General features: G+C 54.2%; 41 protein-coding genes, 1 tRNA gene and 1 riboswitch (1 of these 43 cut by a window edge). Of the genes, 9 read left to right on the top strand and 33 right to left on the bottom strand.

Annotated features, from left to right (window positions below; all coding sequences use genetic code 11):
• From nadD to B9A24_RS11510, 7 genes are all read right to left on the bottom strand, one after another.
• On the bottom strand, nt 1-595 hold a 595-nt coding region (nadD, locus tag B9A24_RS11540), incomplete at its 3' end, for a nicotinate (nicotinamide) nucleotide adenylyltransferase (protein WP_084445939.1).
• Nucleotides 595-1,179: a guanylate kinase gene (gene gmk / locus B9A24_RS11535; protein WP_084445902.1), complete on the bottom strand. Its 585-nt coding sequence runs from the start codon at nt 1,177-1,179 to the stop codon at nt 595-597. The genes nadD and gmk, both read right to left, overlap by 1 nt.
• A gap of 9 nt (nt 1,180-1,188) precedes the next feature.
• Nucleotides 1,189-1,473, bottom strand: a complete 285-nt coding sequence (locus tag B9A24_RS11530) for a hypothetical protein (RefSeq protein ID WP_084445899.1) — start codon at nt 1,471-1,473, stop codon at nt 1,189-1,191.
• Nucleotides 1,474-1,498: 25 nt separating this feature from the next.
• Nucleotides 1,499-2,146, bottom strand: coding sequence for a sigma-70 family RNA polymerase sigma factor (locus B9A24_RS11525; RefSeq protein WP_084445897.1), 648 nt, complete (start codon nt 2,144-2,146; stop codon nt 1,499-1,501).
• Nucleotides 2,147-2,223: 77 nt separating this feature from the next.
• Nucleotides 2,224-3,483 (bottom strand): O-antigen ligase family protein, encoded by a 1,260-nt coding sequence (locus tag B9A24_RS11520; RefSeq protein ID WP_084445894.1) that lies wholly within the window; start codon nt 3,481-3,483, stop codon nt 2,224-2,226.
• 52 nt (nt 3,484-3,535) lie between these two features.
• Complete coding sequence (locus tag B9A24_RS11515; protein WP_084445892.1) at nt 3,536-4,579, bottom strand: glycosyltransferase family 9 protein; 1,044 nt, start codon at nt 4,577-4,579, stop codon at nt 3,536-3,538.
• Nucleotides 4,576-5,343 (bottom strand): glycosyltransferase family 2 protein, encoded by a 768-nt coding sequence (locus B9A24_RS11510; protein ID WP_084445889.1) that lies wholly within the window; start codon nt 5,341-5,343, stop codon nt 4,576-4,578. The genes B9A24_RS11515 and B9A24_RS11510 overlap by 4 nt, the downstream gene beginning before the upstream one ends.
• A 143-nt stretch (nt 5,344-5,486) precedes the next feature.
• Between B9A24_RS11510 and B9A24_RS11505 the strand changes: the two genes are divergently transcribed.
• On the top strand, nt 5,487-6,677 hold the full coding sequence (locus B9A24_RS11505) for a YdbT family protein (RefSeq protein WP_084445886.1): 1,191 nt from the start codon (nt 5,487-5,489) through the stop codon (nt 6,675-6,677).
• A gap of 63 nt (nt 6,678-6,740) precedes the next feature.
• On the opposite strand, the gene ahcY is transcribed toward B9A24_RS11505, so the two are convergent.
• Together ahcY and B9A24_RS11495 are read right to left on the bottom strand one after the other, a co-directional pair.
• Nucleotides 6,741-8,051, bottom strand: coding sequence for an adenosylhomocysteinase (gene ahcY, locus B9A24_RS11500; RefSeq protein WP_084445883.1), 1,311 nt, complete (start codon nt 8,049-8,051; stop codon nt 6,741-6,743).
• 124 nt (nt 8,052-8,175) lie between these two features.
• Nucleotides 8,176-8,913, bottom strand: coding sequence for a DUF4397 domain-containing protein (locus tag B9A24_RS11495; RefSeq protein WP_084445880.1), 738 nt, complete (start codon nt 8,911-8,913; stop codon nt 8,176-8,178).
• A 156-nt stretch (nt 8,914-9,069) separates the two neighbouring features.
• Between B9A24_RS11495 and B9A24_RS11490 the strand changes: the two genes are divergently transcribed.
• Nucleotides 9,070-9,660, top strand: coding sequence for a hypothetical protein (locus B9A24_RS11490; protein ID WP_084445877.1), 591 nt, complete (start codon nt 9,070-9,072; stop codon nt 9,658-9,660).
• A gap of 37 nt (nt 9,661-9,697) precedes the next feature.
• Nucleotides 9,698-10,915, top strand: a complete 1,218-nt coding sequence (locus B9A24_RS11485; protein ID WP_084445874.1) for a class I SAM-dependent methyltransferase — start codon at nt 9,698-9,700, stop codon at nt 10,913-10,915.
• A gap of 128 nt (nt 10,916-11,043) precedes the next feature.
• On the opposite strand, the gene B9A24_RS11480 is transcribed toward B9A24_RS11485, so the two are convergent.
• Complete coding sequence (locus B9A24_RS11480; RefSeq protein ID WP_234997216.1) at nt 11,044-11,649, bottom strand: DNA-3-methyladenine glycosylase; 606 nt, start codon at nt 11,647-11,649, stop codon at nt 11,044-11,046.
• Nucleotides 11,650-11,751: 102 nt separating this feature from the next.
• Nucleotides 11,752-11,979: riboswitch (cobalamin riboswitch) on the top strand.
• 158 nt (nt 11,980-12,137) lie between these two features.
• Here B9A24_RS11480 and B9A24_RS11475 point away from each other — a divergent pair.
• Together B9A24_RS11475 and B9A24_RS11470 are read left to right on the top strand one after the other, a co-directional pair.
• A complete protein-coding gene (locus tag B9A24_RS11475; RefSeq protein ID WP_084445871.1) occupies nt 12,138-14,117 on the top strand; it encodes a TonB-dependent receptor in 1,980 nt (659 codons plus the stop codon).
• A gap of 36 nt (nt 14,118-14,153) precedes the next feature.
• Nucleotides 14,154-15,242 (top strand): DUF5074 domain-containing protein, encoded by a 1,089-nt coding sequence (locus B9A24_RS11470; protein WP_084445869.1) that lies wholly within the window; start codon nt 14,154-14,156, stop codon nt 15,240-15,242.
• Nucleotides 15,243-15,309: 67 nt separating this feature from the next.
• On the opposite strand, the gene B9A24_RS11465 is transcribed toward B9A24_RS11470, so the two are convergent.
• Nucleotides 15,310-15,612: a hypothetical protein gene (locus B9A24_RS11465; RefSeq protein WP_084445866.1), complete on the bottom strand. Its 303-nt coding sequence runs from the start codon at nt 15,610-15,612 to the stop codon at nt 15,310-15,312.
• Between the two features lie 937 nt (nt 15,613-16,549).
• On the opposite strand from B9A24_RS11465, the gene B9A24_RS11460 reads away from it, so the two are divergent.
• Both B9A24_RS11460 and B9A24_RS22680 read left to right on the top strand, forming a co-directional pair.
• Entirely contained in the window at nt 16,550-17,119 is a 570-nt protein-coding gene (locus B9A24_RS11460; RefSeq protein ID WP_143434910.1) for a helix-turn-helix domain-containing protein, read from the top strand.
• Between the two features lie 155 nt (nt 17,120-17,274).
• Nucleotides 17,275-19,647 carry a B12-binding domain-containing radical SAM protein gene (locus B9A24_RS22680; RefSeq protein WP_234997214.1) on the top strand — a complete coding sequence of 791 codons (2,373 nt, stop codon included), beginning with the start codon at nt 17,275-17,277 and terminating at the stop codon, nt 19,645-19,647.
• Between the two features lie 35 nt (nt 19,648-19,682).
• On the opposite strand, the gene B9A24_RS11445 is transcribed toward B9A24_RS22680, so the two are convergent.
• The 3 genes from B9A24_RS11445 to B9A24_RS11435 form a co-directional block, all read right to left on the bottom strand.
• Nucleotides 19,683-21,035 (bottom strand): hypothetical protein, encoded by a 1,353-nt coding sequence (locus tag B9A24_RS11445; RefSeq protein ID WP_084445860.1) that lies wholly within the window; start codon nt 21,033-21,035, stop codon nt 19,683-19,685.
• A 192-nt stretch (nt 21,036-21,227) separates the two neighbouring features.
• On the bottom strand, nt 21,228-21,764 hold the full coding sequence (locus tag B9A24_RS11440; RefSeq protein ID WP_084445857.1) for a GNAT family N-acetyltransferase: 537 nt from the start codon (nt 21,762-21,764) through the stop codon (nt 21,228-21,230).
• 59 nt (nt 21,765-21,823) lie between these two features.
• Nucleotides 21,824-22,087 carry a hypothetical protein gene (locus B9A24_RS11435; protein WP_159452034.1) on the bottom strand — a complete coding sequence of 88 codons (264 nt, stop codon included), beginning with the start codon at nt 22,085-22,087 and terminating at the stop codon, nt 21,824-21,826.
• 137 nt (nt 22,088-22,224) lie between these two features.
• On the opposite strand from B9A24_RS11435, the gene B9A24_RS11430 reads away from it, so the two are divergent.
• Nucleotides 22,225-22,297, top strand: a tRNA-Gly gene (locus B9A24_RS11430).
• 80 nt (nt 22,298-22,377) lie between these two features.
• Here the strand turns inward: B9A24_RS11430 and B9A24_RS11425 are convergent.
• The 10 genes from B9A24_RS11425 to B9A24_RS11375 all read right to left on the bottom strand — a co-directional run bounded on the left by B9A24_RS11425 (nt 22,378) and on the right by B9A24_RS11375 (nt 39,139).
• Nucleotides 22,378-23,850, bottom strand: a complete 1,473-nt coding sequence (locus B9A24_RS11425) for a L,D-transpeptidase family protein (protein WP_084445851.1) — start codon at nt 23,848-23,850, stop codon at nt 22,378-22,380.
• A 345-nt stretch (nt 23,851-24,195) separates the two neighbouring features.
• Nucleotides 24,196-25,641: a hypothetical protein gene (locus B9A24_RS11420; RefSeq protein WP_084445848.1), complete on the bottom strand. Its 1,446-nt coding sequence runs from the start codon at nt 25,639-25,641 to the stop codon at nt 24,196-24,198.
• A gap of 228 nt (nt 25,642-25,869) precedes the next feature.
• On the bottom strand, nt 25,870-29,070 hold the full coding sequence (locus B9A24_RS11415; protein WP_084445846.1) for a T9SS-dependent M36 family metallopeptidase: 3,201 nt from the start codon (nt 29,068-29,070) through the stop codon (nt 25,870-25,872).
• A 330-nt stretch (nt 29,071-29,400) separates the two neighbouring features.
• Nucleotides 29,401-32,574: a T9SS-dependent M36 family metallopeptidase gene (locus B9A24_RS11410; protein WP_084445843.1), complete on the bottom strand. Its 3,174-nt coding sequence runs from the start codon at nt 32,572-32,574 to the stop codon at nt 29,401-29,403.
• A gap of 364 nt (nt 32,575-32,938) precedes the next feature.
• The gene (locus B9A24_RS11405) at nt 32,939-33,355 is read right to left on the bottom strand and encodes a hypothetical protein (protein ID WP_084445840.1); all 417 of its coding nucleotides are present in this window, start codon (nt 33,353-33,355) and stop codon (nt 32,939-32,941) included.
• Nucleotides 33,356-33,537: 182 nt separating this feature from the next.
• Complete coding sequence (gene uvrB, locus B9A24_RS11400) at nt 33,538-35,571, bottom strand: excinuclease ABC subunit UvrB (protein WP_084445837.1); 2,034 nt, start codon at nt 35,569-35,571, stop codon at nt 33,538-33,540.
• Nucleotides 35,572-35,737: 166 nt separating this feature from the next.
• The gene (locus tag B9A24_RS11395) at nt 35,738-36,082 is read right to left on the bottom strand and encodes a DUF6970 domain-containing protein (RefSeq protein ID WP_084445834.1); all 345 of its coding nucleotides are present in this window, start codon (nt 36,080-36,082) and stop codon (nt 35,738-35,740) included.
• Nucleotides 36,083-36,142: 60 nt separating this feature from the next.
• Nucleotides 36,143-36,733: a hypothetical protein gene (locus B9A24_RS11390; RefSeq protein ID WP_143434909.1), complete on the bottom strand. Its 591-nt coding sequence runs from the start codon at nt 36,731-36,733 to the stop codon at nt 36,143-36,145.
• Between the two features lie 101 nt (nt 36,734-36,834).
• Complete coding sequence (locus B9A24_RS21675) at nt 36,835-38,469, bottom strand: hypothetical protein (protein ID WP_143434908.1); 1,635 nt, start codon at nt 38,467-38,469, stop codon at nt 36,835-36,837.
• The gene (locus B9A24_RS11375) at nt 38,450-39,139 is read right to left on the bottom strand and encodes an RNA polymerase sigma factor (protein WP_084445822.1); all 690 of its coding nucleotides are present in this window, start codon (nt 39,137-39,139) and stop codon (nt 38,450-38,452) included. The genes B9A24_RS21675 and B9A24_RS11375 overlap by 20 nt, the downstream gene beginning before the upstream one ends.
• A 380-nt stretch (nt 39,140-39,519) precedes the next feature.
• On the opposite strand from B9A24_RS11375, the gene wrbA reads away from it, so the two are divergent.
• On the top strand, nt 39,520-40,134 hold the full coding sequence (gene wrbA / locus B9A24_RS11370; RefSeq protein WP_084445819.1) for an NAD(P)H:quinone oxidoreductase: 615 nt from the start codon (nt 39,520-39,522) through the stop codon (nt 40,132-40,134).
• 106 nt (nt 40,135-40,240) lie between these two features.
• Here wrbA and B9A24_RS11365 read toward each other — a convergent pair whose 3' ends face one another.
• The 9 genes from B9A24_RS11365 to B9A24_RS11325 all read right to left on the bottom strand — a co-directional run.
• Nucleotides 40,241-40,981, bottom strand: a complete 741-nt coding sequence (locus tag B9A24_RS11365) for a shikimate dehydrogenase family protein (RefSeq protein ID WP_084445815.1) — start codon at nt 40,979-40,981, stop codon at nt 40,241-40,243.
• 114 nt (nt 40,982-41,095) lie between these two features.
• Complete coding sequence (locus B9A24_RS11360; RefSeq protein ID WP_084445811.1) at nt 41,096-41,752, bottom strand: DedA family protein; 657 nt, start codon at nt 41,750-41,752, stop codon at nt 41,096-41,098.
• Between the two features lie 87 nt (nt 41,753-41,839).
• Nucleotides 41,840-42,901 carry a bile acid:sodium symporter family protein gene (locus B9A24_RS11355; RefSeq protein WP_234997212.1) on the bottom strand — a complete coding sequence of 354 codons (1,062 nt, stop codon included), beginning with the start codon at nt 42,899-42,901 and terminating at the stop codon, nt 41,840-41,842.
• A 238-nt stretch (nt 42,902-43,139) separates the two neighbouring features.
• Nucleotides 43,140-44,480, bottom strand: coding sequence for a PQQ-dependent sugar dehydrogenase (locus B9A24_RS11350; protein WP_084445808.1), 1,341 nt, complete (start codon nt 44,478-44,480; stop codon nt 43,140-43,142).
• Nucleotides 44,481-44,664: 184 nt separating this feature from the next.
• Nucleotides 44,665-45,495 (bottom strand): phosphosulfolactate synthase, encoded by an 831-nt coding sequence (locus B9A24_RS11345; protein ID WP_084445805.1) that lies wholly within the window; start codon nt 45,493-45,495, stop codon nt 44,665-44,667.
• A gap of 105 nt (nt 45,496-45,600) precedes the next feature.
• On the bottom strand, nt 45,601-46,998 hold the full coding sequence (locus B9A24_RS11340) for a tetratricopeptide repeat protein (protein ID WP_084445802.1): 1,398 nt from the start codon (nt 46,996-46,998) through the stop codon (nt 45,601-45,603).
• An 89-nt stretch (nt 46,999-47,087) separates the two neighbouring features.
• Nucleotides 47,088-48,113: an NAD-dependent epimerase/dehydratase family protein gene (locus tag B9A24_RS11335; RefSeq protein ID WP_084445930.1), complete on the bottom strand. Its 1,026-nt coding sequence runs from the start codon at nt 48,111-48,113 to the stop codon at nt 47,088-47,090.
• A gap of 56 nt (nt 48,114-48,169) precedes the next feature.
• Entirely contained in the window at nt 48,170-48,949 is a 780-nt protein-coding gene (locus B9A24_RS11330; protein ID WP_084445799.1) for a tyrosine-protein phosphatase, read from the bottom strand.
• Nucleotides 48,950-48,973: 24 nt separating this feature from the next.
• A protein-coding gene (locus B9A24_RS11325) for a polysaccharide biosynthesis tyrosine autokinase (RefSeq protein ID WP_084445796.1) crosses the window boundary here: on the bottom strand, nt 48,974-51,419 show its 3' portion. The gene runs 2 nt beyond the window's last position; only the last 2,446 of its 2,448 coding nucleotides appear in the window; only part of the start codon is in view: it crosses the right edge, with 1 base visible at nt 51,419; its stop codon occupies nt 48,974-48,976.

Here is a 51,419-nt window from a genome sequence, read left to right as displayed (position 1 = left end):
GCTGCCAATAGCCGGCATTCAATATTCTATTTTCGACCACATCAGGCACTAGATAGCGGATCGATTTGCCTGCCCGCACACAGTCGCGGATAAATGTGGCTGAGATATCAAGCAAGGGGGCTTCTACCACGCGTACGCTGGGGTAGGCCTTCAAGTCGGTAGCATCTACGTCAGGCCGGGGATATACATATACCTCATGCTCAGCTAGAATACGTTCTGCTTGCTTCCAGCGAGGCAAATCGGGCAGATTGTCTTCCCCCATTAGCAGCACAAACCGATGCCGCGGATAACGACTAACCAGTTCATCAAGTGTGTCGATTGTATAGCTAGGTTTGGGCATGTGCGCCTCAATATCGAGAGCCCGCAATCGGTCGTTGCCAGCAATTGCCAACTCAACTAAAGCTAAACGCTCTTCCTCGGGAAGCATTTCCTGGCCTATCTTAAACGGACTTTGAGGCGATACTACCAGCCACACCGCATCCAGATCGGTGTGCGTAGCCATGAAATGGGCCAAAATAAGATGGCCCGTATGAATAGGGTTGAAAGAACCGAAGAGTAGTCCTACCTTCTTAGGCTCTGACGATAGGCCTGAAATCACAGAATGGCAGGTTCGGCAGTTATAAACTCACGTACCAGCTTCTGAGCCTGAGCCGTAGCCTCGTCGAGGTCGTCATTGATGACGGTTATATCAAATCGATCCTCGAACGTCAGCTCGAAGTCAGCTTTGTACAGCCGGGCCGAAATACTGGCTGCCGAATCGGTAGCGCGCGATTTGAGTCGATCTTCTAAGACTTCCAGTGAGGGCGGTTTCACGAAAACTGCCAAGGCGCGGTCTTTGTAAAACTCTTTGATGCTTAAGCCTCCTTTGACGTCAACATCTAAGACAGCGTGTTTGCCACTCTCCCAGATGCGCTCAATCTCAGACTTGAGGGTGCCATAAAAAGCTCCCTCGTAGACTTCCTCCCACTCGACAAACTCATCGTGGCGGATCTTCTCCTGAAATTCCTGAACGGATATGAAATAATAGTCCTTGCCGTTGGCCTCGGTGCGTCCCCGCCGGTCGCGGGTGCAGGCCGAAATAGAGAAGCTTAGCTCTAGAATCCGCTCCAGCAGCCGATGGACTATAGTAGTTTTGCCGGCCCCGGAAGGAGCCGAAAACACGATGATTTTACCCTGCATGAAGCGAAATTAGGCCATTTCTGCCTGAACGCGCGCCATAATGGTGTGGGGAAGAGAGGAAGGAGCGCCCTTACGGCCTACTTTCTCATTAATGAAACCGACGAAAACCTGCTGTTTATCAATGCTATCGAAGCAAGGAGAACAGTCTTCCGCGTGATTGATGAAATATTCTTCATCCTCCTCATTGGGATCCTGCCCCACAATAATTTGGTCGAGAATCGTGTTTACACGTTCGCAATCGGGACCAGAAGCGGCGACTTGCTGGTTGGGGGCTGTGGTAGAAGTGGCTTCCATAAAAGAGGGAGGAAAATTGTTATTGTTATTGGTCTTCGTCGGTGAGGAGAGCGTCAGCGTCGTTTTCGTCGTCGTTGCCATAGCCCATTGATTTAGCGTATTTTTCTAGTTTTTCTTTCAGGAAGTTGCGTGCCCGGTGCAACCGGGAGCGCACCGTACCGATAGGAATATCCAGCACCTTAGCCATTTCTTCATAGGTGAATCCTTCCAGATCACAGAGAATAATGACAGTGCGGAAATCCACGGGCAACGAGTTGAGCGCGCTGGCCACCTCATCGCCGATGAGGTCGCGCACGGACTGCTGCCGCATATCCGACGACGTGCTTCCCACGTCGCCCTCGGCATCTACGTCTTCCGTATTGTAGTACCCTTCAATTTCGCTGTAGTCGACTTTGGCGGGTTGCTTACTCTTTTTTCGGAAGTCGTTGATGAACGAGTTTTTCAGGATGCGAAACAGCCACGCTTTCGCGTTGGTTCCCTGTTCGAAGTACTCGAAGAAACGATAAGCCTTCAAATAGGTCTCCTGCACGAGGTCGTTGGCGTCATCTTCGTCGAGAGTGAGGCGGTAGGCAAAGTTGTAGAGCGGGTCGAGCACCGGCATCAGTTCGGCCTGAAACCGCCGGTCCTTTTCTTCCTTGCTCAGCTTGGGTACCCGTTCGGGAGAATCGCTCATGGAGACTAAAAATTACGGCCGAATATCACCAAAAAAGGACAATCAGCCAAGAAACGTATATTCCTATACCTGTTCGCTCAGGGAAGGTTCGCGGTGGCCTCTTGGCTATGCCGCTCGCCGGCCACCAGTAGAAAGCTGTAGAGGAATACGAATAAGTTGAAGCCAATTTGGAGCTCCAGCAGTGAATCAACCAGCATTCCGGTGCCCATTACGACCAGGAAATGTATCACGTACGGGTTTCTACGCAAACTAGGTTGCGCCAGCGGTCCAAGCAGAACCAGTAGCCAAAGAAATAATCCGATAACGCCGCCGCCAACTAGGTAGTGCAGGTATTGATTGTGAATCATGACGCGGTTGGCCGGCTCTAGGCCGTAGTCGCGCCATTCGTATTGCCGCATCATCTCAACTCGCACATCAGCCATGCCTACGCCAACCCAGGGCTGTAGAGTAGCTACTACGCGCGCAGTTTCCCAGGCAGCAAAACGTTGTGAGACGGAAAAAGTATTGATATCCTGATTCGCGGAAAATTGCGCTATGTCATAGGCCGTACCCAGCACTCGGTAGCGGAAAGAAGTGAGAAGATTATAGGTAAGGAAAGGCACGATAATTAGGAAAGCCAGCAAAATGCCCCCCAGCAGGAAACGCCGCTGCCCCACAATAAGAATCGCTCCATTCACCAGCAGAGCGGTATACAGCACCAGCAGCCCCGTTCGATAGGCCAAAATGTGCAGGGCCATAGCCGAAAAAAGCCCCCCCAGCACCAGCAGTATCTGCGCTAGCTTCCCCGCATGCGTGCTACGACTCAGCAACAGGCCGAAGTAAACAGCCAGGGCCAGCATTAGGCCAAAGTGTATATGGAAGATGCCCGTCACGGATGGCGTGTTTTGGCCCACCATAATGAGCTCATTATTAGCTAGTGGATTGAGCAAATAACGAACAACGGTAGCGCCACCTATAAGCGCGCCCCCAGCCACGAACAGACAACCAATAGCATAGCGCTGCCGGGCACTTAGCGGAACGGCCAAGGCAAACGCCAAGGGAACCCCAATTAAGGGAAGCTGCCGATACATTTGGTGCTGCCAGACTGACCAGTCTTCGGTATACAAGCCACTTACCACCAATAGGAAGTACAGCAAAGCCAGGCCCCAGGCTGATTTATTGCGCAGCCACTGCGTGAGGGCCAGGCGCGCGTTTGGGTTGGCCACGGCTGCCGCCACGCCTACCAGCGGGCTCAAGGCTACCAACGCCCGAGAAGTAAAAAGACCCGCTACCCCAGCCACACAAGCCAGCAGCAACAGATATTGCGATACGCGGCCTTGCCGCCAGGCTTGCCGCAAGCTTGGCAGCGTAGAAGTAGGAGGAGCAGAATGAGAGATTAACGCCAAAATATCAGGGTGCGGAAATAGCTAACGGTTGCCACCCCGAAATACGTGCCAATACCTGCGCCGGCTGAATCGCACGCACGCAGGTACACAGCGCGGGCTGCATCCGGCAATCGGTGCAGTTGGGGCGGTCGAACACGAGATACTCGGCATGAGGGCCCAGCGGGGCCCAACGACCAGGGTCTGTAGGTCGCAGGGATGGATAAACGCCTAACGCATGCCGGCCCAGGGCAGCGGCCAGATGCAGGGGACCGGTGCTAGCAGCTACCAGGCCGTCGGTGGCATGAATAAATGCTAAAAGCTGAGGTAGGGAGAGTTGCCCAGTTAAGTCGGCGGTAAGAGAAGAAGCGTGAGCCGTCAGCCACGGGCGCAGCATTTCGCCGTCGGCGGTGGTGCCAGTTATGAATACGCGGTGCCCGGCCTGGTGTAGCAGGTAAGCCAGAGTGCCAAAATGATCGAGGCCCCATTCGCGCGCGCTACCCCGCGAGCTGGGATGCAGAATGATGTTGAGCTGTCCGGCTTTACGAGCCTGGAGAAGCTGGCTAAAATTGCCCCCTAGCGTCTCCACTGGCTGCAGACTGCTTAACGCTGCAACTTCAGCTAATGGCAAATCGGCTTTGAAAGTGCTTAATGGCGCCAGCATACGTAGATTCAGCTGGGCCTCGTGCAAAGGTGAATGCCGCCGACTAAGAGCAACCAGCCGATTGCAGGTAAGCCAGTGAAACCAGCGGTTGCGCGTGCCGATACGTATCGGAATATCCGCCTGCCGTGCGAGCCGAGCCAAGGACTTGTTCGGAAAAACGTGAATAATAGCGGCTGCCTGTTCCGCCCGCAATGCCGCAACTTGTGCGCGGGGGGAGCTTTTTAGCAGCTCATCCACATTAATAAAGCCATCAACCTGCGGGCAGGCTTCGGCCACTGCCTGCGTATAGGTGCGGCCAATCAGCACGACCCGACACCCCGGAAATAAGCGCTTTAACTGTCCGCAGACGGGCAATGTTAATACCACGTCGCCAATGGCATCGGTCCGGCTTACCAGGAAGGTTTTCATGTAGCGGGAGGTATCGACTGGGTACGCAGCTTGGCGTATTTCAAAAAAACGCCCCCTGCGGAGATACTGGCTATACACAGCCCGGCAAAACCATCGAGGAAACCCAGACGCAAAAAATAGCCGTGCACAAACTTCCAGACAGGTTGGAGCAGCAGATGAAAAAAAGTGGCGTTTCCCCTGCCGCGTAACGCCAGCTCCTCGGCCGCGATGCTGGTAAAATGGTTGAGCTGCGTTATGTGTTGGGCCACCGAATCGTAGGAATAATGGAGCAGGTCGCCGGATAAGGTGCCGACATTTTGCCCCCCAGCCACCTCATAGCGCTCGTGCAGGAGCAGGCCAGTCCAGCGGCCTAAGCGCCGGTCGTAGAGGCGAAGCTTGCGGTCGGGGTACCAGCCGCCGTGGCGCACCCAGGTACCGCAGTAGTTGGTGAGGCGCGCCAAGGTGTAGCCTGCGCCCTGCCAGTTTTGCTTTGCTTCCCGAATACTTTGGCGCAGCTCCTCAGTCAGCACTTCATCGGCATCGAGTTGGAGCACATGATCGTGGCGGGCTTGTGCAGTAGCGAAGTTTTTTTGCTCCACGTAGCCGGCAAAGGCCTGCTGAACAACGCGGACGTGCCGACTTTCGCAGATGCCCACCGTCTCATCAGTCGAGAAGGAATCGACTACTACTACCTCGTCGGCTATATCACCAAGCGCATCCAGGCAGCGGCCGATGTTGCGCTCTTCATTGTAGGTGATGATGACGACGGACAGGGAAACAGGCATGGGGGGCAAATATCTGGAATTGGGCACAGCTTCTAGCTGTGTCTCTCTCCGAATGCAGACTTTGGCTTTAGTTTCGCTACAAACGCACCGGTATTGCTTCAGTATCATTCATCTTTCCTTTACCCTATTCTATTCAACCATTCATGAACACCCAACAGGCACAGCAGGAGTACGGTACGGCCAAAGGCTGGCGCCTATTTATGTACATTTTCGGACCACCGCTCATCCTTCTATTTCTGGCCATACCATTTTTGGGTTGGTATAACAGCCAACAACTCGGGCTCGGGCTTTTTATTGGCTTTTCTGCTCTAATGATAGGAATGGCTATTTTCCTTATATATGGTCTGCTGGAAACCATCAAAGCCAAACATATTATTACTACCGATATGCTTATTTATGCGGGCATATTCCGGCGTAAGGAGTTGCCACTGGCTAATATAAAAGGCTATCGGATTGATCAGCACTACATACGCATCTTTCCAGATAGCGCAGTTGACCCCAAAATACAGATAGGCTACACCAGCGAGGATTATGCAGGATTGCAGGAGTGGTTCGCAGACCGCTATCCTGATCTGGATGTGTTGGAGCAAGAGCAGGAGGCTGCCCAAGCTTTAGAAGAACACGACTTAGGTAGAACGCCAACTGAGCGTCAAGAAACGCTGAAAAAAGCGCGACGCACTGCCAAATGGCTGAATATTATTGGTGGTATAGTAGCGGCTTGGCTACTTTTGCGCCCCCAGCCCTACCAATGGGCTATAGCAGTCGGGTTGGTAGTGCCATTATTGGCAATGGCAGCTTTGTGGATACACCAAGGTGCAATCCGATTTGATGAGAAAAAGAACAGCGCTTATCCTGGGGTAACTACGGCAATTATAGGACCGCCGCTTCTGCTACTAATGCGTGTAGTTTTGGATTTCGAAGTTTTAGATTATCGTCCTTTGTGGCCTCAAGCGGCGGTAGTAGCAGTTATTGGTATTCTGATATTGCTTGGAGGCAGTCGCGATTTTCTCTTTCGCGATAAGTCGCGGATAAGCTTATTGATTGCAACACTATTTACTGCTGCTATCTATGGATTCGCTGCCACGCTAAGCTATAACTGCACTTTCGATGAGGGTCAAGCCACCATATATGAAGCCAAAGTGCTTAGCAAAAGAACTAGTAGCGGCAAAACCACTACCTACTACTTACACGTTAGCCCTTGGGGACCACGCACCTCAACCGACGATGTGACAGTCTCGCGGCAGTATTATCAGCAGGTAAAGGTGGGGAAGGAGATAGAGATTCATTCCATGCCGGGCCAGCTAAATGTGCCGTGGTTTACCGTTGCCGAATAAAATATATAACAAAAAAGCCCCCCAGATAATATCTGGGGGGCTTTTTTATAACTAAACCAAATTCTAGTAGCGGTATAGGTCCGACTTGAATGGGCCTTGTACGTCTACGCCAATGTACTGCGCCTGCTTAGGCTTCAGCTCATCCAGTTCCACACCAATTTTGGCTAAATGCAGATACGCCACCTTCTCGTCGAGATGCTTAGGCAGTGTGTACACTTTGTTCTCGTACTGATCCGCGTTCTGCCACAACTCCAGCTGCGCCAATACCTGGTTCGTGAACGAGTTCGACATTACAAACGAAGGGTGGCCAGTAGCGCAACCCAGGTTTACCAAACGACCTTCGGCCAGAATGATCACCTCTTTGCCATCGATGTTGTACAAATCAACTTGGGGCTTCACCGTGTCTTTGGTGTCGCCGTAGTTGCCATTCAGCCAAGCCATATCAATCTCATCGTCGAAGTGACCGATGTTGCAGACGATAGCCTTGTCTTTCAGCGCACGAAAATGCTCTTCGGTGATGATGTCGCAGTTGCCGGTAGCGGTTACTACGATGTCGGCTTCCTTAATGGCAGTTGCCATTTTCTTCACCGCGTAGCCGTCCATGGCCGCTTGCAGGGCGCAAATTGGGTCGATTTCAGTGACGATAACGCGGGCACCGGCGCCGCGCAACGAAGCAGCGGTGCCTTTCCCTACGTCGCCGTAACCGGCCACTACAGCAATTTTGCCGGCCATCATTACATCAGTTGCCCGACGGATAGCGTCTACGGCCGACTCTTTGCAGCCATACTTATTATCGAACTTCGACTTCGTTACCGAGTCATTGATGTTGAAGGCGGGCATCAGCAAGCTTCCGTTCTTCACCCGATCCAACAGACGCAATACGCCAGTAGTAGTTTCTTCCGAAATGCCACGGATACCAGCAGCTAATTCAGGAAAGTTGTTGAGCACCATGTTGGTCAGGTCGCCGCCATCGTCCAGAATCATGTTCAGGGGCTGACGATCTTCACCGAAATACAGGGTTTGCTCGATGCACCAGTTAAATTCTTCCTCGCTCATGCCCTTCCAGGCATACACCGGAATACCAGCAGCAGCAATAGCAGCGGCAGCGTGGTCCTGGGTAGAAAAGATGTTACACGATGACCACGTAACATCGGCACCGAGTGCGATAAGCGTCTCGATGAGTACGGCGGTTTGAATGGTCATGTGCAGGCAACCCGCAACGCGGGCACCTTTCAGCGGCTGCGAAGCACCAAACTCTTCGCGCAAAGCCATCAGGCCCGGCATTTCAGCCTCTGCCAAACGGATTTCCTTGCGGCCCCATTCGGCCAGCGACATGTCTTTTACTTTGTAGGGAACGTAGGTCGTATCAACCATGATATAGTGTTTTTTTGCTATTCAACTGCAAAGGTAATCAAATTGTTAGTCGGAGGTAAAAAATAAAGAACCTGCCCGAATAAGGAGCAGGTTCTTTTACAGCTACTTACAAGCTGCTGCTGAGCTAGTTATTTTCAATAACTGTGGCTCTGGGCTGCAAGGTTTGATCGAGGCTGCTGGCAACGCCGCGCACTAGCACAGTGTAAATTTTGCCGGCAGCGTAGTTTCTGGTGCCAGTTCCTGCGCCAGTTCCATTGCCTACCGAGGTCACCGTTGCATTGGTGCTGTTCGTCACTACAAAGTTGTAATCACCGGGCGTTATCTCTACAAAGGCTGAGGCTGTAGGGAAAGCTACCGTAGGAATAACATTCACTGGAGCACCCGATGCTGAGGCCTGCGCTAAGTTGACGGGGCTGGCCGCACCTTGACCCAGATGCACCAAACGAATTTTGGCTTTGCCGGCGGTGGGAGCGGCCAGGTCATCAGACACAGCTAGTAACGCAACAGCATTTGCTGTCGTGTTTGGAGCGTAAGCAAACAACGACTGATTCTTATCGCGCTCGATGGTAACAGTCTGCGTCACAGCATTCTGGTCAGAGGCGGCGACGTTGATCTTTACTTCCTGGGCACCGGCGGGAGCATTCAAGTAGCTTGAATTCTGACCATAGTTAAGTTGGCCGATTTCTGAGTTATTAACCAGCACTTTCACACGCACGTTGGCCGAGGCCGCAGCATGAACAGCCATTACCCGGCCATTACCTGGACCGTTATCATTGTCCTTGCCGCAGCCGGAGAAGGCTAGCGCGGCGGGCAGCGTAGCCAGTAGGAGGTAGCGGCGAAAAGCGGTTGTGAGAGTTGTCATAAGCGAATTAAATGTGGAACCTAAGTAAACTGGCCCAAGAACGTAGACCTTGGCCCTTTTGTTGAGTTAAGAGTTGAAAGTTTTTGTTCTCCCTGAACTAATTACGCCAGCCTGTAGTCACATAGCTTTCTCTACCTATTGCTGCTTCCTGCTTCTATGAATCTGCGTTATCTTCGTTCTTTTGCCTTATTGCTCTGCTGCTTACTAACTTTCAGTGCTACCCGCGCTCAGCGAGGACCCAGCATTCTGCGCCTCAGTCTCGGGGACCAGGGCCGCGGCCTGAACGGCGTCCAGAAGAACTTCTATTTTGCCCCCCAGGGCACTAATGACTATCAGAATGCCGGCTTTTTTGGGCAACGATTACGTCCTTACTTGGCTGATAATCCCCAGGCTTTGGACCACTTAAACAGCTACCGGCAGCAGAAATGGCTGTTTTTAGCCGAGCGTCTGACCTTTGTGAGTGCCCTAGGTTTCTACGGTCAGCAGGTGCTGGCTGGCGAAGGCGAACAGCGCTATTTCAGCAACCCACAAAAGGTTGCTATTGGCGTAGCCGCCGCCAGTTTGCTGGCTAACGTGTTCATCAGCCGCAATACCAATACCCATTTCCAGCGGGCAGTGGAGGCGAATAATGCTGGCTGGCCTGCCGCTCGCGGGGGCGTTTTTCAGCGCTTATCACCTGCCGCTGTAGGTTTTACCGCTGCTCCAACGGGCCAGCCTCTACTCGCTTTGCGCTGGAATTTGCGCTAGATTGCGCTAAAGAGCTCGTTTTCGCGTAAGCATAGCTATGGACTTTCCGCTGCCCGACGCGGCCCGGCAGTACGTTGCCGACCACCTGCACCACGACCCCGCCCAACTTGCTCTTCAAGCCCGACGCTTTCCGGGCCTGCCAGTACCCGATCTGGTACGCCAGATTCAGGCGCGCCAGAAGGCCCGCTCCAAAATTCCGGCCTGGGCTGATAATCCCGACCTGATTTTTCCCAGTGCGGTATCTGTCGAGCAGGCCTCTTCGGCCCGCGCGGCGGCTTTTAAGGCCAGCCTCGTAAGTGGACAGCGTCTGGCCGATTTAACTGGTGGCTTTGGGGTTGATGCCACATACTTCGCTACCCAAATTCCGGAAGTACACTACGTAGAGCGCGACCCCAAGCTGGTAGCCGTAGTTGAGTACAATCTGGCGCAGTTGGGAATCCATACGGTTCACTGCCATGTGGCCGATGCAGTAGAGTTTCTCAAAAACACGCCGAATACCTTCGACTGGATCTACCTCGATCCGGCCCGGCGCGACACGGCCGCTCGCAAGATATTCCGCCTTCAGGACTGTGAGCCGGATGTGTTACGTTTGCTGCCATTACTCCTTCACAAAAGTCGGCGGGTATTGCTCAAGACATCGCCCATGCTTGATATTGAGCAGGCACTGAGCGAGTTGCGCCAAGTGCGCCGGCTGTGGGTAGTGGCCGTCGATAATGAGTGCAAAGAGGTGTTGTACGAGCTTGACCCAGAGGCCGCCGTAGACCCGGAGCGCTTCACCGTCAACTTGTTGCGCAACGGGCAGCAGCAGGAGTTTCGGCTAAACAGGGCTCGGGAGGCGCGCGCTATACCGCGTTACGCTGAGCCGCAACAGTATTTGTACGAGCCCAACGTGGCAATTCTTAAAGCCGGGGGGTTCAAAAGCATTGGTACGGCCTTTGAGCTCCTGAAGCTTCACCAGCATAGCCACTTATACACGGCCGACATGCTCCGCCCCGATTTTCCCGGCCGCATCTTCCGCATCCGCGCTACTGAGCGCTACGACCGCCACGCCCTTCTCCCCCATCTCGGCCCTGAAGCTCGTGCCCACGTCACGACGCGCAACTTCCCCGACTCGGTAGCCGAGTTTCGTCTTCGCACCGGTATTCGGGAGGGCGGCGACACTTATCTGTTTGCGACCACCGATCTGCGCGGCCGGTTGGTAGTACTCGTCTGTGAGAAAAGTCAAACCGCAGACTTTTCTGACTGGACAGATTGAGTGGGCTGGGCAATCAATTTTAAAGATATATAGGGACATAAAAAGCTCCCAGAATTGTTCTGGGGACTTTTTATGTCCCTAGATGAGAGCAATTCTATCTATTCATAGCCGTACGATTTCATCCGTAGTCAGGCTTTACTTGTCCATAGGCTCCCTATAATACGAAAGCGCCAAGGTAAATTGGCTGCTTCATCGCCGGCATAGGCCAGACCTACGCGTGGACTACGCCTCACCTGCTCTTCGGGGATTATTTCGCCATGGTCTTCCAGCCATAGTACGTCGCCTTGCAGATCGGTTCCGGTGAGAGCAGGCGTAATTTTCAATGCCTGCGTGAGTAGCCCCGGACCAGCGGTCAGCTTTGGTGAAACTACTGTTTGCCCCCGCCGCTGGAGCATTATTTCTATTCCTTCTAATGGCTCAATGGCCCGAATAAGCACAGTATCAGGCTTATTTGCTTCATTGGTACTGATGTTGAACAAGGTGTACCGCTGATATACTTGATAGAGGTAAGCGTGCCCACCCGGTTCCAGCAAAGCCTGAGCGTGGTGCCCACGCCGCTTGAAATGCATCATAAGCGACTGGTCGCCGACATGAGAATACGCTTCGGCTTCCACGATGCGGCCACCAGTTAGCTCACCATTCAGGTTAGAAAACACATGCTTGCCAAGCATTTCGCGGGCAATTTGGAAAGGATCGGGGCGGCGGTAAAAGCTGGGGGGCAATTTGATGGCCATTATCTAATATATCAAGTCATTTTTAAATACTATACGGCTATAGCTGAGTTTGCACTTGCTTCCGCTACTATCCACACGCGTTGTATTCGGCGGAATGCGGCTATCTTTGCGCCCGTTATAGGTGGCCAGACCCCGATTGTGGGGCAAGGCTGAAAAGGGAATCCCGTTCAAATCGGGAGCTGTCCCCGCAACTGTACGCTTCATAGGAGGGTGGGCCAGTCCCCCGGCCACTGTTTCGTTGAAAGCTTCTGATCTAGCAGGAGCCTGAGAAATGGGAAGGCGGCACCACTCGAAGCAAGCCAGGAGACCTGCCTGTACAAGTTTAATGTTCAGCGCTTTCGGAGGAAAGGCGGAGAACGAATGCAGTGGCCGCTCCGTGCAGTCGGTTTCCCCTGTTTTCGGCCTCGGCTTCGCGGTAGTTTTCCTGCTTTTGGAGAGCTTATGTGGGGTTTTGAACTGAATTTTCCTAAACCGAAAATTTAGTTCGGATGATGCGCATACAAAGATTTTGGCGGCTCTGGCCGTTAAGGCTGCTGACGGCATTTGGGTTTCTGGGGGGCTTTTTAGGCTCTTTTCCAGGTCAAGCCCAGATAGGCAGCGGCACGCCTTCTGATTCCAGCCAGCTATCTACCGTCCAGATGCTGCCTGACGTGCGGGTGCAGGCCGCGCGTCCAGGCCGGTTTGCCGTAGGCAGCCGCCTTACTACCATCGACTCCGTAGCGTTAAGCCAGTATCGCACCGGTACACTTACGGATGTGTTGGCGGCGCGCACACCATTATACATTAAGAACTACGGCCCCGGTCAGCTATCCTCTATTACCATCCGGGGCACATCGGCCCGGCACACGGCCGTGCTGTGGAATGGCTTCAATATCAATTTACCTTCTCTTGGAGAGGCTGATTTTGCCCTTTTGCCGGCTGGAGCCAATACCCGGATAGATGTGCAGCACGGCCCTGCCGGCGCTACGTATGGCACCGGCGCCGTGGGCGGCACCGTGCTGCTTTCCTCTCCTATTCGCTGGGGAATGGGCGCGCAAGCAAGTGCACAGCTTGATGCGGGCCAGTATGGCCTGGGCGCGGGCAGTCTGGAAGGCCGCTTCAGCAACGAAAAAGTAGCAGTGCGTACGGCGGCATCCTACCGCGAGGCCCGCAACGATTTTCCCTATACCTCACCCGAGATAACAGGCTTGGTGCGTCGGCGCCAGCTGAACGCGGCCATCCGCCAATGGAGCCTGAGCCAGGATGCCACCCTGCGCCTGGGTGAGCGCGGCGAGCTAACTGCCGCTGTCTGGCTCACGGATGCTGACCGGCAGCTTCAGCCCGCTATTGGCGCGGGCAACAACCACGCCCGTGAGCGGGACCAAAGCCGCCGCCTGCTGGCCGGCTACCGCCATGTGCTTTCCGCGCGCCATGAGTCGGCGGTGCGAGTAGCGTGGTTTGAGGATGTTATTAATTATCAAAACGACAACCTGACGAGCAATTCGCGGGTCCGCACTACGCAGGTCCAGGCAGAGCACACTTTCTCTTTCAACTCAAAAGCCAGCCTGCGCTTAGGTGGTGAGGCTCAACACTTCGCGGCCGAAGTAGATGGCTACGGGCGGAAGGTTTCCGAAAACCGGTTTTCGGGCTTCGGGCTGCTGCGCTACGACCCTATGCCTCGCTTGCAGCTTACTGCCAATCTGCGGCAGGCATTCATCACGGGCCAGCGGCCGCCGCTTGCTCCCACGGTAGGGGCCGAGTGGCAGTTTTGGCAAACACCGGCTCAGCAGGTTTCGCTGAAAGTCAGTGCCTCGCGCAGCTACCGCGCTCCTACCCTAAACGAGCGTTTCTGGCGCACTGGCGACCCGAATCTTCGCCCCGAAAACGGGATTGGCTACGAGGCTGGCTTGCGGCATCAATTCACCAAAAATGCCCCCTGGAACCTACAAACGGAGCTAACGGCCTATCACCAACTGGTAGACGACTGGGTACAATGGCTGCCCAACACTCAGGGTGCCTATACGCCGCGCAATCTGCGCCAAGTGCGCGCCCGTGGCTTGGAAGCCAGCTCCCAGCTCAACGGTCACTGGGGGGCTTATTCGCTCGCGGCCCGCGCAGCTTATGGCTTCACTCAGTCGGAAAAGGTAAAAGGCCGGGCCGAAGACCCTGACCCCGCGGGCCGGCAGCTGCCTTACGTGCCGCTGCATTCGTTTGCCTTCACCACGGATCACAGCTGGCATAAGTGGCAGCTTACCACGGGGCTCACCTTCACCGGCTACCGCTACACCGATGCTTCGGCCGTCGATTTCCTGCCTTCCTATACGCTGCTCAACGCCAGCCTGGGCCGCACACTGGCCCTTACGCCTACTTGGGCGCTGATGGTACTGGCCCAAGGCTTCAACCTCACCAACCGCAACTACCAAGTATATGCTTACCGGGCCATGCCGCCCCGCAATGCCGCGCTCAGCCTCCGCCTTACTTGGCGCTAATCGCTACTATTTTTCCTTTCTCTTACCTCCTTTTTTATGTTTCAACTACGTTTTTTTCGTTTTCTCACCCGCACGCTGCAGGTCGGCATCGGGGCTCTCACATTAGCCAGCTGCGACCCTGAGAGTGATGGACCGGGTGGCCCTCCTGCCCCGGCCGGCAACAGCACCAACGTGTATATCGTGAATGAAGGGCAGTTCAACACGCCCAACGGCGCAATTAGTCTATACAGCAAAAGCTCCGGTACCGTAGTCGATAACAACCTGTTTACCAGCGTGAATGGCCGCATACTGGGCGATGTGGTACAATCGATGACGGTGGTTGGCTCGCGGGGCTACATTGTGGTAAATGCCACGGGCAAAGTAGAGGTCGTAGAAATGGCGACTTTTAAGCAGGTGGCCACTATTGACAAGCTACAGCAGCCGCGCTACCTGATAGCCATAAATTCTGAGAAGGCTTACCTCACGGAATGGGTTGAGCGGGGCCAGCCCGGCCGCGTAGCCGTCATAGACCTGCGCACCAATACGGTAACCAAAACTATAGCGGTAGGTCGGCAGCCCGAGCAGCTGCTCTTGGCCAATGGTAAGGTATACGTCACGAACTCCGACGAAAACACGGTCAGCGTTATCAACCCGAGCACTGATATGGCAGAATCCCCGATTCAGGTGCAGGATGGCCCCAGCAGCTTGGTGCAGGACAAAAGCGGTAATATATGGGTAGCGTGCACGGGCATTACCCGCTACGGCCCGGCTCCTACGTTTGCCGTAGTTTCTTCTACCAATGGCAGCCTGGTTCGCTTCAATCCCGGCTCTCCGACCAATCAAACCAGCCTGCCATTCGCCAGCGGCGGCCCCAGCGACCTGACGACCAACGGCGCCAAGGACCAGCTGTACTACAGCTACCGCCGGGGCGTGTACCAGCTGGCGGCCGGCGCTAGCACACTGCCAACAAATCCGATTATTCGTCGCAGCTTCTACGGGTTGGGCATTGACCCTAAGGACAATACCATTTATGGCTCTATTGCTCCGTTCACCACCACGGGCAAGGTAATCCGCTATCAGCCCACGGGCATGGCCATCGATTCATTTGGCGTGAACATTGGCCCGAACAGCTTTGTATTTTATTAAACCCTGACTTTCACGGCCTAAAAAAGCCCCCCAGCAATTGCTGGGGGGCTTTTTTATGTCCTACTCATTACTGGGGGCCGGCCTTACCATCTACATTTTCGTCGCGGCGGTCAGCGGCCTCATCATACACCTGCTTGCCGGTTTTGACGGTCGAGGTATCCGAGGCGGTGCCGTTGGTGGCAGCATCGGAGGTGGTGTAAAGCTTGTCGTCCGGGTCGTTGGCATCCGACTTGTTTTCATTTACCTGCTCTTTCGCGGAGCCGCTTTCTACGTTAGTTTCACCGGGGTCGGTACCGGTGCTGCAACTAGTAAGCGAGGCAGCAAATATGCCCCCCAGAAGCATAATTCGAGGCAAAAAGGAAGTTTTCATGAGTTGAGTGCAAGAATATACAAGGCAATAAAAAGGGTCAGACCATGATACGGTAGTTCGGGATGGTAGTTGGTCTTAGGCGAAGACTACAGGGGTTCGAACTAGAAAAATCAAATGAGTGTATGTACATTAGAATTCGCAAACCGAACCTCAACCCTTCGCTTATGCCCATTTCTTCGGCCCCACTTCTGGCCTGTTTGGCTAAGGAATCCGACGGCTGCATTAACCGGCGCTTCCTTCTTCGCTCAAAATACCTTATCTTGAGGGCTACCTTTCAGTCAACTGGCAAAAACAGCCTCTCCAAGCTGATCTGTCTGGATGCTGCCACACTTACCGAATTGAGTACCTGGGGCCCGTGCCCCGCGGCTGCCGAGGTTTTACTCGCCGTTTGCATGCCGAAGCTGGCTTGCCTGTCACACAGCTTATCAAGCAACTGACAGCTTATCAAGCAACTGAATACTTGGCCGGATGAGGGCCGAGCATAGTCCCTGCAACACGAGCCACCGGATCGGGTAGCCGCGTGGCAGGCTCAAAAGTTCTAGAAACAATATCTTTGTCTTTCTACCTCCTCCTTTGCAATGCCCGCCAGTCGCTCTGTATTAGTCACTTATCGCCCATTACTGCGCCGTACGGGCGTAATAGCAGGCATAAGTCTAATACTCGCCGTTTTGCTAGCTGTCTACGTATTCGGTGTACAGAATGAATTGTTGGTCCGTGTGTTTGGCGCGTTTTTTTTATTTTTCTGGCTCTTAGCCGTTACCTTCTTAGGTGTTGTCCCCTTTATCAATTGGGCAGCAGTTAATTGGTTCGGACCGGGTTGGGCGGTAAATCAGCCTAAATCCGATCAGCGTGCGCGTTCAGTTTCAGTTCCTAACTCACCACCGCGGAAGTCGGCTCGTCCGGCCCCGCGCTCAGACCAAAACCCAAAACCTCGCCCGTGAAGACTACACTGCTCTACATCAAAAACATGGTTTGCCCGCGTTGCATCGAGGCCGTGCAACATCTGCTCGAACAGGCTGGGTATCAACCGACGGAAGTAAAACTGGGCCACGCCCAACTCAATCACTCCACGCCCGTTGACCCCACCACGGTAGCGCCGCTCTTGCGTGAAGCCGGCTTCGACGTGCTGACTGGACGAGCCGAGCAGCTTACCGAACAAATAAAAACGTCGTTAGCTGAATACCTGGAGCACCTGCGCACCGCGCGCATGCCGCTCACCACGTCGGCTTTCCTCACCGACCGGTTCTCGGCCACGTATTCGCACCTGAGCAAAGTCTTTTCGCGCACCGCTAATCTCACCATCGAGAAATACCTTATTCGTCTCAAAATTGAGCGGGTAAAGGAGATGCTGAGCTATGGTGAGCTGACACTCAGCGAAATAGCTGATCATATGCGCTACAGCAGTGGTCAACATTTGAGCAATCAGTTTCGGCAGGTAACGGGCCGCTCCGTCAGCGAATTCCGCCGCGACCTGATGCCCAAGCGCATGTCGCTGGACGAATTATAGGAAAGTTGGAGGGCAAAAAGCCCTCCAGCGTCCGGGCATAAGCTGCCATACACATAGATTGTATATCCTGCGCAAAACAATGGCGGTGTGGCGGAACGGATTCGCGCACTACCACGGTTCGGTATCTTTATGCCCTTTCCCGTTGTTCTGCCGTCGTGACGAGTCTTCGCATCCTTCTTGTAACCCCGCCGCTTACCCAGCTTAACACGCCGTATCCGGCTACTGCTTACCTAAAGGGCTTCCTGGGTGCGCGCGGCTACGCCAGCACCCAAGCCGATCTGGGGTTACAATTAGTACTGAAGCTTTTCTCATCGGCTGGACTCCGGCGCGTGTTTGCGGCTATTGAGACTGGGAGCTTCGAGCTTTCGGATAATGCCCGGCGAATGGTGCGGCTGCAACGCAGCTATTTGGCTACCATTGAGCCAGTTATTCGGTTTTTGCAGAATAAAGACAATACGCTGGCCCCGCGTATCTGCCACGGCCGGTTTCTGCCCGAGGCCTCTCGCTTCGACAACGTAGCCGACCTTGATACGGCTTTCGGCACCATGGGCCTCACCGATCAGGCCCGTCACTTGGCTACGCTTTACCTTGAGGACCTTGCCGATTTAATAAAAGAAACGGTAGGGCCACAGTTTGGCTTCTCGCGTTACGCCGAAAAGCTGGCGCTATCCGCCACCAGTTTCGAGCCATTGTACGAAGCTCTGCAAGCACCGCCCACCCTATTGGATAAGTTGCTGTTGGAGTCGTTCGATGAGCTTGTAGCCCGCACGGAGCCCGATGTGGTTGGTTTCACGGTGCCGTTTCCGGGTAATCTGTATGGAGCCCTGCGCCTCGCGGGGCGGATGAAAGAGCTACGGCCGGAAGCCAAAACCCTCATGGGCGGCGGCTACCCCAACACCGAGCTGCGTCAGATTAAGGAGCCGCGCTTCTTCGACTATATCGATTACCTCACGCTGGATGATGGGGAAGGTCCGTGGCTACGGCTACTGGAGTATCTGCAGGCTAAGAAAGATGCTAAGGCAGAGCACAGCGAGGTATCTCGTGAGCATTCATTGCTAAGTGCTACCTACGCTATTTCGTCAGCAAACAAGCGAGAAACCTTAGTAGCAACTCAGTTTGAAAATGGGTTTGGCTTAGGAACGCTCCAACAAGAAGATAATAATGCGCAGATTAACGGGCTGGGGGGCAAAAATCTTCTCCAACGCACCTTCCTGCGCAATGAGGCTGGTGAGGTAGAATACCTGAATAATACCGCGGCCCCAAACATTCCGCACCACGAAGTAGGCACTCCCGACTACAGCGATTTGCCGCTGAGTGAATACTTATCAGTGATAGAGGTGCTGAACCCCATGCACCGGCTGTGGAGTGATGGCCGCTGGAATAAGCTTACCGTAGCCCACGGCTGCTACTGGAAACGCTGCTCCTTCTGCGACGTTACGCTCGACTATATCTCCCGGTACGAAACGGCCCCCGCCGCCCTGCTCGCCGACCGCATCGAGCAGATTGTGCGGCAAACCGGCCAAACGGGTTTTCACTTCGTAGACGAAGCCGCGCCGCCGCTGGCTCTGCGCGATCTGGCCGTGGAGCTGCTGAAGCGCCGCACCAATATTACCTGGTGGGGTAATATCCGATTCGAGAAAACCTTCACTCCCGACCTGTGCCGCTTGCTGGCGGCTTCGGGCTGCATCGCCGTGTCAGGTGGCTTGGAAGTAGCTTCCGACCGGCTGCTGGCCCTCATGGAAAAAGGCGTAACTATTGCCCAGGTGGCCCGCGTGACGGATGGATTTACGCAGGCCGGCGTCATGGTGCATGCGTATCTGATGTATGGCTTCCCAACCCAAACCGCCCAGGAAACAGTTGATTCGCTGGAGATAGTGCGGCAGCTATTTGCGGCGGGCGTCATTCAATCGGGCTATTGGCACCGCTTTTCCATGACGGCGCATAGCCCCGTGGGGAAAAACCCGGCCAAGTATCAGGTAGTACCCATTGGTCCGGCGCCCGGCGACTTTGCCTGGAATGACCTCTGGCACGACGACCCCACCGGCGCCGACCACGAGCAGTTTGGGCCAGGCTTAGCGAAAGCGCTTTACAATTATCTGCACGGGGTGAACTTGGCGGAGCCCCTTTCTTTCTGGTTCGATTTCAAAGTTCCGCGCCCTACCGTGCCGCGCCACCTGATTCAGCAAGCCGTGCAGGAAGCATCCAAACCGGATTTTGCCAAGCAGAACCTGCGCCTGTTCTGGCTCGGCAACGCCCCGGAGCTTCGTCTGGAATCAGGCAAAAAAGCCCCCCAGGCCGTATTAACTTTCTACGAGCAGGCCGAGGACTTCGAAATAAAAACCACGCCTGCCGTGGGCCAATGGTTGCACGCGCTCTGCACTCAGCTCACCAACGACTATGACACGAAATTACTATTGAAAGAAGCGGCCGGCAGCTTCCCAACGGCCGAAGCCGGCCTGTCATTCGAGCGCTTCCTGAGTTCAGTCCCTTGGCTAAAGCTGCGTGAGAAGGGCTTGCTACTGTTTTAAGGAACTACAAGCGGGAATTTGCCCCGACCCCTTTCTTATCGCTCCAATCGCTCGCGCAGCCAGGCGGTGAGGTCGTCCACATAGTCGGGCACTGGGCGCGGCCACTGCCATTTGCCATTTTGGGTACCGGCTGGCAGCAAGAGTTGCTGGTCGGCGCCAGCGTATATCCGTACCACGGAGCCCCGACGGCGGCCGGCATTCCCGCGTAGGCGGTCGGCGCTTGCCTGTACATTGAGGGTTGTATCGGCCCCACCATAAAGCAGGAGAACAGGTATGCGCACTTGCTCCCAAACTGCTCTGGGGTCGAAGACCAGCTCCTGCCACTTAGGTTGTTCTAATTCGGCTTTGCTTGGTACTCGGGTAGGCAGGCCAGTAGTAGCTGCCCACGGCTGGAGGGCAATTTTCCGCAGATTGCGGTGCAGCTTTGTTGTATCACCCCGGCCTTCGCGCCGCACGTACTGTTCCAGCTGGGCGCGGGTAAGTGTGACCAGCCGTCGGTCGGCTGCGCTGGCATCCTGCTGCCGTAGCTGGCGGTCAATTAGTTCGGTAACTCGGGCCGCGTTGGAGGTTCCGGGCGCACCCAAAGCCACCACGTATTTTATTAAGCTGTTCTCCTTATCATCTTTGCCAGCCGCCAGCGCCAGTGCCGTAGCCCCGCTGCCGCTGCCCACCAAGCCAATCTGCGTGGTGTCGACGCCCGCAACCCGCTTCAGCGCCCGGGCCGCTGCTAACACATCAGCTGCCAGCGAATCGGGGCTAACGCTGGCAGCAGCCGTAGCCGGACGCCCGGCCACCAGCATGACTACCACGCCACGGCGCGCCAGCAGATCCGTCAGTATTTGCACAGCCAGCGGAGTGCGTTGGGGGGCATTTTGCAGCAACACTACGGCCGGATGCACCCGTAGCGTGTCATCTGGCATAAGCACGGTAGCAGGCAGCATCCTCCCGCCAATCCGCACGGGCAACGCTTGTTCGAGGTAAGGCAGCGGCTCAGCATCCCCGCGACGCACCATCAGGATTTCGGCCTCCGTGCTGTCAGCGGTAAATTTCCCTTTCAGAAAATCACCCTCGCGCGTCAGATTGATAACAAAATCAGAGGCTGCGCCCGTGGCCCAGCGTACCGTGAGACGCGGATGCTGATACGTTATCTGTTGCACGGGCAGGCTTAGACCCTGACGATCGGCCAGGCGCACCTCGCCTTGCAGCTGGCCTGGCTTTATTTCACGCAAATCGAGCGTAGCGCGTAGTTCCGTGCCCTGATAGGTAATCGGACCCTCAAAATGCCCGGTAGGCGGCGGCAAGTTGGCCGCTTCACGCCCATCAGTAGAGCAGGCACTGAGCAATGAAACCAGCAGAAACGGCAGACACCAGCGGAGCGGCTGAGCCAATGAAACAAAATGCAAAAGATAAGCGCGCCAGTCTTTTCGCACAGCAGAAGGGTTGGTGAGCAATACGACAAAGTAACGCAGTTGGCGCGGAAGACGCGTTTGTCCTTCTTTTCCCTTCCCTACCTGGCTGCTGGGCGAGCATATCGAATGACTGCCTAAGACAGGAACGCAACAAGCCAGCATGGGGAGCTTTTACAACCCTTTTCGCAAGATCAAATCATTCTGAATATCATCACCAAGCTGAAACTCATGGCGACCTATCTCCCTGAATCCAAAGCGCTTGTAAAACTCTACCGCGCGGCGATTATGTTCCCATACGCCCAAAACGATGGTGCGGCAGCTGTGAGTTCGCGCTTCTTCTATCGCCCGGCGCATGAGCGTGGCGCCCAGGCCCGTGCCCAGCCAATCTTCGCGTACATACAAGCGCTCAATTTCTAAGCGGCCAGCCATTGGTTTTCCTTCCTCAAGGCCTAGAGCGGAGTTAAGCAACAGCTTGGCATAGCCCACCAGTTCTAGCTGCATATGCGCCAGAAGAAAGGTTGCCTGCGGGTTTTGCAGCTCTATTAGCTGCTTTTCCGGCGTGAAGTTTTCGGCCAGATAAGCGGCCATATCCTCCGGCCGATTATCGGCGGCGAAGGTGGCCTGGAAGGTTTGACGCCCTAGTTCAGCCAGTTGAGTAGCCACCGGAGAGGTGCGTTTGGCCACCGTAATGCGGAGCGGAGAAGACATAGAAGGCCAGGGGTGAAGACGGTGCAAATCTATGCCGAGAGTATGCAGCGGCTGCTGAATCAGGAAATAGACTGGTCGCCGGGCTCATCAGAAGCCTTACCGTCGCGGCGCATTCGCCAGCCAAAACGAATCATCAGCATAGCTACTACCAAGGCTATGACGCTCATGGTGAGGCGAAACGTGTCGAGAGTATTGTTCTGCCAGGCAGCATAATACCCCGGCAGGCGAATAAGCTGAAGCACGAACAGCGTGACTCCCGCTATCAGATACAAATAGCTACGCGAACGATTAGCCGGCAAATCAGCCATAACAGATGCATTCAAAGATACATGTCAAACAAAAGCCCCGCGAGGGCAACGCAGGGCCACTAGGGCGGCCCTGACCCAGCACTCTATTAACCGATACGCGCGGTAGTTGTAAATTGATTTAAGCAGCGTATTTTTGTTCCACCAAGTTTCCCGCGAGAGTAGCTCAGTTGGTAGAGCATCAGCTTCCCAAGCTGAGGGTCGCGAGTTCGAACCTCGTTTCTCGCTCATTCACCAAAAAGTCCCCCAGCAGTGCTGCTGGGGGGCTTTTTCCTTTCCATCCACAATCCTGCAAGTGCCAGGCTTCTCTAGTGGATAGCCGCTGTAACCCCGTCTTCACTGGCAGCGCGGTCCCACGCTTCGGTCAATACCTCGTCGAGGCCGTAGATGTCGGGGAGCTGACGCAGCTTGCTCCCATCGGCGTCGCAGGTTTGATAGCGGATTATCAGCGGCACGGAAGCGTACAGACCAAACGACCTGGTTTCTCCTTCGTTAAGGCTGTCGCTCATTTTTTCCATCCGATTACTATTGTTCTCGGCCTTGCCGGCATCGCGCTGCACCAGAAAGCGAGCCAGAGCCCACGCATGCTGCACCCGGATGCAGCCGTGGCTCAACGCACGGGTGCTGGCCTCAAACAGCTCCCGATTGGGTGTGTCGTGCAGGTATACTTCGTACGGGTTCGGAAAGCGGAATACCACGTTTCCCAACGCATTGCGTGAGGAGGGCGCCTGCCGAATCTGATATGGAAACTCAGCAGGCGTCACTGTTTTCCAATTCACCCGCGCGGCATTCACCCGTTCACCCGCTTGGTTGTACAATCTGAAGTTCCGGGAGCTCAGGTAGCGAGGATCGCGCTTCAACCTCGGCAGAATCTCTTTGGTGGCAATGCTATGCGGCATACGCCATTCGGGCGCGGTCTGCAAAAAATTGACCGTGCTGTATAGCTCAGGCGTTGGAGTGGCCGCCTTGCCCACCACCACCCGGTGGCTGCGCACCACCTGCGGCCCCCGCACCACCTGTAAGCTGTAGGCCGGAATATTAACGACCAGATAAATAGAATCGGCGCGGGGCTCCCAGCGCAGCCGCTCCAGGTTAAGAGCTACGGGCAGCGACATTTTACGGGCCGCCACCGTATCCGATTTCAACAAGCTTTGCCATGCCCAAAGCAGTCGTACATAGCTCCGGCTAGTGGGCTGCGCCAGTAGTATATGCTGCTCTAAATCATTGCTTTGCAGCGCCTGACTAACGTGAATAGCGGCGTTGATAATTTCACTCTCCGTCACCTGCGCCGGCCGAATCGTGCTGCCCGGTATCCGGCCGTGGCTCAGGTGCTGAGAAAACCGGATAAGCGCAGCCGAAAGGTGAGTTTCGACCGCCAGGCGTTGCTGGAGCTGCATTGGCGTTGTGTGCAGCGAATCAAGCAGGTTACGTAGGTAGACAGTCTCATAATCAGCGGGTTTGAGCCCGTACCGTTGGGCCTGCGACAACAGGGTAAGCGCTGCCTGCGCGTTCTCGGTCGGGCCCGCTTCAGTGGTCCAGACGGGCCTGAAATTGACTAACGTATATAACAGCTGTACCTGCTCCTGGATGCCGGCGGTCGCGGACGACATATTGGGGGCGTATAGCTGCCGGAGCTGAACCGCGACATCGGTCGTTGTCTGCTTGTTGCCTGTCGGCAGTTCAGCGTCCTCGGCATCGCTGATGACCTGGGCATTTAAAACAGGGCTTTTACACAGCAATAGCAAAGCAACAACATACGGGAAGCGCAGGCGAAGAAACATGATGAAAAGAGGTAAATAGCATTATCAGTATTTAACTATTAAATATGATTTTACCTAAAAGTACCACAATGTCAGCCCCTATACTGGTCTTTTCTTTCAACGCCGCTTTCAGCTACATGAACGCGGTAATTTGCTTTACCAACCGTGATTGTCACTTAGGCATAAGGCCCGCTGATGTTGAGCTTAAAAGCGTGCGCGTCACCTTCTTCAATATAGTCGATGTACCAAATTGTTGCTATAAGCGAAGGGCCAGGGAGCAATAAATTCGTACACAGGGGCGGCGGTAAAATGACCAGCCTGCCATGCTTTATTCCTGCCTTCACAGCACAGCCGTACGGATGCGGCTCATTGGTAATAGAGCTTTTTACCTTTAGTCACGCCCCAGAGTTCCAGCAGCTGCGCGTTATTATCGGATTGCAGCGGATCGGTTATTTTTTCCCAGGCCATCACGGTACAATCGCTAGTGAGATGCACTATCGGCTCGGATGCCTGGGCCAGCTGCTGCAAGGCTGCCCGCTCACACTGGTTGTTATCAGTCATCCTGAGTTTATCAGCATTCATAAAGATGGCTCCAAACAGCACTAGTCCACCCATGTACCAACGGCGGGGCCGCCCCGGTAAGTGCTGCAACAGATAATAAGTGGAAGCGCCGTAGAAATACATCAGGCCCAGAATAATGGGCAGAATAGAGTCGCGGCGCAGGATGAGGGGCCGATAGCTGCGGTAGCCCCCAAGCGGCAGCAACAGAATATAGATCAGGGTGAAAAGGCCCAGCAGCTGCAGAATCCGCAGCAACCGGCTACTCGCGGCACTGGGGGGCAAAAAGCGGCGAATAAGTTGGGCGTTGACCAAGCCAATCAGTACAAGCAACGGAAAGCCAAGCTTACCGGTCAGCTGGCGGAATATGCCCTGCGGCACCAGTTTATACCGCTCCCACAGGGGCAGCGTGGCGGTTAGATTCTCGGAGTTGTTGCGGCCAATGTAAAGCGAGTACAGGCACAGCATAACGAATAGCCCCAAGAGCAGCACCGCAACAAGCGGCACCTGTTTCGCTTGGCGCAGCCACCAACCTGGATACGACCGCACCTGGGCTGTCGGCCATTGCCGCTTTATCCAGTACAGACCGATGCTCACCCCCAGCACCAGCACCGCGCCCGTCACGATAGGGCCGTTGAAGGCCAGCACCACCATGAGCGCTGCAATAAGAGGCAGCGCAACCCACGATAACCGGAGGGGCTGCCGGCCGTAAGCGGCTCGGTAAAAAGGCAGCAGCAGCACGAGCAGCAAGGCCAACGGGAAAGCATAAAAAAACGTGTACGTAATTGAATGATCGATTACGCCCATCTGCCCATTATAGCCAGCCGTCTGAAACAGCGGCACCAGCAGCGCCGCGGGCAGCCACAGCCGCCGATCGGTAAGGCGCTGCGCGCCGGTGCAATACACAGCCAGCAGGTACAACAATAGCGCTTGCACAGCCGTCTTGAACAGCGCACAGGCCATATATACGCTGCTGATAGGATTGGTGAAGCGCTGAAGCCACAACGGAACCGACTTGAAATAGCCCACCATAGCTGCATGGGCAAAATACCGGTTGGGACCCGCATAAACCTCGTTTTTGGCTAGTACCGCCCACCCAAATGGATCTTGCAGCACCTGGCTATACCAGAAGCTCGGCAGCACGATGGGGGCCAAATCGCCCTCCAACGGGAGCTGATAATTCTGGATGTACGAGTATCCTAAATCAAATAAAACGAATAGGGCGCAGAGCCACACGACGTACCGTTTGTTCATGCAAAGGGAGTAAAAGCAGCGGCCATACGCCGGGGAAAGCAGGCTACGAGAAACCTGTTGTTCTGAAGATGCGTCAAAGGTAAGCTGCCGGCGTAACGTGCGGCGTAGTCGGACAGAACAAAAAAAGCCCCCAGAAGCACATCTGGGGGGCTTTTTGTTTGCTAATCTCTAAAGGAGGACCATAAGTATGCACGGCCAACCTTTTTTCGCTACTGGCTGCTTACCGGGCTAGTCCTGCAAGACGATGCGGGTAAACTTGTTCTGCTGGCCGGAAGTCAGGCGAACCATGTAGATGCCGGCAGCCAGGCGGCCTTTGGTAAACTTAAAGGAGAAGTTTTCACCAGCCCGGCCGATTCCCTCAGCTACTACACCCACTACGGTTCCCTGCATGTTCATTACCTCCAGGCGGTAGTTGCCAGTCTGCGTGAGGGTAAAGTCAAGCCAGGTTTGCGAGCTTGTGGGGTTAGGAGTAGCTGTCAGGGTCAGCACCTCTTCGGCAGCTACTTTCTCCTCGGCTACCAAGCCGGCGGCGGAGGTTTGCTGGCATTCGCCCAGCGAGTCGCCGTGCTTCAAATGGTCTGCTACGGTAGCTGTAGTGACGCACGTTGGCCGGCCGTTATGGCACACCAACACTTTATTGTTCCGAATGAAGACAAAGCCACAGCGTACATCAACAACCGCAACTTTTTTGATAACCGTTCGGGAACAGCCTTCCTTATTAACGCTGGTTAAGGTAAGCTCGTATGTACCCGCGGCTTTAGGAGTGAATACTGGATTGGGAATCGTGAGGTCGCTCAGGCCGGGAACAAACCCCCAGGTATACACGAAAGTAGGGTCACCGCTCGCTTGTAGCTGAATACTCTGCGGACCATAGCCCAGATAAATCGTGCTCTGGCCCTCCTCAACGAAGGTGTCGCCAATAGCAGTTGCCGTAATAACGGGAGCAGAACAGGCGTATACGGGGGGCAAATCGAAGGCTTGAACCTGATCGATGCGGCTAGTGCTTAAGCCCTGCTTGGCACTGAAACCCAAACCACGCTTAGCAAAAGCCCTCCAGATCAGTTCCTGGTTAGCTCCGCCATTATTCTGAACGTCGGCCAGAAGGATAGCATCCCGGCCATCAACGAAGCCAGGGCTGCAAACTTGCAGCTTCAACCCGTCGATGACCAGTTGCATTGCCATGTTGTTGCCGCCTGTGCCGTTGTACAGGTCTGCATCATACCCATACTTATTAATCAGCTCCCAGGTCATATCCCAGAGCATCGTAGACCACACAAAGCCTATACCATGCGGCTGGCTGATAGTAGCCGTGTTGTTGGTAGCGGCATAGGTGAAGTTATTCACGCCGAAGTCGGTGCTATAAGGTGCGGGGCGAATACCCAGGCCGGTAGTTGGCTGCCCCTTGACGTACGTACCAATACCGCGTACTTTGCTGCCCGTGTCGCCGGGCTTTATGGTCATCATCAGGCCGAACCAGTCGCTCCAGCCCTCACCCATCTGCTCTGCGTTATTAAGGCAGGTAACGTTTGCAGGGCCACCCGTGAGGCGGGTGGAGATACCATGGCCGTATTCGTGTGCGATGATGCCATTGTCGAAGTCGCCGTCGAATTCAGGACCAGCTCCATCATTCTTGAGAGCTACCGTTACTTCCGTCTGAGCATCCAGCAGGCTGCGAATACCAGCCCCATCGGCCTGGCTGATCATGACCGCCGGAATAACGATGGCGGGCTGCGGTACCGTTGGGGTGCCACCCATGGCGATGGGCGCACCAGGGGCATTATTGATGACGACCACGGCAATAGCACCCGCAATCTGCGCGTTCTGCACTTTATCGGCAAAGCCGCAAGTACCACGATATACTACGGCGATATTGCCATTGATGGCAGCGGCGTTGGTGAACGCGCCGCAGCCTTCCTCGCTCCGGCCGGTCGGTGTCGTGACGGGGGCCATAGTCAGCACGAGCTTACCGGTTACGGGCGTAGACGTTAGAGGCCGGCTGAAAACGGCTTCTATGGCCTGGTACGCACCAGCCAACGTGGAGGGCGACGTGACGCGGAACAGGTTCCGGTCGGGAATACCTTTCCACAGATACATCTGCATCCGGGGCAAAGAGCCATCGGGAGGCGTACCGAAGTTGGCGTTGTCGCGCTGCGGACCTTGGGACGATGTGACTCGGGCATCCTGGGCTTCGGCTCGTACGAAGTCGTTGCCTAAACCACCCTTACCGAAGTTATCGAACTGGAAGTTGCCGCTAACTTCATCAAACCCATACTGATACCACATGTCGTGGATCACGTTGTTCCAGTAGAACAGGTTGGTAATAGCCGCGTCCTTGTATGTATCGGGCTGCTTGGTGAAGTCAATTGGAAAATCGAACTTCCGATCCGAACCACCATCGGGGCTGTAGTTGGGAACCGCGAAATTATTGGCAGGGGTTGGGAAGGGGTTCGTGCCGTTGGGGTCCTCGTAGGCATACACATTGTTGCCACGGGTGGTGGTCATGTCGCCAACCGGCGTATAGTGCCAGCCTCTGGGCGAAGCCGACTTATCGGCCGCATCCGTGCCGACAAATACGCGTGGACCATGCGTGGGGCTTTCCGTCGTGAGCGGGTAGACGTTGTAGTAGTTGGCAGTAGGTTCTGCCATGGTCGTCGCGAAGTTGAACGACTTAGGAGCTGCTGGTGCCGCTGCTTTGTGGGCATAGGTAGCATAGCTGTCGCTCATGGGCACACCGCCGGGGCCGTCATTATCGAACTCGCAGTGTACTACCAGGTTGTCTTTTTCCAAAAACTCGCCCGTGGCGGCATCTACCCGAATAACCCACCAGTTCTGGGCGTCGAGCTCATCAATGGTAACTTCCCAGGCCAGCCGCAGACTGCCATCGGCCATGGGTTGATACACCAGCTTGGCCGGAATCGGCTCCAGTGAAATGCCGCCGGTGGAGAACAGTACCTCCTGATTCTTGTTATTGGTTTTCTTCTGAACCGATAGTGACTGCCGCACCGAAAGGTTCAGGTGATTGGCGGCGGCGGCTACGGCAGCCTCCGCGCTAAGCCCTGCCTTACTGGCTTTTACTTTTTTGCTCGCCTCCGTCACAAATTGGTTGCTCACGCTCACGACCTCGTTGTCGCTGCTCATATTAAGCGTAGTAATGGCATTGTGAATCTCGATGCCTTGGTGCATCTGCTGCAAATACAGGTGCTTAATGCCGCTCTTCTTGGATAGCGTCTGACTGCTGAGCATTACCTCAGCCAAGTCATTGTCGGATAGCTTCAACGCTTGCTTATTCTTCTTCAGGTGCTCAAGCGCGGCTTGCGGAACCAGTTTCTGGTCCGCATTCAGCTTATCCTGGCCGAAGGAGACGTAGCCGCCAAATAACATAGCTGCCACCAACGCTGGGCGAGCTAAGTAGGGTAAAAGTTTCTGCATGTTGTAGAGTTATAATAGTAGGTCGATTGTGTTTTTGAAAGTAGTGAGATTAGTATGTCGTTTATAATATTTACTTTACTTAACCAAAATTATATACATTTAATAATTTTAATAATTCAAAAATATCACCTATACAATTCATTAAAGCAATGTGTTACTATGAATTATTATATAAAATAAATTGCGAACAGAATTCATTCCACAAGCTCAACAGTTCAGTTGAACATAACTATAACAATAACTAATTGCATCCACTACAACCAAAAAGCCCCCCAGCCGCGTGGCTGGGGGGCTTTTTGTGAAGCGAAGCACTAGTGGTTGTTCACCCGTCTAGTCCTGCAGAACTACGCGGGTGAACTTGCTCTGCTTGCCCGAAGTCAAGCGAACCATGTACACACCGGTAGCCAAACGACCTTTGCTGAACTCATGCGAGATGCGCTGACCAGCTTCGCCCTTACCCTGGGCTACTACTGACATTACTGCACCCTGCATATTCATCACCTCCAGGCGATAAGCACCACTTTCAGCCAGCGTAAAGGCCAGCGTGGTATTCGCGTTGGTTGGGTTAGGTGAAGCCGTCAGGCCGTCAGTGGCAAGTGCATCAGCAGCGGTGAGGCTGGCGTCTGCAGCTTTGGCTTTCGGACCGCAGGTGCCCAGGGTAGCTCCCCCATCCTTGCGGGTCAGCAGTTCCTTGGCATCGGCGGCATCTACGCACATCTCGTTGCCTTTAAAGCAAACCTGCACTTTATTGCCCCGGTTGCCGCACACTACGTTTACTACTTTGATTGTAATCGTAGCCGTCTTGGTGCACTGGTCCTCGTTTACGGCCTTCACCGTGAAGGTATACGTACCGGCTGCGGTAGGCGTGAACACCGGGTTAGCAATGGTTAGGTCGCTCAGACCTGCGGCGGGGCTCCAGGTGTATTTGTTCGTGGCATCGCCTGTAGCCCGCAACATTACGTTCTGCGGACCATAGCCTAAGTAAACTACTTTAGCATCACCACCAGTGAACACATCAGAAGTGGCTACTGCCGCAACGGTAAGCGGGGTGGTGCAGAGGTACATTGGAGGCAGGTCGAATGCTTCAACCTGGTCGGTGCGGCTGGTGCTCAAGCCTTGCTTAGCGCTGAAACCTAAGCCACGCTTGGCAAATGCTTTCCAGATCAGCTCCTGGTTGGCACCGCCATAATTAATCCGGTCGGCCAGCAGGATGGCATCACGACCGTCCACGAAGCCAGGGGTGCAAACCTGCAGCTTCAAGCCATCCATCACCAATTGCATGGCCATGTTGTTACCGCCTTTTCCGAAGTACAGGTCAGCGTCGTAGCCATACTTATCAACCAACGCCCAGGTCATATCCCAGATCATGGTAGCCCACACAAAACCAATGCCGTGGGGCTGTGATATGGCCGTGTTATTGGTGGCCGCGTAGGTGAAGTTGTTCACGGTAAAATCGGTGCTGTAAGGAGCCGGACGGATTCCGCGTGCCGTGGTGGGCTGCCCCGAAGCATAAGTACCAATACCTCTCACTTTCGTGCCGATGTCGCCAGGCTTTGTGGTCATCATCAATCCAAACCAGTCGCTCCAGCCCTCACCCATCTGCTCGGCATTACTCAGGCAGTTTACGATGTTTGGACCACCCGTCAAGCGGTTGGAGATGCCGTGGCCGACCTCGTGAGCGATGATGCCGTTATCAAAGTCGCCGTCAAGCTCAGGACCTGAGCCATCATTTTTGAGAGAAACAGTAACGTCCGTTTTAGCATCCAGCACATCGCGGATAAGCTTACCTTCTGCCTGACCAATCATGACGGCCGGAATGATGATGGCGGGCGTACCGGGGGCGGGAGCACCACCCATGGCGATGGGAGCGCCGGGGGCATTATTGATGACAACTACGGCAATAGCACCGGCTATCTGCGCATTCTGCACTTTATTGGCGAAGCCGCAGGTGCCGCGATATACAACCGCTATGTTCCCGGCGATATCAGCAGCATTCGTAAACATGCTGCAGCCTTCCTGGCTCACGCCAGTAGCTGTAGCAGCTACCACCAGCTTGCCCGCCACCGGCACGGGAGTCAGCTTTCTGCTGAAGGTAGCTTCCAGAGCTGGGTAAGCGCCAACAAGGGGAGATGGAGCAGTTACCTTGAACAGCTCCTTATCCGGGATGCCGTTCCACAGGTACATCTGCATACGGGGCAAAGAGCCGTCCGCAGGAGTGCCGAAGTTAGCGTTATTACGCTGGGGGCCAGTAGACGACGTAACGCGGGCATCCTGGGCTTCGGCTCTTACGAAGTCGTTACCGAGGCCGCCTTTGCCGAAATTGTCGAACTGGAAGTTACCGCTGGCTTCATCAAAGCCATACTGGTACCACATATCATGGATGATATTGCTCCAGTAGAATAGGTTGGTCGTAGCCGCATCAACGTACGTATCAGGCTGCTTGGTAAAGTCAACGGGGAAATCAAACTTCAGATTCGGACCACCGTCCGGGCTGTAGTTAAGAACCGTGTAGTTGTTAGTAGCGTTCGGGAACGGATTCAGGCCATTAGGGTCCTCGTAGGCATACACGTTGTTGCCGCGCGTGGTGGTCTTGATGCCCTGAGGAGTATGATGCCAGCCTTTAGGCGAGGCGGTTCTGTCGGCCGCGTCCGTGTTGATAAATACGCGTGGACCGTGGCTGGGGCTTTCCGTTACAATCGGATATACATTGTAAAAATTGGCAGCGGGAGCCTCCGTTACGGCCGTCGCAAAGTTGAACGACTTCGCCTCAGCCTGTTTGTGGTTGTAGCTGTCACCGATGTGTACTCCGTTAGGACCATCGTTGTCGAACTCGCAGTGTACCACCAGGTTGTCCTTGTCCAGGAACTCGCCCGTGGCGGCGTCTACCCGGATGTTCCACCAGTTCAGAGCATCTAGCTCATAGATGGTTACTTCCCAGGCCAGGCGCAGGCTGCCATCCTCCATGGGCTGATATACCAGTCGAGCTGGAATGGGCTCCAGAGAAACGCCCCCCGTCGACAACAATACGGCCTCATCTTGGCCTTCGCCTTTCTGCTGTACCGTTAAGGGCTGCTTTACGCCCGTGCTCAGGTGCTTGGCGGCGGCGGCAACGGCAGCTTCTGCCGTCATTTTCGAGCCTTTGGCTTTTACCTTTTTGCTGACGCCCTTCTCAAAGCGGTTGCCCATGTTCACAACCTCACCATCGCTGGTCATGCTCATAGTCGTCAGGGCGTTGTGAATCTCAATGCCCTGATACTGCTGCTGCAGGTAGAGGTGCTTTACCCCACTTTTCTTTGATTCGCTTTCGCTGCTTAAGGCGATGTCAGCAATGTCGGCATCTTCGAGACCAAGCTTCTGCTTGTTCTTCTTCAGGTGCTCAATAGCAGCTTGGGGGACAGGTTTTTTACCAGAGTTTCCTTTGCCCTGGCTGAAGGAGGTAAAACCTCCCATTAGCAGAATAGCCACAAGGACTAAGCGAGCTAATAGCGGTAAGAGTTTCTTCATATAAAACTATTAAGTGAGTTAAGAGAAGTTTCTTAAAATTATAGCTTTTTATATACGCATCTTCATACCAGCATATGAATGACATAATTATGTACATTTTAAAAATATAATAATGATATTATAAGCCCGTACATAGCCCATAAATGGTGGATTTCTGCAGAAATGTTATAAACAAGAAAAAAAGCATTGGTATACAGTCACAGTATTAAAACCTTAGAATAATTAACCTTTTCAAAGATTAAATTTCATTAATGTAAAAGCAAAAAAGCTCCTCAGCACAATTTGCTAAGGAGCTTTTTACAGATGTAAACCAGTGCTTAACGGCTAACTTTCAGGAAGCTAGTTACTTAGACTGGTAGATAGTTTAGGGTAGTTGGCGCAGCCATGCCGCAGCCGATGATTCACTTTCAAAGAGGCGATACGTCATGGCGGCTTCCCGGGCCTCTCCCATCATCTGGCTTACCGACAGCCGCGCAAACACGTCCTCCGGGATAAGCACAGCGCCATACACCTGACTGCCGTCGGCGGTGCGGGTTATCCAGTAATCAACAATCCAAAGGCGCTCTTCCTCGGTGAATGGCGACATCAGGCGCTGGTCGCCTAGTAGCTTGCACCACCCGCGTCGGTGTAGCAGCTGGCTGGTATGGGTCAGGAAGGATTGTAAGTCGTCAAGCTTACGAGGCCCCGCATTGTACATCACGTAGGCGTACCCATCGGGATGCTCCAGTACTCGACCGACCGGGTTTTCAAAGTAGATGCGCAGCTCGGTAGCGATTACCATAGAAACAACTCGTTAAACTCCTCTGTAATCAGGCAGACTGGCCATTTTCAGCGAAAAACATCAATTTTCTGGCCTGAATCTATAGTCGAGATTGTGCAAAATTGAAAAAAGCCCCCCAGCGAACCATCTGGGGGGCTTTTTTACAGAAATAAACTTGAATGGAAGCGCTATATAGCTTATGGCTAATCCCGCTTCGTCTTGAGCAGCTGGCGCAGCTGGGCCAGCTCGTCGCGGTATTTGGCGGCTTGCAGGAAGTCGAGATCCTTGGCCGCGCCTTCCATCTGCTTCTCGGTCTTTTTGATGACTTTTTCCAGCTCGTCACGCTTCATCAGGGCAATAACGGGTTCGGCGGCCAGGGTGAGCGTATCGGCATCCGGGCCGGCATAGATGGCGGGCTCCAGGCGGCGCTTATCCGAGAGCGAGGTCTGGCCCATGATTTCGTCGTGCGACTTGCGCACGGTCTGGGGCGTGATGCCGTGCTTCTCGTTGTAGGCTACCTGCACGGCGCGGCGGCGGTTCGTTTCGTCGATGGCGCGCTGCATGGAGCCCGTGATGCGGTCGGCGTACATAATTACCTTGCCCTTGTCATTGCGGGCGGCGCGGCCCATGGTCTGAATCAGGCTGCGCTGGTCGCGCAGGAAGCCTTCCTTATCGGCATCCAGAATGGCTACCAGACTTACCTCGGGCAAGTCCAGACCCTCGCGCAGCAGGTTTACCCCGATGAGCACATCAATCACGCCCAAACGCAGCTGCCGCAGAATCTCCACCCGGTCCAGGGTTTTCACGTCGGAATGCACGTAGCTCGACTTGATACCCAAGCGCTCCATATACTTTTGCAGCTCCTCGGCCATACGCTTGGTGAGGGTGGTGACGAGTATTCGGTCGCCCATCTTCACGCGGTTGTCCACTTCGTCCAGCAAATCATCGATCTGGTTGGCGCTGGGGCGAATGTCGATTTCGGGGTCGAGCAGGCCGGTAGGGCGAATAATCTGCTCGATGATAACACCCCCGCTGGTTTCCAGCTCATAGTCGGAGGGCGTAGCCGACACGAAAATGGCCTGGCGGTACATGCTCTCGAACTCGTTGAAGGTCAAGGGCCTGTTATCCATGGCCGAGGGCAGACGGAAGCCGTACTCCACCAGGGCCGTTTTGCGGCTCCGGTCGCCGCCCCACATGGCCCGGACCTGGGGAATGGTGGCGTGGCTCTCGTCGATGACCATCAGGTAGTCCTGGGGAAAGTAGTCGAGCAGGCAGAAAGGGCGCGAGCCGGGCGTACGACCGTCGAAGTAGCGCGAGTAGTTCTCGATGCCCGAGCAGTAGCCCAGCTCCCGAATCATTTCCAGGTCGAACTCCGTGCGCTCGGTGATGCGCTTGGCTTCCTGGTCGCGGCCCTCCTTCACGAAGTAACCTTGCTGCGCCATCATATCAAACTGAATCTCCTTGATGGCCTGGTGCAACGTGTCTTTGCCCGTCACGAAGAGGTTGGCCGGATATAAAGTTACGCTCTCCTCGTCGGCCAGCTTCTTGCCGCTGTCCGGGTCGATGCGGTGAATGGCTTCGATTTCGTCGCCAAAAAAGAACAGGCGATAGGCAAAGTCGGCGTAGGCTGGGAAGATGTCCACCGTGTCGCCCTTCACCCGGAAGGTGCCACGCGTAAACTCCACCTCCGTGCGCGAGTACAGAATCTGCACGAACTGGTAGAGCAGTTTATTGCGCGAGTAGCGCAGGCCGGGGGCCATGTAAATGACGTTTTTGCTGAACTCCTCCGGGTTGCCAATACCGTAAATGCACGAAACCGAAGCTACTACAATCACGTCGCGCCGCCCGCTGAGCAGCGTGGAGGTGCAGTGCAGGCGCAGCTTCTCGATTTCCTCATTGATAGCGAGGTCTTTCTCGATAAAAACGTCGGTGCTGGCAATGTAGGCCTCGGGCTGGTAGTAGTCGTAGTAGCTGATGTAGTACTCGACGGCATTGTTGGGGAAAAACGCTCTGAATTCGCCGTAGAGCTGGGCGGCCAAGGTTTTGTTGTGGCAAAGCACCAGCGTCGGCTTGCCGGTTTGGGCTACCACGTTGGCCACGGTAAAGGTTTTGCCGGTGCCGGTGGCTCCGAGCAGTACCTGGGCTGGCTCCCCGCTCTCGACGCCGGCCACCAGTTGGGCAATGGCTTTGGGCTGGTCGCCGGTGGGCCGGAACTCGGAAGTAAGTTTGTATTCCATGCAAAGCAAGATAGCCAGAAATGATAGCCCATGATAACTACGCAGCGCGAGCAGAGGTTTCCGGGGAATGAAAAAAGCCCAACTAAATCAGTCGGGCTTTTGTGGATGCTGGGGGGCAAATTACGGAAGAAACAGGCGCACAGCCCCGCCGGCTAATGCATAAACCTTAGCGCCGGTCGTCCCACACGAGGCGAGGGTTAGTAGCCTGCGTGGCAAAATTGGGGCATAGGCCGTCGCCCCGCCCTGTGATGCCGCCACTGGGCGCGCACAGCACGTCGCCACAGGCACTGTAGAGATAGTTAAACTGATCGCAGCAGTCGCTGGAAACCAAGTACACGGTCTGGCCTTGAAACTGATATTCAGTTATTTCGGCGGCGGGGTTTTGCTTGGGTTTGGACAGAATCTCCGCTATTTTGGTATCAATAAAGTCGGGGCAAGCAGCATTTTCATCTTCGCACTGGAAGGCACTGAGCAGGCTCGTAAGGAGCAGAAGCGTGAAAAGGCGTTTCATAGGAAAATTTATTTGAGTGCTGCTATCTACCTATCTGGTTTGGGAAGCAAAGAGCACCATCTACCTGGGCCCTAACGTCCAAACCCCGTCAAAAAAATAAATAATGGTGTTATCTCTATCATTAATATACGCCGTTGGATACTCGGCATCCTTCGGTTTCACATGCCACGCCAGCACGCTTTTAGGCTGGGTTTCGCCCCCTCGAAGCGTAAAATACCCTAATTCGGCAGTCAGGCATTTATCCTTAAAGTCTTTGGCTTTATAAAAGCTTGAGTTTTGTTCGTATTTGATGAATTCTGTGAAAAATGCTGACCTCACTTGCGCTAATGATGAGACGGGCTTTGGGTCAACGGTGGTGGTAAGCAGCTCGCCAGAGAGAAAGGTAAACTTACCGTCTTTGAAAGCATAAATTATTCCACCCGTTAGAAAAGGTAAGCCATTCCCAAACTGAGCCGCAGATACGTGCACGTAGTGGTTCGTTCTGCCATTCAGATCTAGGTCTTCTTCGATAAAGCGGGTAAAGCGCAGGTTACTTAGGTCAATGCCATTTTGCTGAAAGAGCCGCACGGCTATTGCCTGCTCCGCCTTTGCTATGGCGTGCGCATCGGGAGAAGTAGCAACTTGCTTTATACAGCCCTTGCCATCGGCCACTACATCGTCCAGGTCCGTTTTGGCGCAAGCGCACAAGCTCACGAGGGTCAGCAGTATATAGTACTGAAATTTCATAGTAAAATTTGTTAAGATGCTTCTTGTTAGCGAACTGCGGCGGCTTTTTGCCCCCCAAACTCTACGCTGGCCTCCAGACCGACAGAATACGGCCGGGAGCGCTTGAAAAAAGAACCGCCCGGATTTTGATTAAGCGTATTCAGGCCTGCTTCCGCTACGGGCCCCAGGGATAAGCTCCATGAAGCGGCGGCAGGCGCATACCGCACGCCCCCACCCCCGCGCACCGAGGTCAGCACCTTGCGGTAAGGCGAATCGGAGGTAGAGAGCGTGTAGGCGCGGGTGGAAGAGGCGCTATCAGCTATTTCCGTACGGCTCTTAAGGAGCAGGTTCACAGCGGCTCCCACTTTCGCATACACCGACCAGCCCGTCTTGGCCAAGCCGTACCGCATGGCTACCGGCACACCTACCGTGCGGTAACTAAACTCAGTTTTGCGTTGGCCTACATACGATTGGGCTGAGACGGAACGAGCGGCAAAGGCTGAAGTATTATCATTAAATGCAACCGAGGTTTTAGAAGTAGCGCGCTGCTGCGCTGTTTCTATTCCAGTTGCCAGGGTCAGACGATTGGTTACAGGATAAGCCGCCGCTAAAGCAATGCGTTGCGCGGGACCAGCCTGGAGGTTGTCGCGATATTCAGTTGCCCCATTCTGGTAAGTACCTTGGTAAAAATCGGCGGAGGAAGGTACATTATTATTGGGGTTGGCACCTAAGGCATTCCTAAGACCACCGCTGCTAAAATCAATGTTCGGATTGTAAGAGCTGGCCGCATAAGCTCCACTCAGGCGCCATTTGCTCCGTGTCCGGTCGGGTTTTTCCTTTTCCGTAGCTTCCTGGGGGGCATTTATTGCCGCTTGGGCTAACATCCCAGCTGACACCGGAAGAGTCTCCGCTGACAGGGTTTCGGGGCGACGAAATGCGGCTGCCACCGCACTTCGGTCAGCAGCCGCAGATACTGGTCGTGCGGTTAGCCAATTTGCCCCCCGCTCATTTTGCAAACCTCCTATGCTTGGTACCGATGGCGCAAAGGCAGAACCATAGGCACCATTTCCTGCTTGGCGCTCAGTAGCAGTTAGTGAACTACCAGTAACACTTGAGCCTGTGCTAGTGCTGTTTGCGGCTAAGCTGCTACCCGACTCCGGCCGCGCCATTCCCACGGCCGATTTAGCGGCCCGCAACAGGGTGCTTGCTACATCAGCCGCTGCTGATTGCGCCGTGGCCGCCTGAGTTGCCGAAGCTATGGCGGCTGGATTTGGTTGCTGGGTAACTGCTGCCACATCAGTAGATGTGGTAGTGCCGTTGCGCGACTGACTATTGGTGGCGGCGCTGCTACTTGGTGTGCTTAGCGGCGTCTCAGCAGTTGCCTCGGGGCGAGTAGTGGCCGCTATTTCAGTACTGGGGGGCAAATGTGTGGCATTATGGAGCAACAGCCAGCTGCCGCAGCCCAGCACCAGCAGGGCGCAGGCTGCCGCAACCCAACGGTGCAGCAGCAGGCGCCGCCGATACGTGTCGTTTTGCCGAACCAGCAGCTCGTGGTCGAGCTGCTCCCAGACGTGCTGACGAGGCGCTACTTCTGCCTCGCCTAGCTTCTGTCGGAACAAGTGCTCCAGGTCCCCAGTGGGCCGAGGCTCGTGGGGCGTATGATTATTTGCGGAAGATGCCATTGCTGCGATGAGCGTCGAGGCGCTCTAATTTAGTTTTCAAGATGACCCGCGCCCGGGAGTACTGCGATTTGCTGGTGCCTTCGGAAATACCCAGCAGCTCGCCAATTTCCTTGTGACCATAGCCTTCGATGGCGAACAGGTTGAACACTATACGGTAGCGCGGGGCCAGCTCCTGCACCAGCGTCAGCAATTCCTCGAAGGCATAGTTGGAAAGCGTAAACTCTTCTCCTGCTAGATCCTCGGGGTATTCGCCCTCGCTCATGGCCACCAGCCCGCTATTGCGGCGGTGCTGGCGCAGGGCGGCGTTTATCATGATGCGCCGAATCCAGAACTCTAGAGGACATTCGCGGCGAAATTTGCTGAGGTTGGTGAACACCGTCACAAAGCCTTCCTGCAACACATCTTCCGCCTCAAAAGTGGTCTGGGCGTAGCGCAGGCATACGGCCATCATGCGAGCCGCAAACCGATCATATAGATGCTTCTGCATCAGGCGGCTTCCGGCCAGGCAACCATCAATGATTTCGGCTTCGGTGAGCTGAGATGGGTGCACGAGCGAGCGAACGGGAGCAGGCGGGGACGAAGCGGCAGCAACTGAAGCCGAAGAATTGCCCCCCGCAAGCAGACTACGCAGCCCTGCACTACCCACCATCGCAGACGACAAGGCGCTCATCGATTGGGGTGGCCGCCGGGGCCGTTGTGGGTTACCATAAAATCGATTGGGCCAGGACAAAGTGGCTGCATACGCTGCGGTTCGTAATAACGTATCGGTAGAATAATCCGCGAAGATTAGCGGGCTTTGGTGAGTAGAGGCTATTACCTGCCCTTAGGGTTGCACGCTTGTGCCCGAATATTTTTCAAGGCCGCTGAATAGCGCTGGGGGGCTTTTCCAGGGGAAAAAAATAAATTTCACGAAACAATGTCAATACATTTAATGTACATACATATATTTGTTTGTTGCCGCTTTCAGCTGCCTTTCGTAAACCAAGACCTTGCCTTTCGGAAGCGACCTACATTCACATCAACTCATTTTTCATCTTTTACTCGTTCCTCATGAAAACTCTCGTTCTGTTCTATTCCACGTATGGCCATGTGTGGAAGCTGGCCGAGGCTGTGGCCGAAGGTGCCCGCCAGGTAGAAGGCAATGATGTGGTAGTAAAGCGCGTACCCGAGACACTGTCGAAAGAAATTCTCGACAAAACTGGAGCCACGCAGGCGCAGCAAGCTTTCAGCCATGTGCCCGTAGCTACCCCCGAGGAACTGGAGCAGTACGATGCCATCATCATTGGAACGCCTACCCGCTACGGCAACGCCTGCGGTCAGATTCAGGCGTATCTCGACTCAACCGGTGGGTTGTGGGGCCGCGGCGCCCTCGTGGGCAAAGCAGGTGGCGCATTTGTGAGCACCGCTACTCAACACGGTGGCCAGGAGACGACGCTGCGCGCGCTACACACGGCTTTATTGCACCACGGTATGGTCATCGTAGGCTTGCCTTACGCCTGGCAGGGTCAGATGGGCCATGATGTAGTAACAGGTGGCACTCCCTACGGTGCCAGCACCGTAGCCGGTGGCCAGGGCGAGCGTCAGCCCAGCGAGAACGAATTGGAAGGCGCTCGTTATCAAGGCAAGTACACCGCCGAAATTGCTAGCAAGCTTTCCAGAAAATAAGCGTTACTTGCGACTTATACCCTGAACGCACATATTGCAACAACCAGCAAGCCACCCTTTTGGAGTGGCTTGTTGTGTTTTAAGCCAGTAGTGTAGCATTTGCTTTTTACTTACTCCAGATATCCCAGGCAGCCTCGGCCTGTAGGCAGAGCATCTCAAAGCCATTCTTGGTTTGAGCACCGGCTTCGCGACCTTTTTGCAGGAACAATGTTTCGCTGGGGTTGTAAATCAGGTCGTAGAGGTAGTGGGCGGGCGTGAGTGCTGCGTACGGGATAGGAGCACACGCATCTACTTGCGGAAATGTGCCCAGCGGCGTCGCATTGATAATTAGTGAATGCCCCGCGAGCACCTCAGGCGTGAGGTCGGAGTAGGTGAGTCCGGCACCGAGCGGGTTGCGCGACACCAGCCAATACGGAATTTCCAGCTCCCGCAAGGCCGCCTCTACTGCCTTCGACGAGCCACCGGTGCCAAGTATAAGTGCCCGTGCTTCGGGGCCGCGCAGGGGGTAAAAATCACGCAGTGATTCACGGAAGCCAATATAATCGGTATTATGACCAAGGTAGCGGCCGTCGGGCGCGCAGTCGATGACGTTGATGGCGCCAATGCGGGCCGCCGCCGATGATATCTCAGTCAGATAAGGCCATATCTGCTCTTTGTACGGAATTGTTACGTTGAGGCCTCGCAAGTTGGGGTGCTGGGCCAGCAGCTCCGGCAAGGCCGAAATAGTGGGCAGCTCAAAAAGCTCGTATTGATGGTCATCAAGACCCAGATTCTCGAATTTCTGGGTGAAATAGGTTTGCGAAAACGAGTGGACAAGCGACTTGCCAATGAGGCCAAATTCCTTCATACAATAACTTCACACTAGCTAAACTGACCACTAACGCTTTCCAAGTGCAATAATAGAAAACCGCCCCAATGGATTACCATTGGGGCGGTTTATTTGAAAAATAAATACCTGGAATTAAGCCACTGGCCGACGGCTGTTTTGGCGCGACTTTATAAACTCGAATATTACCGGCAGTATCGACAAGCCGATGATGGCCAATACCACCAGCGAGAAGTTTTTCTGCACAAACGGGATGGTGCCGAAGAAGTAGCCCGCGCCCGTCAGCAAAATTACCCACAAAACGCCCCCCACCACATTGTACGACAAGAACTTAGTGTAGCTCATGGTGCCCACGCCGGCCACAAAGGGCGCAAACGTGCGAATGATCGGAATGAAGCGGGCCAAGATGATGGTCTTGGCGCCGTGCTTCTCATAAAACTCCTGGGTGCGAATGAGGTACTCCCGCTTCAGAAAGCGGGAATTCTCGCGGAACACCCGCGGCCCCAGATAGTCGCCGATATGGTAGTTGAGCGTGTCGCCGAGCACCGCCGCTACAATGAGCAGGCCCATCATCACCCACACATTCAGGGGCGAGCCGGGCAGCGCCGCCAGCGAGCCGGCCGCAAACAGCAGCGAGTCGCCGGGCAGGAAGGGCAACACGACGACGCCCGTTTCCACGAAAATAATCAGGAAGAGGATAGCATACGTCCAGGTGCCGTAGTCCTGAATAATGGCCCCGAGATATTTATCGAGATGCAGAATAAAATCAATGATATCCTTAAGAATTTCCATGAAATGGGAAGTGAAGACAACGTTATGTTACCGCAAAGAAAGCAGGCGGCCGGCAAAGTTGCTGGATGGGGGCTTTTGCGGCTGACTTTAGTGCATCGTTGGGCTTACTAATGGCTGCTCTTCTGCACGCCGGCTCAGGGCCTGCGCCACGATGCTGGCCACTAGAATCTGGAGGGCGTGATAGATCATCAGGGGCAAAAGAATCAGGCCGGCCGTGCGCGCATCCGGGAACAGCACCTTCGACATTACGGTGCCCTGAACCAAAGACTTTTTGGAGCCGCAAAACAGCGCCGTAATGGTGTCTTCGCGATTAAAGCCGACCAGCCGGCTCAGTAGCAACACGCACCCGTACACCAAAAAGAACAAGGCCAGCATAGCCGCCCCCAACCCGAAAAGGTCGCTGGCCGAGTAGCCCCGGAAAATGCCCTGCGCGAACGACTCGCAGAACGAGGTGTATACGATGAGCAAAATAATGGCTTGGTCGAGCAGGCGTAGCGGCCCGGCAAAACGTTGGGCAAACTGGTGCAGGCGCGAGTGCAGCAGAATGCCCACCGCCACGGGCAGCAGCACCTGCAAGGCCAGATCGAGGATGGTGGAACCCAGGCCGCCGGAAGCGCCGGACGTCAGGAAGAGAGCCATCCAAACCGGCGTAATAAATACGCCCAGCAAGCTGGAAATGCTGGCATTAAAAATCGCCGCTGGCAGGTTGCCTTTGGCAATAGAAACCATCACAACAGAAGAAGAAACCGTGGAAGGCAGGGCAGCTAAATAAAAGCCCCCCAGCCACAGCAGTTGGCTTTTTTCAGAATCGAAGAGCGGCTTTACTGCTAATAATAGCAGCGGAAACAGCAAAAAAGTGGTGCCCTGCACTACCAAGTGTAAGCGCCAGTTACTCAGACCAGCCTTCAACTTATCGCGGCTTAGGCGCAGGCCGTAGAAAAAGAAAATGACGGATACGCCATAGTGGGCAATGCGGCCCAGCGGCAATGGCCCATCTTCTGCCCCGAACTCCGGCCACAAGTAAGCCAGAATAATAACTCCGACCAGGCCCAGCAGAAACCCATCGAGCCCAGCCCGTCGTGCGAGTTCCCGCAGGCGTCGCACGGAGCTGCTAGGGGGCATTTTAGCGGTCGGGGCAGATGGCGGCATGGTAAAATATGGGGTTTATAAACACTTTTTGAGTGAATATAAAAGGCGGTCATGCTTGATCTGGCGTCCGCCTGCCGAAGCATCTCGCCTGTAACGGTGTTCTCATGCTCTATCTTGCGTCCGCCTGCCGAAGCATCTCGCGTGCTGATGCTGGATTACTACCCTGACGTCCGCACGCGAGATGCTTCGTAACCTCAGCATGACCGTCTTTTATATTGCAAAGACTGCACAATTCACATTATAGCTTCGTGCCTTGAGTAGCGGATACGCGCCATATTTTGCCCCCCGCGTCATCCGCAACCAGCAAAGTACCATCGGGCAACACAGTTACTCCTACCGGCCGGCCGTACACTTCCTTCGTGCTTTCATTTGCCACAAACCCAGTCATGAAGTCCTCAGGCCGACCGACCGGCTTGCCGTTTTGGAAGGGCACAAACACTACTTTATAGCCCGTGAACTCCGAGCGGTTCCAGGAGCCGTGCTGACCCACGAAAGCGCCGTTCTGATATTTGGTTGGAAAGGCATTAGCATCATAAAAGGCCAAACCCAACGACGCCGTATGCGGGCCTAAGGCCACATCGGGCGTTATTGCTTTTTCCACTAAATCTGGTCGCTCACCCTTGCGGCGTGGGTCTACGTTCTGGCCAAAATACGAGTAAGGCCAGCCGTAGAAGCCCCCTTCCTTCACGCTGGTCATGTAATCGGGCACGAGGTCGTCGCCCAGCTCGTCGCGCTCATTTACGGCCGTCCAGAGCACCTGCGTGCCGGGCTGCCAATCCATACCGACAGGGTTGCGCAGGCCGCTCGCGTACACGCGCTTGCCGGAGCCATCGGGGTTTATCTCCAGAATCAGCGCCCGGCCCTCATCATTTTTGGCGCCCTTCTCCATCACGTTGCTACCCGAGCCTACCGACACATAGATCTTGGAGCCATCGGCGTTGGCCAGCAGGTTGCGCGTCCAGTGATTATTATAGCCACCGACGGGTAAATCCAGGCTTTTTTGCCCCCCAGCGGTGATTTTGGTCTGGCCAGCTTTGTACGGAAAGCGCATCACCGCATCGGTATTGCCCACGTAAAAATTATCGCCAACCACCAGCATCCCGAAAGGCTGATTCAGGCCCGTCAGGAAGGTTTGGCGCACCTCGGGCTTGCCGTCTTTGTCAGCGTCGCGCAGCAGCGTAACGCGGTTGGCGCTGGTTTCCTTCATCGACCCCGACTGCTTCAGGCCTTTCGCCTTTTCGCCCTTGGCCGTGGAGGTTTTTTCTATTGAGTTAGACTCAGCAATAAAAATGTCGCCGTTGGGCGCCACATATATCCAACGCGGATTCTGCAAATCGGCAGCGTATTCGGTCACCGTAAACCCAGCCGGAACTGTTGGCATTTTGCCCTGGGGCCAGCCAATCACCTTGCTGAAGTTCTTAGCCGACGGCGTGGCGTATGGCTCAGGCAGCGCCGGCGTAGCCATCGCAGCCACCGAATCGGTAGAAGCAGTAGCTGCGGCCGTTTCTTCGGTCTTGGACGATGATTGATTGCAGGCTAATAAGGCCGATAAGGGTAGATAAAGCAGGTAGTTTTTCATGATAAAGAAGCAAACACGAATTGCTGATGTGCAACACCCGCTTACGCACTCCTGCCAGCAGAGTTAATAATGCTCCCTCTAACTTATCAAGTCTTGTTTTACCAACTATAGCCCCAAAAAGCCCCCCAACTGCCGCACGGAGCAGGCTGGGGGGCTTTTTTGACAGAAATAGAAGCTAAGCTCGCTAGCCGCGCGGCATAGAAGTACCGGGCCGGCCGGTTTTAATTTCGGGCTTAAACATGGGGTCTACGCCATCCATATCGAGGAAATGCGTGAAGGTGTCGCCGCGCAGCCCCAGCCGAATGGTTTCCAGGCTCACTACTTCGTTAGGCGCGATATTGCCCAGGTTCACATTGCTGCCCAGCAGCTTGATAAACCATACCTGCTGAGCTTTCTGAGGAGCTTCCCACAGGATTTTCTCAAACGGAATCTTAGTCAGAATTTCCTCTACCAGACCCGAGCGCACCTCGCCGGTGCTCCGAAACAGGCCCACGTTGCCGGCCTCCCGCGCCTCCCCGATTACCTTAATAGAGCCAGCCTCCAGCTCGGTCTGCATCTGGGAAATCCATTTGTAGGGCGGAATAATCTTCTCCGCGTCCTTCGAGCCAACCTCCGACAACACGTTCAGGTCTTTAGCAAGCAAGCGGATATACTCACATTTTTTATCGTGGGGCAACTCCAGTGAGCCATCCGAAACCTCGGCATACTCCATCCCAAACTCGGACAGCAGCCGGCGATAGTCATCAAACTGATTTCGAATAATAAAGGCCTCGAAAAGGGTCCCACCGAAGTACACAGGCACACCAGCCGCTTTGTACACTTCCAGCTTGCGCTTCAAATTGGGCACTACATACGAAGTAGCCCAGCCCAACTTCACGATGTCGGAGTACTCGCCACCCACTTCCAGGAAGTCTTCTACTTCGCGAATACTCAGGCCCTTATCCATAACCATGGTGTAGCCTTGTTCGCGGGGTTTAGCAGTACGCTCGGGGAGTTGATCGAGGTGATAATTCATGTGGGGTGAATGGCTTTACTGCTAAATGGTTAGATGGGTAAATGGCTGGTCGTTCAACAAGTTGACAGAACGACCAGCTATTTACCCATCTAACCATTTAGCCATTTATTTTCGGTACTGATCGATCAATCGAGCCAAGGCCCGTTGCGATTCCAGCTCCGGAAAGTACTCGAAAAGTAAACGATGCTTGTCGAAGTCCAAAACTAGCGCATTTTCCAGATTCTCGTAAGCTTCCCGGTAGCGGCCAGCCGCCAGCAGGTAGGCACAGAGGCGGTAGTGTAGCTCAGCTTCAGCAGGTTGTATCTCCACCGCGTTGCGCATCAGATCGATAGCGCCGTCGTAGTTACCCTGCTCGTAAAGAATAATGCTCCAGTTCAGCCACGCATCCTTATTGTCGGGGCCTACCTGCGTAGCGCGGTCGTAGCACTCTACCGCACTCACCACGTTGCCAACCTGATACTCAGCAGCGGCCAGTGCTAACCAATACTCCACGCTTTCGTTGTACAGAGTGGTGGCTTTGCGAAAGAAATGAGCGGCCTCCAACCAGCGTTCCTGGGCATTCAGCACGACGCCCATCCCAAACCAGGCCTCATCCATTTCCGGATCAAGGTCAATAGCCCGTTGGTAGTTGCGCCGCGCCTGGTCCCATTCGGCCATCTTCTCGTGGCACTCGCCAATGTTGCACAGTGCTTCGGCCGTAGGCTCACCGACTGAGTAGCTGAGGTTGAACTCAGCAATAGCCTCCCGATACTTTTCCTGGCTTACATACGTGCTGGCCAAGAAAGCGTGCGCCTCATAAAAGGTAGCATCGACCAGAATGGCATACTCGAAAGCCGCTACCGCCTGGTCGTATTGCCCCAACCGATAGTAGGCCTGCCCCAGATTATACCACGCCGGAGCGGAGTAAGGATCTTCATCGGTAAAGCGGCGGAAAAACTCCAGGTTCTTTTCCAGCCGCTCGCTCACCTCCAGGCAATAGAGCAGTTCCTGCACCGCCATGTCGTTGTCGGGGCTCAGGCGCAGACTCATCTTATAGTACTTGGCCGCACTCTTAAACTTCTGCCAGCTTTGGTAAGCCAAACCCAGGTTGAAGTAGATATCTTCTCGCTCCGGCGAGTGCTCGGCCGCATCATGAAAAAAAGCTACTGCTTCAGCAAACTCGCCTTTCTGCGTGGCAATAATGCCGCGGGTAACGGCCACATCGGGGTTGGTCGGATCAAGCTGGGCTACGTCTTCAATCTGCTTGGCCGCCGCGGAGTACTCGCCTTTCATGGCCAATATCTGCGAGCGGTCAATGAGCAACTCCGTGGAAAAGGGATACTGAGCTATAGCAGCCTCGCAGGCCTGTAAAGCCTTGTCGTACTGCGTGTTAGTCGTATAATGGTCGATAATATTCTCAAAATCGGCCAAATCAAAAAAGACAGATTCGTTTTGGGCTACCATACGCTCAAACCGACGCACGGTATCCAGCACTTGCTGCCTTTCCTCAAAATTTTCGTTCATTCTCATTCGTATGCAAGACTCAAAGGTCGCCAAAACGGCAGACTTTGCCGGCGCCCGGCGACGGAATCATTGAAGATAACGCTGCTGGCTTAAGATGCAATAACCACACCGGGCGACGGCTGGTTCGCTGCTGTCAGGCTCGCGCAACACCACTGAATCGTTTCGGCCAGTGGCCGGAACTGTATGCCCGTGGCCGTCTCTACTTTGGCCGCCTCATACACGACTGGTCGCCTACCCGCCCGGGCCGTATCCTTGGTAATAAGGGGTCGGGCACCCGTCAGCACGGAGCGCACATGCTCCAGGCGCCAGATCGTTTCGGCTGCCCAGGTGGGCACGGCCACCGTGGGGGGCTTTTTGCCGAAGCATTCAGCCGCCTGAAGTAGAAAATCACGCAAAGGCACGGTGCCGCCACTCAGAATAAATCGTTGCCCAGTCACTTCGCTTTGAAAGGTCAAGCGAAGCATAGCCTCCACGGCGTCGCGCACGTCTACATAGTTTAAGCTGCCCGGCGTGTAGAAAGCGTGTTCCTGATGTGCGTATCGGAAAAGGCGAGTGCTACTGCGCTTCCAATCGGCAGGCCCGAGTATTAACGAAGGATTTACAATAACAGCGGACAGTCCTTCGGAAATCCCGCGCCATACCTCCAACTCGCCAAAATATTTGGACGTAGCATACGCATTGTGGCCAGCGCCTAAGTCCCATTTAGCCGTCTCATCTACCACAACATTTGCTCCCCAGCTGTTCTTCCTGACCACTGAGGGCCCACCCAACGCCGCCACTGACGATACATGACACAGCCGGACATGCGAGGCTTGCTCCAAGCAGGCATCTACCACGACAGCCGTGCCTTCCACATTTATCTGCTGTAGTTTTGCCTCATCCTGCGGAGCATACGAGACCAAGCCGGCGCAGTGAAAAACGTGGGTAACGCCAGCCAATGCGGTGCGCAATAAGATAGTGTCGCGCAGGTCACCTTCCACCCACTCCACTTTATCAGCCTGCTGAATGACTGGTACCTGCTGCCTATAGAGAGCCCGCACCGAATAGCCCCGTGCCACCAGGGCTGGAATCAGAAAACTGCCTAACAAGCCGCTACCACCAGTGACAAAAACCATAAGCATCAGGGGGTAAATAGTCGAGTGACCGACATTTTTAATTGGGCAACAAGTAGCTAATCAGTCAATAAAGTATTGTTCAGCAAAGGCAGGGCCAGCGCTTTTTTCAAATAAGCGGTAGGCAGCACCTTGTTGCGTAGGGTTTCGGTGTGCTTGAGATTATGCGCATCCGTACCTACAAAATCCACGAGGCGAGCATCGATCAGCTTTTCGGCTACGCGCTGGGCTCCGGAGGAGTAATAACCAGCTAATGAGTTAAGGTTGACTTGGAATAACACGCCGTTGTCGTGAATCTTTTCCAATTCAGAAAAGCGGCCATATAAATAAGTGTAGCGCTCAGGATGCGCCAGTACCGGCTGATACCCCAGCGCTTTCAACCGAAAAATAATATCCTGCATGTTGAAGGGCTCGTTCATGTAAGATGTTTCCAGCAGCAGGTATTTTTTGGCGCCACCAAAGCTCAGAAGATCTTCTCCGCTATCCAATTTGCCCCCCAGCCATTCATCCAGGTAGTATTCAGCCGCGCATTCAAGCTGTATATCGGTAAAGCCTGCGGTTGTGGCGGCTTCACGCATCCGCGCCAATGCCGCGTGAACCGTAGCAGGAGTGTTCTTATAAAAATCTCCCATAATGTGGGGAGTCATTATCAGCTTGCGGTAACCTAGGTCCTGCATAGCTCTCAGCAAACCTAATGACTGCTCAATAGTCTCAGCCCCATCATCTAAGCCGGGCAGTAGGTGCGAGTGCATATCAGCTCCCAGCTCAGCTAGCACGCTTTCATTAACCAGCGACATTGAAGCTGCTTGGCCGAAAAGCTTGCGTAGAAAAGAAGCCATATTCTATTAGGAGAAAGCTGATTTTTAGGAGATGCGCTGCCGCAGTCGGCTGATTACTCCCTTAGGCGGCGTTGGCTCATCGTAATAACCTTGACCGTAGCCATAGCCATAACTGTAGCCAGAAAGGCCGGTTGCACTCGCGTCGTTCAAAATGGTGCTGAGGCGGGTGAAATTATTCGTCCGCATCAGCTTATTTATATTCTTCAAAAAAGCTTTTTTAGAATAGCCAGCTCGCACGATGTAAAGCGGAATATCAGCCTTGCGCATGATCAGAATACCATCAGTGACCAGACCAACGGGAGGTGTATCAATCAGAATCACATCGTAATGCTGATGCAGTTCGGCCAGCAGTTCGTCGAACTTTGGGTTTAGAATTAGTTCCGACGGATTTGGCGGCGTGGGGCCAGCCGAAATAAAATCCAGCGTCGGAATATCAGTATGCTGAATACATTCCTCGATGGTGTGCTTCTCAATCAGAATGGTGCTGATACCCCGCGCATTTTCTCCTCCAAAAGCCAGATTCACTTTGGGCTTCCGCATATCAAGGTCCAAGATTACAACTCGCTGTTCCGACAGCGCAATAATGCCCCCCAGGTTTACGGTTACGAAGGTTTTACCCTCCCCCGACACCGTTGATGTAACCGATATAATACGCTTCTTTCGCGATGACCCAATAAAATCCAGATTAGTGCGAATGGAGCGGATAGACTCGGAAATAGCGGATTTGGGGTTTTTATTCACTACCAGCTTCGACACCATCATTTTCTCCTTATCGTAGGTAGGAATCACGCCGAGCAATGAGGCCGAAGTCATGCGCTCCAACTCGCGCGTGTTCGTTACAGTGTCATGCAAGAAGTAACGAATTGCGATTAGCCCAAGTCCCAGTACAATGCCACCTGCCAGACCAATGGCGTATATCATGGCGCGGACTGGGGAAATAGGTTCGCTTGGCAAGCTTGCGGGCGAGAGAATTTGAAAGTCGGCCGTAGTACCGGCTTGCCCTAGTCTAAATTCTAGGTCCTTGTTTATTAGGTTTACATAGGTTTTCTCGTATAATTCGAATGGCCGCTGCAAACGGGCCTGTTGCGTAGCCTTTTGCGGCAATCCGTCAAGCTTAGCATTAAGCTCGTCGCGCTGACGGTTCATTTTCTCGATCTGCTCCTGTAGAAGTAATTTATTCTGCTCGAGGAGCCGACGAATTGTGCTCCTCGTAAAATCTAGTTGAACACGTCGTTGCTTTACGGCTTCCGTTGTTTCTTTATACGAGCGTAACACTCGTCGCAGATCCCACTGTTGATCATTTAAAGCCTCTATTTCCTGCGTTAAGCGCCCGTCTTCCAGCTCCGCCAACCCAGGTATGCTTTGTGCTACCGTTGAATCCTCGTTTGCAGTCAACTGGTCCTGTTCCACTAAGCTAGATAGATCCGCTAGCAAACCTTGTTTTTGCAGTAGGTTCTGTCGCTTCTCTTCCTGGGCCAGAATTTTACCATTTACCGTAGCCGCATCCGCACGCACATCATACGTCCGGTTTTCCCGCGCGAATGACTGTAGGTTATCTTCAGCCAACTGCAATTTGTTATTGAAGGCATCGGCTTGCTCACTTAGGAACTGCAAGCTTTGATCGGAAGCCTTTTTCTTTTGGGCTAGCTTTTCCTGTAAATAAACTGTGTCGATTTTATTGACGATGTCCTGTGCTTTCGCTGGATTGAAATCTTTGAATGAGATTTGAACGGTGTTGGCATCTGGATTGACAATCTGAACGGATAAATTGGTGTTCAGATAAGTATTCAGCGTGCCTTCATCCAGAATAACAAAATAAAATTGCGCGTCCAGCGCATTTGCATCAAAGTAGGTACCGTGGGTAGTTAAGCGCAAATCCAGGCCAGCAAGGTTAAGTGGTTGCCCGACGCTATATACTCCGCTTACTTCCTGCTCTCCTTCTAAATAGCTAAGGCGAAATTGAGTAGGACTACTGAAATTAACGTTGAACTTCCGGTTATAAAAAGCCGGGTTTTTAATCTTGTATGTTACTTGGAAGGGCGACCTAGTATATAGCTCTGACTCTAAGACCGTGCCTTCAACATAATAATTGACGTCGAGAGCTAAAGAGTCTTTTAGTCGACGATAGATCAAATTTGACTTGATAAGTTCTACTTCACCCTCTAGGTTAGCTCCCGGTCGGCGCTTCTCTACTGATCCACCGGCACCTAGGCCCAACAGACCCGCCTCCGTCTTCTCGTCAATCTTTAAAACAGATGAGGACTGATATACAGGTTTGGTATAGCGCAAAAACAACCAAGAACTCGTCAAACCCAAAGCTATAAGCAAGGCAATCCAGGGTAAACTCTTGCGAGCAACCTGTAGCAACGTAGTGATATCTAATCCATCACCCTCGTCCTCTTTATCTTCCGTCTCTATGCCATTGGCATTGCGGATTAGCTCTTCCAGCTCGGTTTCTTCTTTCGCTGCC

This window comes from Hymenobacter roseosalivarius DSM 11622, assembly GCF_900176135.1.
GTDB classification, from domain to species: domain Bacteria; phylum Bacteroidota; class Bacteroidia; order Cytophagales; family Hymenobacteraceae; genus Hymenobacter; species Hymenobacter roseosalivarius.
The sequence above is the reverse complement of the archived record's forward strand: the minus strand, read 5'-3'. Positions and strand labels throughout refer to the sequence as shown.

Bases quoted from the DNA above. Each gene is read 5' to 3' on its own strand.
- ahcY (WP_084445883.1), bottom strand. From the start codon at position 8,051: ATGGTTGATACGACCTACGTTCCCTACAAAGTAAAAGACATGTCGCTG.
- B9A24_RS11355 (WP_234997212.1), bottom strand. From the start codon at position 42,901: ATGCCGCCATCTGCCCCGACCGCTAAAATGCCCCCTAGCAGCTCCGTG.
- B9A24_RS11340 (WP_084445802.1), bottom strand. From the start codon at position 46,998: ATGAACGAAAATTTTGAGGAAAGGCAGCAAGTGCTGGATACCGTGCGT.
- B9A24_RS11475 (WP_084445871.1), top strand. From the start codon at position 12,138: ATGATGCGCATACAAAGATTTTGGCGGCTCTGGCCGTTAAGGCTGCTG.
- B9A24_RS11530 (WP_084445899.1), bottom strand. From the start codon at position 1,473: ATGGAAGCCACTTCTACCACAGCCCCCAACCAGCAAGTCGCCGCTTCT.
- B9A24_RS11470 (WP_084445869.1), top strand. From the start codon at position 14,154: ATGTTTCAACTACGTTTTTTTCGTTTTCTCACCCGCACGCTGCAGGTC.
- uvrB (WP_084445837.1), bottom strand. From the start codon at position 35,571: ATGGAATACAAACTTACTTCCGAGTTCCGGCCCACCGGCGACCAGCCC.
- B9A24_RS11410 (WP_084445843.1), bottom strand. From the start codon at position 32,574: ATGAAGAAACTCTTACCGCTATTAGCTCGCTTAGTCCTTGTGGCTATT.
- B9A24_RS11365 (WP_084445815.1), bottom strand. From the start codon at position 40,981: ATGAAGGAATTTGGCCTCATTGGCAAGTCGCTTGTCCACTCGTTTTCG.
- B9A24_RS11490 (WP_084445877.1), top strand. From the start codon at position 9,070: ATGAATCTGCGTTATCTTCGTTCTTTTGCCTTATTGCTCTGCTGCTTA.
- B9A24_RS11515 (WP_084445892.1), bottom strand. From the start codon at position 4,579: ATGAAAACCTTCCTGGTAAGCCGGACCGATGCCATTGGCGACGTGGTA.
- B9A24_RS11420 (WP_084445848.1), bottom strand. From the start codon at position 25,641: ATGAACAAACGGTACGTCGTGTGGCTCTGCGCCCTATTCGTTTTATTT.
- B9A24_RS11375 (WP_084445822.1), bottom strand. From the start codon at position 39,139: ATGAGCGCCTTGTCGTCTGCGATGGTGGGTAGTGCAGGGCTGCGTAGT.
- B9A24_RS11510 (WP_084445889.1), bottom strand. From the start codon at position 5,343: ATGCCTGTTTCCCTGTCCGTCGTCATCATCACCTACAATGAAGAGCGC.
- B9A24_RS11440 (WP_084445857.1), bottom strand. From the start codon at position 21,764: ATGTCTTCTCCGCTCCGCATTACGGTGGCCAAACGCACCTCTCCGGTG.
- B9A24_RS11525 (WP_084445897.1), bottom strand. From the start codon at position 2,146: ATGAGCGATTCTCCCGAACGGGTACCCAAGCTGAGCAAGGAAGAAAAG.
- wrbA (WP_084445819.1), top strand. From the start codon at position 39,520: ATGAAAACTCTCGTTCTGTTCTATTCCACGTATGGCCATGTGTGGAAG.
- B9A24_RS11505 (WP_084445886.1), top strand. From the start codon at position 5,487: ATGAACACCCAACAGGCACAGCAGGAGTACGGTACGGCCAAAGGCTGG.
- B9A24_RS11425 (WP_084445851.1), bottom strand. From the start codon at position 23,850: ATGTTTCTTCGCCTGCGCTTCCCGTATGTTGTTGCTTTGCTATTGCTG.
- B9A24_RS11395 (WP_084445834.1), bottom strand. From the start codon at position 36,082: ATGAAACGCCTTTTCACGCTTCTGCTCCTTACGAGCCTGCTCAGTGCC.
- B9A24_RS21675 (WP_143434908.1), bottom strand. From the start codon at position 38,469: ATGGCATCTTCCGCAAATAATCATACGCCCCACGAGCCTCGGCCCACT.
- B9A24_RS11345 (WP_084445805.1), bottom strand. From the start codon at position 45,495: ATGAATTATCACCTCGATCAACTCCCCGAGCGTACTGCTAAACCCCGC.
- B9A24_RS11480 (WP_234997216.1), bottom strand. From the start codon at position 11,649: ATGGCCATCAAATTGCCCCCCAGCTTTTACCGCCGCCCCGATCCTTTC.
- B9A24_RS11495 (WP_084445880.1), bottom strand. From the start codon at position 8,913: ATGACAACTCTCACAACCGCTTTTCGCCGCTACCTCCTACTGGCTACG.
- gmk (WP_084445902.1), bottom strand. From the start codon at position 1,179: ATGCAGGGTAAAATCATCGTGTTTTCGGCTCCTTCCGGGGCCGGCAAA.
- B9A24_RS11335 (WP_084445930.1), bottom strand. From the start codon at position 48,113: ATGGTTTTTGTCACTGGTGGTAGCGGCTTGTTAGGCAGTTTTCTGATT.
- B9A24_RS11405 (WP_084445840.1), bottom strand. From the start codon at position 33,355: ATGGTAATCGCTACCGAGCTGCGCATCTACTTTGAAAACCCGGTCGGT.
- B9A24_RS11330 (WP_084445799.1), bottom strand. From the start codon at position 48,949: ATGGCTTCTTTTCTACGCAAGCTTTTCGGCCAAGCAGCTTCAATGTCG.
- B9A24_RS11360 (WP_084445811.1), bottom strand. From the start codon at position 41,752: ATGGAAATTCTTAAGGATATCATTGATTTTATTCTGCATCTCGATAAA.
- B9A24_RS11485 (WP_084445874.1), top strand. From the start codon at position 9,698: ATGGACTTTCCGCTGCCCGACGCGGCCCGGCAGTACGTTGCCGACCAC.
- B9A24_RS11465 (WP_084445866.1), bottom strand. From the start codon at position 15,612: ATGAAAACTTCCTTTTTGCCTCGAATTATGCTTCTGGGGGGCATATTT.
- B9A24_RS11350 (WP_084445808.1), bottom strand. From the start codon at position 44,480: ATGAAAAACTACCTGCTTTATCTACCCTTATCGGCCTTATTAGCCTGC.
- B9A24_RS11415 (WP_084445846.1), bottom strand. From the start codon at position 29,070: ATGCAGAAACTTTTACCCTACTTAGCTCGCCCAGCGTTGGTGGCAGCT.